This window comes from Erwinia sp. 1181_3, assembly GCF_052824965.1.
Genome location: NZ_VTDE01000001.1, coordinates 921,294 through 977,690 on the forward strand (window position 1 = coordinate 921,294; position 56,397 = coordinate 977,690).

The 56,397-nt window shown below is 53.6% G+C and carries 49 protein-coding genes and 5 tRNA genes (1 of these 54 cut by a window edge); 21 read left to right on the forward strand and 33 right to left on the reverse strand.

Going from position 1 to position 56,397, the window contains the following annotated elements; genetic code table 11:
- Positions 1-910, forward strand: partial view of a long-chain fatty acid transporter FadL gene (gene fadL, locus FY046_RS04095; protein WP_133841309.1) — the 3' portion only. Its footprint begins 428 nt before the window's first position; 910 of the gene's 1,338 nt are visible here — the last part of the coding sequence; its start codon lies off the left edge, out of view; its stop codon occupies positions 908-910.
- A 56-nt stretch (positions 911-966) separates the two neighbouring features.
- Here fadL and mlaA read toward each other — a convergent pair whose 3' ends face one another.
- From mlaA to ccmA, 10 genes are all read right to left on the reverse strand, one after another.
- The gene (mlaA, locus tag FY046_RS04100; RefSeq protein WP_212813115.1) at positions 967-1,728 is read right to left on the reverse strand and encodes a phospholipid-binding lipoprotein MlaA; all 762 of its coding nucleotides are present in this window, start codon (positions 1,726-1,728) and stop codon (positions 967-969) included.
- Positions 1,729-1,763: 35 nt separating this feature from the next.
- The gene (gene ccmI, locus FY046_RS04105) at positions 1,764-2,969 is read right to left on the reverse strand and encodes a c-type cytochrome biogenesis protein CcmI (RefSeq protein WP_133841307.1); all 1,206 of its coding nucleotides are present in this window, start codon (positions 2,967-2,969) and stop codon (positions 1,764-1,766) included.
- Positions 2,966-3,427, reverse strand: coding sequence for a cytochrome c-type biogenesis protein (locus FY046_RS04110; RefSeq protein WP_133841306.1), 462 nt, complete (start codon positions 3,425-3,427; stop codon positions 2,966-2,968). Before FY046_RS04110 ends, ccmI begins: the two co-directional genes overlap by 4 nt.
- A complete protein-coding gene (locus FY046_RS04115; protein ID WP_133841305.1) occupies positions 3,424-3,981 on the reverse strand; it encodes a DsbE family thiol:disulfide interchange protein in 558 nt (185 codons plus the stop codon). The genes FY046_RS04110 and FY046_RS04115 overlap by 4 nt, the downstream gene beginning before the upstream one ends.
- A complete protein-coding gene (locus FY046_RS04120; protein ID WP_133841304.1) occupies positions 3,978-5,933 on the reverse strand; it encodes a heme lyase CcmF/NrfE family subunit in 1,956 nt (651 codons plus the stop codon). Before FY046_RS04120 ends, FY046_RS04115 begins: the two co-directional genes overlap by 4 nt.
- Entirely contained in the window at positions 5,930-6,412 is a 483-nt protein-coding gene (gene ccmE / locus FY046_RS04125) for a cytochrome c maturation protein CcmE (protein WP_133841303.1), read from the reverse strand. Before ccmE ends, FY046_RS04120 begins: the two co-directional genes overlap by 4 nt.
- Positions 6,409-6,639 carry a heme exporter protein CcmD gene (gene ccmD / locus FY046_RS04130; RefSeq protein ID WP_446185773.1) on the reverse strand — a complete coding sequence of 77 codons (231 nt, stop codon included), beginning with the start codon at positions 6,637-6,639 and terminating at the stop codon, positions 6,409-6,411. Before ccmD ends, ccmE begins: the two co-directional genes overlap by 4 nt.
- Complete coding sequence (locus FY046_RS04135; protein WP_133842107.1) at positions 6,636-7,379, reverse strand: heme ABC transporter permease; 744 nt, start codon at positions 7,377-7,379, stop codon at positions 6,636-6,638. The genes ccmD and FY046_RS04135 overlap by 4 nt, the downstream gene beginning before the upstream one ends.
- Before the next feature lie 80 nt (positions 7,380-7,459).
- Complete coding sequence (ccmB, locus tag FY046_RS04140; RefSeq protein ID WP_446185774.1) at positions 7,460-8,119, reverse strand: heme exporter protein CcmB; 660 nt, start codon at positions 8,117-8,119, stop codon at positions 7,460-7,462.
- Entirely contained in the window at positions 8,119-8,733 is a 615-nt protein-coding gene (gene ccmA, locus FY046_RS04145; RefSeq protein ID WP_212813117.1) for a cytochrome c biogenesis heme-transporting ATPase CcmA, read from the reverse strand. The genes ccmB and ccmA overlap by 1 nt, the downstream gene beginning before the upstream one ends.
- A 245-nt stretch (positions 8,734-8,978) precedes the next feature.
- On the opposite strand from ccmA, the gene FY046_RS04150 reads away from it, so the two are divergent.
- The 3 genes from FY046_RS04150 (at position 8,979) to FY046_RS04160 (ending at position 10,488) form a co-directional block, all read left to right on the forward strand.
- On the forward strand, positions 8,979-9,899 hold the full coding sequence (locus FY046_RS04150; RefSeq protein ID WP_133841299.1) for a formate/nitrite transporter family protein: 921 nt from the start codon (positions 8,979-8,981) through the stop codon (positions 9,897-9,899).
- Between the two features lie 70 nt (positions 9,900-9,969).
- A tRNA-Arg gene (locus FY046_RS04155) sits at positions 9,970-10,044 on the forward strand.
- 138 nt (positions 10,045-10,182) lie between these two features.
- Positions 10,183-10,488 carry a hypothetical protein gene (locus FY046_RS04160; protein ID WP_446185775.1) on the forward strand — a complete coding sequence of 102 codons (306 nt, stop codon included), beginning with the start codon at positions 10,183-10,185 and terminating at the stop codon, positions 10,486-10,488.
- Between the two features lie 113 nt (positions 10,489-10,601).
- Here FY046_RS04160 and FY046_RS04165 read toward each other — a convergent pair whose 3' ends face one another.
- From FY046_RS04165 to FY046_RS04205, 9 genes are all read right to left on the reverse strand, one after another.
- Positions 10,602-11,705 carry a nuclease gene (locus tag FY046_RS04165; protein WP_446185776.1) on the reverse strand — a complete coding sequence of 368 codons (1,104 nt, stop codon included), beginning with the start codon at positions 11,703-11,705 and terminating at the stop codon, positions 10,602-10,604.
- A gap of 10 nt (positions 11,706-11,715) precedes the next feature.
- Positions 11,716-13,347, reverse strand: a complete 1,632-nt coding sequence (locus FY046_RS04170; RefSeq protein WP_446185777.1) for a restriction endonuclease subunit S — start codon at positions 13,345-13,347, stop codon at positions 11,716-11,718.
- The gene (locus FY046_RS04175) at positions 13,347-14,819 is read right to left on the reverse strand and encodes an N-6 DNA methylase (protein WP_446185778.1); all 1,473 of its coding nucleotides are present in this window, start codon (positions 14,817-14,819) and stop codon (positions 13,347-13,349) included. Before FY046_RS04175 ends, FY046_RS04170 begins: the two co-directional genes overlap by 1 nt.
- 71 nt (positions 14,820-14,890) lie before the next feature.
- Complete coding sequence (gene hsdR / locus FY046_RS04180; RefSeq protein WP_446185779.1) at positions 14,891-17,326, reverse strand: EcoAI/FtnUII family type I restriction enzme subunit R; 2,436 nt, start codon at positions 17,324-17,326, stop codon at positions 14,891-14,893.
- Between the two features lie 145 nt (positions 17,327-17,471).
- Positions 17,472-18,494 (reverse strand): DNA helicase UvrD, encoded by a 1,023-nt coding sequence (locus tag FY046_RS04185; protein ID WP_446185780.1) that lies wholly within the window; start codon positions 18,492-18,494, stop codon positions 17,472-17,474.
- On the reverse strand, positions 18,479-20,041 hold the full coding sequence (locus FY046_RS04190) for an ATP-dependent nuclease (protein ID WP_446185781.1): 1,563 nt from the start codon (positions 20,039-20,041) through the stop codon (positions 18,479-18,481). Before FY046_RS04190 ends, FY046_RS04185 begins: the two co-directional genes overlap by 16 nt.
- A gap of 378 nt (positions 20,042-20,419) precedes the next feature.
- A complete protein-coding gene (locus FY046_RS04195) occupies positions 20,420-23,179 on the reverse strand; it encodes an autotransporter outer membrane beta-barrel domain-containing protein (RefSeq protein WP_238336995.1) in 2,760 nt (919 codons plus the stop codon).
- A gap of 143 nt (positions 23,180-23,322) precedes the next feature.
- Positions 23,323-24,513 (reverse strand): glycosyl transferase family 8, encoded by a 1,191-nt coding sequence (locus FY046_RS04200; protein WP_446185782.1) that lies wholly within the window; start codon positions 24,511-24,513, stop codon positions 23,323-23,325.
- Positions 24,510-26,603: a tetratricopeptide repeat-containing sulfotransferase family protein gene (locus FY046_RS04205; RefSeq protein WP_133841240.1), complete on the reverse strand. Its 2,094-nt coding sequence runs from the start codon at positions 26,601-26,603 to the stop codon at positions 24,510-24,512. The genes FY046_RS04200 and FY046_RS04205 overlap by 4 nt, the downstream gene beginning before the upstream one ends.
- Before the next feature lie 508 nt (positions 26,604-27,111).
- Between FY046_RS04205 and FY046_RS04210 the strand changes: the two genes are divergently transcribed.
- Positions 27,112-27,339 carry a hypothetical protein gene (locus tag FY046_RS04210; protein ID WP_159336167.1) on the forward strand — a complete coding sequence of 76 codons (228 nt, stop codon included), beginning with the start codon at positions 27,112-27,114 and terminating at the stop codon, positions 27,337-27,339.
- Positions 27,340-27,406: 67 nt separating this feature from the next.
- On the opposite strand, the gene FY046_RS04215 is transcribed toward FY046_RS04210, so the two are convergent.
- Positions 27,407-28,654: a mechanosensitive ion channel family protein gene (locus FY046_RS04215; protein WP_159336166.1), complete on the reverse strand. Its 1,248-nt coding sequence runs from the start codon at positions 28,652-28,654 to the stop codon at positions 27,407-27,409.
- 213 nt (positions 28,655-28,867) lie between these two features.
- Between FY046_RS04215 and FY046_RS04220 the strand changes: the two genes are divergently transcribed.
- Positions 28,868-29,077 carry a hypothetical protein gene (locus FY046_RS04220; protein WP_133841237.1) on the forward strand — a complete coding sequence of 70 codons (210 nt, stop codon included), beginning with the start codon at positions 28,868-28,870 and terminating at the stop codon, positions 29,075-29,077.
- A 45-nt stretch (positions 29,078-29,122) separates the two neighbouring features.
- On the opposite strand, the gene FY046_RS04225 is transcribed toward FY046_RS04220, so the two are convergent.
- Positions 29,123-31,051, reverse strand: coding sequence for a methyl-accepting chemotaxis protein (locus FY046_RS04225; protein WP_159336165.1), 1,929 nt, complete (start codon positions 31,049-31,051; stop codon positions 29,123-29,125).
- A 343-nt stretch (positions 31,052-31,394) separates the two neighbouring features.
- Here FY046_RS04225 and FY046_RS04230 point away from each other — a divergent pair, with 343 nt between their 5' ends.
- Together FY046_RS04230 and FY046_RS04235 are read left to right on the forward strand one after the other, a co-directional pair.
- The gene (locus FY046_RS04230) at positions 31,395-32,618 is read left to right on the forward strand and encodes an L-lactate MFS transporter (protein ID WP_159336164.1); all 1,224 of its coding nucleotides are present in this window, start codon (positions 31,395-31,397) and stop codon (positions 32,616-32,618) included.
- A 478-nt stretch (positions 32,619-33,096) separates the two neighbouring features.
- On the forward strand, positions 33,097-33,249 hold the full coding sequence (locus FY046_RS04235; RefSeq protein ID WP_166653668.1) for a hypothetical protein: 153 nt from the start codon (positions 33,097-33,099) through the stop codon (positions 33,247-33,249).
- A 110-nt stretch (positions 33,250-33,359) separates the two neighbouring features.
- Here FY046_RS04235 and FY046_RS04240 read toward each other — a convergent pair whose 3' ends face one another.
- From FY046_RS04240 to FY046_RS04255, 4 genes are all read right to left on the reverse strand, one after another.
- Positions 33,360-33,641: a hypothetical protein gene (locus tag FY046_RS04240; protein ID WP_133842101.1), complete on the reverse strand. Its 282-nt coding sequence runs from the start codon at positions 33,639-33,641 to the stop codon at positions 33,360-33,362.
- Positions 33,642-33,897: 256 nt separating this feature from the next.
- The gene (locus FY046_RS04245) at positions 33,898-34,707 is read right to left on the reverse strand and encodes a hypothetical protein (protein WP_446185783.1); all 810 of its coding nucleotides are present in this window, start codon (positions 34,705-34,707) and stop codon (positions 33,898-33,900) included.
- 48 nt (positions 34,708-34,755) lie between these two features.
- A complete protein-coding gene (locus FY046_RS04250) occupies positions 34,756-35,205 on the reverse strand; it encodes a universal stress protein (RefSeq protein WP_133841233.1) in 450 nt (149 codons plus the stop codon).
- Positions 35,206-35,218: 13 nt separating this feature from the next.
- Positions 35,219-36,004: an IclR family transcriptional regulator gene (locus tag FY046_RS04255; RefSeq protein ID WP_133841232.1), complete on the reverse strand. Its 786-nt coding sequence runs from the start codon at positions 36,002-36,004 to the stop codon at positions 35,219-35,221.
- A gap of 166 nt (positions 36,005-36,170) precedes the next feature.
- Between FY046_RS04255 and FY046_RS04260 the strand changes: the two genes are divergently transcribed.
- The 3 genes from FY046_RS04260 (at position 36,171) to ypdK (ending at position 38,980) form a co-directional block, all read left to right on the forward strand.
- Positions 36,171-37,778 carry an MFS transporter gene (locus FY046_RS04260; RefSeq protein WP_133841231.1) on the forward strand — a complete coding sequence of 536 codons (1,608 nt, stop codon included), beginning with the start codon at positions 36,171-36,173 and terminating at the stop codon, positions 37,776-37,778.
- 2 nt (positions 37,779-37,780) lie between these two features.
- The gene (locus FY046_RS04265) at positions 37,781-38,809 is read left to right on the forward strand and encodes an HlyD family secretion protein (protein WP_133841230.1); all 1,029 of its coding nucleotides are present in this window, start codon (positions 37,781-37,783) and stop codon (positions 38,807-38,809) included.
- 99 nt (positions 38,810-38,908) lie between these two features.
- The gene (ypdK, locus tag FY046_RS04270) at positions 38,909-38,980 is read left to right on the forward strand and encodes a membrane protein YpdK (RefSeq protein ID WP_133842100.1); all 72 of its coding nucleotides are present in this window, start codon (positions 38,909-38,911) and stop codon (positions 38,978-38,980) included.
- A 43-nt stretch (positions 38,981-39,023) separates the two neighbouring features.
- Here the strand turns inward: ypdK and alaC are convergent, their stop codons facing one another.
- Together alaC and FY046_RS04280 are read right to left on the reverse strand one after the other, a co-directional pair.
- Positions 39,024-40,259 (reverse strand): alanine transaminase, encoded by a 1,236-nt coding sequence (gene alaC, locus FY046_RS04275; protein ID WP_133841229.1) that lies wholly within the window; start codon positions 40,257-40,259, stop codon positions 39,024-39,026.
- A gap of 118 nt (positions 40,260-40,377) precedes the next feature.
- On the reverse strand, positions 40,378-40,905 hold the full coding sequence (locus FY046_RS04280; RefSeq protein ID WP_133841228.1) for a GNAT family N-acetyltransferase: 528 nt from the start codon (positions 40,903-40,905) through the stop codon (positions 40,378-40,380).
- 123 nt (positions 40,906-41,028) lie between these two features.
- On the opposite strand from FY046_RS04280, the gene FY046_RS04285 reads away from it, so the two are divergent.
- From FY046_RS04285 to FY046_RS04295, 3 genes are all read left to right on the forward strand, one after another.
- On the forward strand, positions 41,029-42,279 hold the full coding sequence (locus tag FY046_RS04285) for a DUF1479 domain-containing protein (RefSeq protein ID WP_446185784.1): 1,251 nt from the start codon (positions 41,029-41,031) through the stop codon (positions 42,277-42,279).
- A 184-nt stretch (positions 42,280-42,463) separates the two neighbouring features.
- Complete coding sequence (locus FY046_RS04290; RefSeq protein ID WP_159336681.1) at positions 42,464-44,146, forward strand: sensor histidine kinase; 1,683 nt, start codon at positions 42,464-42,466, stop codon at positions 44,144-44,146.
- Between the two features lie 14 nt (positions 44,147-44,160).
- On the forward strand, positions 44,161-44,889 hold the full coding sequence (locus FY046_RS04295; RefSeq protein WP_133841226.1) for a LytR/AlgR family response regulator transcription factor: 729 nt from the start codon (positions 44,161-44,163) through the stop codon (positions 44,887-44,889).
- A gap of 33 nt (positions 44,890-44,922) precedes the next feature.
- On the opposite strand, the gene glk is transcribed toward FY046_RS04295, so the two are convergent.
- Both glk and FY046_RS04305 read right to left on the reverse strand, forming a co-directional pair.
- Positions 44,923-45,888 (reverse strand): glucokinase, encoded by a 966-nt coding sequence (gene glk / locus FY046_RS04300; RefSeq protein ID WP_133841225.1) that lies wholly within the window; start codon positions 45,886-45,888, stop codon positions 44,923-44,925.
- A gap of 167 nt (positions 45,889-46,055) precedes the next feature.
- Positions 46,056-47,708 carry an alpha-keto acid decarboxylase family protein gene (locus FY046_RS04305; protein ID WP_133841224.1) on the reverse strand — a complete coding sequence of 551 codons (1,653 nt, stop codon included), beginning with the start codon at positions 47,706-47,708 and terminating at the stop codon, positions 46,056-46,058.
- A gap of 206 nt (positions 47,709-47,914) precedes the next feature.
- Here FY046_RS04305 and mgrA point away from each other — a divergent pair, with 206 nt between their 5' ends.
- Together mgrA and FY046_RS04315 are read left to right on the forward strand one after the other, a co-directional pair.
- Positions 47,915-48,904: an L-glyceraldehyde 3-phosphate reductase gene (gene mgrA / locus FY046_RS04310; RefSeq protein ID WP_133841223.1), complete on the forward strand. Its 990-nt coding sequence runs from the start codon at positions 47,915-47,917 to the stop codon at positions 48,902-48,904.
- A 197-nt stretch (positions 48,905-49,101) separates the two neighbouring features.
- Positions 49,102-49,470 (forward strand): DUF2502 domain-containing protein, encoded by a 369-nt coding sequence (locus FY046_RS04315; RefSeq protein ID WP_159336160.1) that lies wholly within the window; start codon positions 49,102-49,104, stop codon positions 49,468-49,470.
- Between the two features lie 51 nt (positions 49,471-49,521).
- Here FY046_RS04315 and FY046_RS04320 read toward each other — a convergent pair whose 3' ends face one another.
- Positions 49,522-50,760: an Nramp family divalent metal transporter gene (locus FY046_RS04320; protein ID WP_133841221.1), complete on the reverse strand. Its 1,239-nt coding sequence runs from the start codon at positions 50,758-50,760 to the stop codon at positions 49,522-49,524.
- Positions 50,761-51,200: 440 nt separating this feature from the next.
- Here FY046_RS04320 and FY046_RS04325 point away from each other — a divergent pair, with 440 nt between their 5' ends.
- Positions 51,201-52,385 carry a NupC/NupG family nucleoside CNT transporter gene (locus FY046_RS04325; protein ID WP_133841220.1) on the forward strand — a complete coding sequence of 395 codons (1,185 nt, stop codon included), beginning with the start codon at positions 51,201-51,203 and terminating at the stop codon, positions 52,383-52,385.
- 219 nt (positions 52,386-52,604) lie between these two features.
- Here the strand turns inward: FY046_RS04325 and FY046_RS04330 are convergent.
- Both FY046_RS04330 and FY046_RS04335 read right to left on the reverse strand, forming a co-directional pair.
- A tRNA-Ala gene (locus tag FY046_RS04330) sits at positions 52,605-52,680 on the reverse strand.
- A gap of 50 nt (positions 52,681-52,730) precedes the next feature.
- A tRNA-Ala gene (locus FY046_RS04335) sits at positions 52,731-52,806 on the reverse strand.
- A gap of 350 nt (positions 52,807-53,156) precedes the next feature.
- Here FY046_RS04335 and FY046_RS04340 point away from each other — a divergent pair.
- Both FY046_RS04340 and FY046_RS04345 read left to right on the forward strand, forming a co-directional pair.
- Positions 53,157-53,945, forward strand: a complete 789-nt coding sequence (locus FY046_RS04340) for a formate/nitrite transporter family protein (RefSeq protein WP_446185785.1) — start codon at positions 53,157-53,159, stop codon at positions 53,943-53,945.
- A 154-nt stretch (positions 53,946-54,099) separates the two neighbouring features.
- Entirely contained in the window at positions 54,100-54,450 is a 351-nt protein-coding gene (locus tag FY046_RS04345) for a YfeC-like transcriptional regulator (RefSeq protein WP_133841218.1), read from the forward strand.
- A gap of 43 nt (positions 54,451-54,493) precedes the next feature.
- Here the strand turns inward: FY046_RS04345 and gltX are convergent, their stop codons facing one another.
- Positions 54,494-55,903, reverse strand: coding sequence for a glutamate--tRNA ligase (gene gltX, locus FY046_RS04350; protein ID WP_133841217.1), 1,410 nt, complete (start codon positions 55,901-55,903; stop codon positions 54,494-54,496).
- A gap of 258 nt (positions 55,904-56,161) precedes the next feature.
- Between gltX and FY046_RS04355 the strand changes: the two genes are divergently transcribed.
- Positions 56,162-56,237, forward strand: a tRNA-Val gene (locus FY046_RS04355).
- Between the two features lie 54 nt (positions 56,238-56,291).
- A tRNA-Val gene (locus FY046_RS04360) sits at positions 56,292-56,367 on the forward strand.
- The last annotated feature ends 30 nt before the right edge of the window (positions 56,368-56,397 follow it).

Here is a 56,397-nt window from a genome sequence, read left to right on the forward strand (position 1 = left end):
GGGCACCACCGATCTGTTAACCATGAACCTTAACCTCAGCACCGCCTATCGTCTTAACCAGCACTTCAGCATGGGTGTCGGCGTCAATGCCGTTTATGCGAAAGCGAAAATCGAACGTAATATTGGTGAGCTGGGCGCTTTCCTGCCCGCCGCAGGTTTACCTGCCGCACCGGCTGATACCCAGATTGCTCATCTGAAAGGCGATGAATGGGGTTACGGCTGGAACGCCGGTATTCTTTATGAAGTGGATGATAAGAACCGCTTTGGCCTGAGCTACCGTTCAGAAGTGAAAATCGACTTTGACGGTGACTACAGCAGTGATATTCCGGTGGCCTACAACCCGATCGGCGGTCAATTTGGTCTGCCGTCCGGTACTGGTGGTAATACGGTTTCAGGCTCCCTGTCACTGCACCTGCCTGAAATGTGGGAAGTCTCCGGATACCACAAAGTTGCACCACAGTGGGCCGTTCACTACAGCCTGGCGTATACCAGCTGGAGCCAGTTCCAGGAGCTGAGAGCGACCGGCAGCAATGGTCAGGACCTGTTCGTTAAAGATGAAAGCTTCCACGATGCCTACCGCATCGCGCTGGGTACCAGTTACTTCTACGATGATAACTGGACCTTCCGCACCGGTATTGCCTTCGATGACAGCCCGGTTCCTTCGGATAAGCGTTCCATCTCTATTCCTGACCAGGACCGTTTATGGCTGAGCGCGGGTACCTCTTACGCCTTTAATAAAGATGCGTCAGTGGATGTCGGTATTTCTTATATGCACGGACAAAAAGTCACGGTTAAAGAAGGGAATGATCCGGTTGCCACCGCCCAAAATGGTGGCCAGGCGACACCTTATACCTTTACTTCCAGCGGTAAAGCCTGGTTGTACGGTGCGAGCTTTAACTATAAGTTCTGATCACTGCGCTTTATCAACGCGAATAAAAAACCCCACTTCCGTGGGGTTTTTATTATTTACTGCGAATCAATATCGCCCAAATCACCCTTAATTGCGGCGGCGTTTGGATTTTCCTGCGGAATTAATTTTCCATCGCTGGCAAGGAAATCATGATGCTGGAAATAAGCCGCACGCATAAATGCGTAAGGATCGTTAGAATTTCTCAAAATAGCATCGGAGTCGAGCAGCTGTGCACGGGTTTCAATCCCTTCCAGTGCCCATTTACCCGCAGACATCCACCAGGTCAGCCAGAGCAGCGGCGGATAAACATCATCGACCAGCCCGCCAATATCTTCACGCGGCGTAAAACCCCCGTAGCCAGGGACTTCGACATACGTGCCATATCCCACGCCGTAATGCCCCAGCGTACTACCGAAAGCACGGGTCTCTTCTTTCGCCAGTTTCGGGTTAGCCATGGAGGCCACATCAATCAGACCGCCCATACCCAACAGCGTATTCAGGAAGAAACGGTTGAAGTGCACCATCGCCTTATACGGATTACCCTCAATGAAATAGTTCACCATTGAAGAGGGTTCTTCCAGGTTACTGAAAAAGTTGCCCAGCCCGTTACGTGCAGGCTGCGGCAGATAATCACGCCAGACCACCGCAACCGGGCGCAGAACATACGGATCCAGCACATTGTAGTTAAAGTCGAACATAGAACGGTTGAAGCTTTCCAGAGGGTCGGCATGGCCCTGCGGCTCATTCGCCGTCTCAGAAGTGGCACATCCCACCATCAGTACGCTAGCCAGCACTAAGCCCGTCAGGCGATAGTTCATCGTTTTCTCCCTGTACTGTTATAAATTATCGTCCACTACTGCCGGTTAATTTCCACGGCAATCTGCTGCTGACCGGCAAAAGGCAGTACTTCAGTCAGCCCGAACCAGTCACCAGGTGAACGGTAAGCGCTGCCATCGCGCGATATTCGCACGCGAACCTGCACCTGATGCTGCGAGGATAACAACCGATCCGGCATCATAGCATTGCTGTCATCCAGCGTGATCGATAAAGGAAAATGGCTCAACGGACTCTTTTTCACGGCTACAGGAACCTGAGAAACGCCGTCAGACACGGAAATATACAACACTCCGTTCGCGGGTAACATTTTTTCTGCCTCAGGTGACAAACTGATGGTTAACGCCAGGTGGCTTTTTTCTTTGCCGGAAGCGCTGTCTGCCTGCTGGATACTGCGCTGGATCATCACCCGGCGTCCGTCATTTTCCGGTAACAACGACAGCATTTTCTGCCAGGTCGTGACCGCCTGCGCATAGTCTTGCTGGTTGTACGCGTTAAAGGCTAACAGCCCCAGCACCTGCTCATTTGTAGGATACTGCACGGCCATGGCTTCCAGCATCATGAGCGCCTCACGATTATCCTGCGGATCGTTCGAGCGGGTCTGTACTTCAGCATAGCTCAGGCGAACATCAATGTCGGTCGGTGCCAGCTGCAAGGCATGACGAAAAGCCTGGCTGGCCATGCTGGCATTGTTAAGCACCATACCCAGCCGGCCGAGCATCTTCCAGTTTTCAACATCATCCGGCGTGCGCTGCAACTCGCTGCGAACCCCCAGAGCCAGACGTGCCAGCTGTTCCATACTCAGCGGCCGCGCCTGCGGATCCATCACCTGTGCACGCAGCGCAGGCAGCTCGTTTTTCACCTGCTGCCAGGCCAGGACCTGTTGCAGCCCTCCGGTTTTAACGTAGAAGCCGAGACTCACCAGCAGCAGGATCACCACGCCCGGCAGCAGTGCCCAACGGCTGACCTGACGGGATGTTTGAGAAGGGGTCTGGGGAATATCCAGTAGCAGCGTTTCCTGCAACTCGCGCACCATCTCGGGACGTTCTGCCACCACACCCTGCCCTTCATCCTCTTCCAGCTCACGCAGGCGCTGATGATAGAAAGCCTGATTAAGCCGATCGCGATCGGCGGTGCTTCCCCGCTTGTTGCGTACACCTGCCAGTAAAAATAGCGCACAGGCGGCGACCAGCAGCAACAGGATGGTTAAGAACAGTGTGCTCATGGCTGCTTCTCGTCATGGTTTAACAGGGTATCAAGCCGCTGCTGCTGTTCCGCATCCAGCGCGACGTGCTCAGCACGCCTGCGGCTGCGCAGAATAATCACCAGCGTGCCGATAATCACAAACAGCGCCGGACCCGCCCAGAGGATCAGCGTCGACGGCGTCACCGGCGGTTGATAAGAAACAAAATTGCCGTAGCGCGCCACCATATACGCTTTCACCTGCTCCGGCGTTTGCCCTGCCTGCAACAGCTGGTAAACCTTCAGCCGCATATCACCGGCAATCATGGCATTGGAGTCGGCAATACTGTTGTTCTGGCACTTCGGGCAGCGCAGCGAGGCCGTAAGCTGGCGATATTGCTGCTCCTGATCCACGGTGGCAAAAGAGTAGGTGTCGATGTTGTCAGCCTGCACACCCGCGCTGAACAGCACCAGCGCCAGCAGCATCAGATAAGCTTTCACGATCCGGCCTCCTGGCTGTATTTTTCCCACAGGGGTTTCACTTCCTCGTTCCATACGCGGTCGTTCATATCACCGGCGTGGCGATAGCGGATAATACCGTGGCCATCGATCAGAAACGTCTCCGGCGCACCGTACACACCCAGATCCAGCCCGAGCATTCCGTCACCGTCGTACAGGCTCAGGGCATAAGGGTTGCCGAGCGTATTAAGCCAGGTGATCGCTTTCTGACGATCGTCTTTATAGTTCATCCCCACAACGCGAACGCCTTTTGCAGCCAGCGTATTCAGATACTGATGTTCCGCCCGGCAGGTCGGGCACCAGGTGGCCCAGACATTCAGCAGGATCGGCTTGCCGTCATTCAGCACCGACTGATCGAAGGTTTTACCCGGCTGGTCCAGTGACTCCAGTTTGAAGACCGGGACCGGCTTACCGACCATCGCCGATTCCAGCCGCGTCGGGTCATCGCCGTTGGCGTTTCGGCTCAACTGCCACAGCAGCGCCGCCGCCAGCAGCAAAAACAGCACCAGAGGGAGATAAAGAATTTTCTTGTTCATGCCAGCTCCTTTTGTGCTTTACGACGCGAACGGTAGCGCGGGTCCAGCAGGCACAGCACCCCACCGAGCGCCATAAAGACACCACCAAACCAGATCCAGCGGACAAAAGGTTTGTAATAGAGGCGTACAGCCCAGGATTTACCCTCCAGCTCTTCGCCCAGCGCCGCATAGAGATCGCGCGTGAAGCCGCCGTCGATGGCCGCTTCGGTCATCATGGTGCGTGCCGCACTGTAAAAACGTTTTTCCGCCTGCAAGGTCGCTTCATGTTTCCCGTTGCGGGTGACGTCAATCACACCTGTGCTACCGGAATAGTTCGGCCCGACCAGACGCACCACACCGCGCAATGTGAACTGATACCCGGCAACGCTCACGCTATCGCCCTCTTTCATCCGCACATCACGTTCCACGCTGTAGTTCTGGCTGAAGGCGATGCCGATCACCGTCACGGCAACACCCAGATGGCCGAGCACCATGCCCCAGTGACTGCGCGACAGATGACGCAGGCCAGCGAAGAAATCATGGCGATGCGTGGCGCGCTCATGCAGTTCCATCAGCGTCAGGATAATCACCCACACCGCCATCAGCAGGCCGACCACCGTCATCGCCTCAATGCGATCGTGCATCAGCCACGGCAGAACAATCGACAGCAGCAGCGTGACGACCAGCGCCAGCCCCAGACGCTTCCACAGTTTCTGTGGCTCATCACGACGCCAGCGCACCAGCGGGCCGATGCCCATCAGCAACGCCAGCGGAGCCATCAGCCAGGTAAACAGCGTATTAAAGAAAGGTTCACCGATGGAGATGGTGCCCAGCCCGAGCTGTTTATGTATCAGCGGCAGCAGCGTACCCAGCAGCACCACCAGCATCGCGGCAATCAGCAGCACATTGTTCCCCAGCAGGAAGGATTCGCGCGACCAGGCCTCATTCTGCACCCGGCTGCGTACCTTACCGCCTTTGATGGCATACAGCAGCAGCGAACCGCCAATGACGATAATCAGGAACGCGAGGATAAACATGCCGCGCGCCGGATCGGAGGCAAACGAGTGGACCGATACCAGCACCCCGGAGCGCACCAGGAAGGTGCCCAGCAGACTGAGGGAGAAGGCGGTGATTGCCAGCAGCACCGTCCAGGCTTTAAAGGTGCCACGTTTTTCCGTCACGGCCAGTGAGTGGATCAGCGCGGTCCCGGCCAGCCACGGCATAAAGGAGGCATTTTCGACCGGGTCCCAGAACCACCAGCCGCCCCAGCCCAGCTCGTAATAAGCCCAGGCCGAGCCAAGCACAATCCCGATGGTGAGAAACACCCAGGCCGCCGTAGTCCAGGGCCGCGACCAGCGCGCCCAGGCGGTATCCAGCCGCCCGGCCATCAGCGAGGCAATGGCAAACGCGAAAGCGACGGAGAAACCGACATAGCCCATATACAGCAGTGGCGGATGGAAGATCAGCCCGATATCCTGCAACATCGGGTTGAGATCGCTGCCCTCTATCGGGAAGTCCGGCAATGTGCGGGTGAACGGGTTCGACGTCAGGGTGATAAACAGCAGGAACCCGAGGTTGATCATCCCCATTACCGCCAGCACCCGGGCAATGGCATCCGCCGGCATGGCGCGACTGAGCAGCGCCACCGCCAGCGTCCAGCCGCTGAGCAACAGCACCCACAGCAGCAGCGAGCCTTCGTGCGCCCCCCAGGTGGCGGCAATGCGGTAGTAAACCGGCAATAAGGTATTGGAGTTGGTCGCCACGTAGGCCACGCTGAAATCGTTCACCACAAAGGCATGAACGAGGATCAAGAAGGCCCCGGCAATGCAGGTAAACAGCCCGTAAGTCAGCGGACGCGCCAGCCCCATCAGACGAGCATCCTGACGCGCGGCCCCCCATAACGGATAAACACTCAGCAGCAGCGAAAACGCCAGCGCCAGGCACAGCAGGAAACTGCCGATTTCAGGCATCATGACTGGCCTCGGCTCGCGCTGACTGCCGCCGGGGAGCGGTGATTGTTCTTCATCGCATCTTCAATTTCGGGTGGCGTGTATTTTTCATCATGTTTGGCCAGCACTTCTTTGGCCTGCACGTGGGTGCCATCCTGCAACACGCCCTGCGCCACCACGCCCTGCCCTTCGCGGAACAGATCCGGCAGAATGCCCTCATAGCTGACGCTAATCACGCCCACCGCATCGTAGAGTTTAAACGAGACCTGCAAGGTGTTCGGATCGCGTTTAACGCTGCCCGGCATCACCATGCCGCCCACGCGCAGACGCTGGCCCGGCTCCGGCTTAATCTGCTGAGCGCCTTTGCCGTTGATCACTTCGCCAGGCGTGTAAAACAGGTCAATATTGGAACGCAGCGCGTACATCACCAGCGCCGTTGCCAGCCCCAGCCCGATTAATATCAACATCACCAGAATCAGGCGACTTTTACGACGGGGATTCACGATCGTTCTCCTTCCGCGGTGGCGGCTTTTTTCATTTTTGCTGCGCGAATACGCTGCTCACGGGCATGGCGCTGACGGATGTCAGCCAGCAGACGGCGGCGTTGCCACAGCGTATGTATCAACAGCGTAACCAGCGGGATCAGGGTGCAGCTCACGGCCAGCCAGACATAGAAGCCGTAACGGCCCATGGCAAAGAAATCATGCCAGGAAGAGAAAGCAGGTGTCATCGGTGATGCCCTCCCTTGACGGCCAGCTCCGCGACCCACGGGCGATGGCGCTCGGTATGCAGCAGCAGGTTACGCAGGCGCATCAGCGTCAGGGTAATAAACACCAGCCACACGCCCAGGATTGACCAGTACAGCGGTGCCCGCATAGTCGGGTCAACGGCCTGTAACAGTACCCCGGACGAGCCCTGATGCAGGGTATTCCACCACTTTACGGAGTAATGAATAATCGGCAGGTTAATCACACCAACGAGGATCACAATCCCCGCGGCGCGCCCGGCCATGCGGCGGTCATCATAGGCGTGATACAGCGCAATGGCGCCCATATAAAGGAACAAAAGCACCAGTTCGGACGTCAGACGAGCATCCCACATCCACCAGGTGCCCCACATCGGTCGGCCCCAGGCGGAGCCGGTAACCAGCGTAATAAAGGTAAACACCGCACCGATTGGGGCCATGGCCATCATGGCAAGGTCAGCTGTTTTCCACTGCCACACCAGCCCGATAAAGGCGGCGCACGCCATCGCGGCATAGATGCCCATCGACCACATGGCCATCGGTACGTGGATATAGATGATGCGGAAACCGTCACCCTGCTCAGATGCTGGCGGAGCATAACCGAACCCCCACGCCCAGCCCAGCAGCAGCGCAGCCACGCCCGGGATCGCAAACCACGGCACCAGGCGTCCGCATAATCGGTACAACCGATCGGGCTTGCCCAGTTGATGTATCCATTTCCACATGATGTTTTTGCTCACAATTAAAGATCATTCGTCTGGCGTAAGTTCGCGCTAAAACGGCGTACTCCCGGTCTTTTCGCCGGTTAGTGAACGCTCACCCATAATGCAGCCGCCGTGGCAAAAGGTGCCAGCGTGGCACTCCCTGCCAGCAGGGCACCCAGAATGGCCAGATAGCCGTCAATCGGCAGCCCCTGGCCCGCAGCATCGATGGCTGCACTGGCAAAAATCAGTACCGGCACCGCCAGCGGCAACACCAGTAAACTCAGTAATACGCCCCCACGACGCAGCCCCACCGTCAGCCCGACACCAATCGCGCCGAGGAAACTGAGCGTCGGCGTGCCCAGCAGCAAAGTCAGCGCCACCGCGCGCCAGCTGGCAAAATCCAGCGACAGCAACAAGGCGACCAGCGGTGACAGCAGCAGCAGCGGCAGCCCGGTAACGATCCAGTGTGCGGCCACTTTGCCCAGCACCGTCAACGGCAGCGGCGTGGGCAACAGCAGAAGCTGCTCAAGCGAACCATCGAGAAAATCATCACGGAACAGCCGCTCCAGTGCCAGCAGCGAGGAGAGCAGCGCCGCGACCCAGACAATGCCAGGTGCAATGCGCGCCAGCAGCTGCGGCTCCGGCCCGATGCCTAAGGGAAACAGCGTGACAACAATCAGAAAGAACCACAGCGGGTTGATAATTTCTGACCCGCTACGAAAAGCGATGCGCAGTTCACGCTGCAATACGCGCCAGAACATCAGGCCATCCCATCCGTCAGCCGAATGCGGCTGAGATGACGCACGGTCGCAGGCAGTTCCTGGTGCGTGGTGAGGATCACCGCCCCGCCCCGATCGGCATGAAGCACCAGCCTGGCTATCAGCTGGTCCACACCCGATTTATCAATGGCGGTCAGGGGTTCATCCAGTATCCACAGCGGTGCCGCTGACAGCCACAGACGCGCCAGCGCCACGCGCCGCTGCTGCCCGGCGGAGAGCTGGGACACCGCAACGTCTTCATAGCCGGTAAGGTCAACCTGCTCCAGCGCCTGCCAGAGTTCCTCCGGCGAACGCTCCGCGTGCCAGAAGCTGAGATTTTCAAATGGGGTTAATACCGCTTTGATCCCCGGCAGATGGCCGAGGTAAAGCAGGCTGGCGTGATAGTTTTCACGCTCCTGCTGAATGCTGCGCTGCTGCCAGAGCACGTCGCCCTGCTCTGCCCGGCTGAGCCCGGCCAGAATACGCAGCAACGAGGTTTTTCCTGCACCATTTTCCCCTTCCACCTGCACAATATCGCCGGCCTTCACGGTAAAACTGAGATCGCTAAACAGCGTCCGCTCATCGCGAACACATGTCAGATTTTGGGCTGCCAGCATGGGAGGAAAATCGCACATTGTTAAATTTGATGCAGGATAGTACCACAAACTGTGTGTCTGCCTACGCTGACCAGGCGGCATAAGGCACGTCTTCCCCCCCTGAAAAACCGGGCTATGGCGCTTTTTTGCACGGTTTCACGCCTGGGTTAAAGCTTTGTTACTCTTCTTATTAATGCAGGTTACATTTCATCGCGTCGGATAATACCCGCTACGCTTAAGAGGGAACGCTATTCTCTGGGGGAAAGATGAAAAACACACAAAACGATAATGATAATCAGGTTGAGAGTGAAGAAAGCGAACAGGGCAAAGAGATTGAGGTGGATGAAGAAGCCCTGCCCTCGCAGGCTGCCGCCGTACACGAGCAGATCCGCCAGGAGGGGGAGAAAGAGCTGGAGCGTGATGCCCTCGCCCTGCTGTTTTCTGCTATAGCGGCCGGGCTGTCGATGGGGGCCTCACTGATGGCAAAAGGCATCTTCCACGTCAATCTGCAGGATGTTCCCGGCGGGTTTCTGCTGGAGAACCTCGGCTACACCTTCGGCTTTATTATCGTGATTATGGCGCGGCAGCAGCTGTTTACCGAGAACACCGTCACTGCCGTGCTGCCCGTGATGCATAAACCGAACGGCGGGAATTTTCTGTTGCTGATGCGCCTGTGGGGGTTAGTGCTGGGCGGTAACCTGATTGGCACTGCGCTGGCCGCGCTGGCCTTTAACCATCTGCCCATTTTCGACGACGCCGTACGCGGGGCGTTTGTCAGCATCAGCCAGAAAGTGATGGAGAACAGCCCGATGGAGATGTTTGCCAACGCGGTGGTTTCCGGCTGGATCATTGCCACCATGGTGTGGATGTTCCCGTCTGCGGGCGCCGCTAAGATTTGGGTGATCATCCTGATGACGTGGCTGGTGGCATTGGGTGACCTGGCGCATATCGTGGTGGGATCGGTGGAGATCTTCTATCTGGTGTTCAGCGGCGACCTGCCGTGGCAGCAGTTTATCTGGCCGTTTGCGCTGCCAACCCTTGCCGGCAACATCATTGGCGGCACCTTTATCTTTGCCCTGATCAGCCATGCACAGATCCGTAACGACATGAGCAACAAAGCCAAAGCGAAAGCCGCAGCTGAGGCGAAGCGCAAAGAGAAGAAAGAGGCAGAAAATCAGCCGGATTGATGGTAAAACGCGCAGTCAGGCGGGTAAGTGGTTAATCTGCGGCGCGAAACAGGCTATACTGCGCGCCGCTGTCCCCTTAGTTAAATGGATATAACGAGCCCCTCCTAAGGGCTAGTTGCAGGTTCGATTCCTGCAGGGGACACCATTTTCCTGTCCTGGTCGCCCTAAGCAGTAGTTCGCAAAAACCCTTTTAAACTCAAGATCCATCTAAATGACCCGTTCATAATGGTTTGTTGCATCCGCGCTCCGCAACAGGCTGGTTTGGCTATAGGATTATATTTACATGAATAAATTTATCAGGTTTGTATTTATTCTTTTTTACCTGCTGGGCATGATGGCCATTTATTTATCCACGGTGGATAAATATGATGTTATCTATGATATGGACCCAATGATCTATCAAGGATCATTGATTAACAACAGTAATAATGGAAAGGTTCTTTCTGGTGTTATTCTGTTTTTGATCTTGATATCACAGATGACCTTTTTTTACTTTGAAAAATCGAGAAAATGGAGATGGGCAACAGGGATCATGACCGTAGTGGCATGCTTATTTTTTTCATTATATGAGAGAGATTTAGAATTTTGATGATTTTTGGCAGGATTAAAATTTTCATGTTTCTGCTTTGCTCGTCCCGATAAAATCCGATCCGGTCAAACAATGACAAGAGACCTTTGCAGGTCTCTTGTCAGCCTGGAATTTTACGCTTGAATATCCCAGTTTTTAAAATAGGTCTTTAATTTCTCGACGGTGTGACGCCATTTTGGCGCAGTGGGTTTGCAGACCGTGTTCTGGTTGCCGAAGAAGCCAACCTCGTTCACCGCTTCTTGTTCACTGCGGGTTTCCAGCCATTTCACCGGAACGAAATACTCTGACTTGTCAGGATCGTCCGCGTTGTCACGATACCCGTCGCCAAATTTAAGCACATCCATCGCCAGCTTTTCACCGTCTTCAGTCTTGATTGTGAAGCTGCTGGCAGGCTCAACGGCGCTCTGCACAATGCCGACCCCAACGTAACCCGTTGCCGGGATTTTTACCCATACGCGATTGCCCGGCTGCAGCTGCTTTAACGTTTGGCTATACCAGCTTCCGCCTCCGGCGCTGATAAACCCGTAGCGGCGAGCTTCTTCCCAGACGCGGCTTTTCGGGTCACCAAATGAGACGTAAAACTCACCGAACCAAGGTTCTTTTGCACCCGTAATAGCGTCCACAGTCGCTTGCGCTGCGTTGGTTTGGGTTTCGCTCGGATCAATAAGCCACGTGCGGCTTAAAAACTGTTCTTCGCCATGTTGAAAAACCCTAAAGAAAAGCACATTTATGGGAAGCTTATGTTTGCTGAGATAGGCAACAATGCGCTCGGTGGACGAGTCCAACTCCGCCGCAACAATGATGATTTGATGCGTTTGGTTAATAGATTCATCTTCCAGTTCAGCATTAAAGCGTTGCTTAAATGCATCAGCCAGATTACCGCCACGGGAGAATTTTTCATAAATCTGCGACAGGCGATCGGCGGTTAAATCATCGACCCAAGAGGCGTAATCCAGCGCTTGCGCCACCACTTCACGCGGCGTGCGATCGCGCTTAAGTTCAATCAGGATCAACGAGGCATCTGGTGCAATTGCCAGCAAGTCGATACGCCCGCTGTCGAACGTATTGACCTCCTCACCGATAATCATCCACTGATCGGACAGTATGGCCGGATCTTGGATAATCATCTTCTGCAGCAGTTTTTCACTGGAGAGCTTGCTGATAGTTAGCGGCTGAGGATTCTCCCCCACCCGCCAGATAGCATGATGAACCGGCATTATCTGTTCCTTAGCTTAATGCTGCGTCGGTGAGGGCATCCGCAAGGTGGAGTTGGGTTTGTTGGGCGAGTTGGAGGCGAGATTTGAGAGAGTCACAAAGAAAAAAGAACTCTTTAATTTTAACCACCAGTTGATGCTGAATTGCCAACGGAGGGACAGCTATAGGTACGTCTTCAACTACTTTCTTGCTTATTTTAGGCATTGTACCTGATGTTCCAGTCATTTTTGACCACATGTAATTCCTAGAAAATGGAGAGGATAACCACAAAGCAGCATATTCAGGAAATAACTCATCTTTTGTTCTAATTTTCATCATTAAATCTGGATAAATTAAATTATCAAAATCTTTTTCAATCAACAAACTGCAACCTACAAAATTAGATGAATTTCCCCGTTGAATTAAAATATCACCTTTCCTTAGGAATAAATGCAATTTATCGCTTGTATCAACATCAACATACTTAGTTTCCTGCAGCTTCAAATAACCATAGGATGTCGCCCCTAACTTTAAAACTTTAACATCCGTCTCATATTTTACTTCACTAGGAGATAGACCATTCCTAGGCCCGAACGACAGATGTTTTTTTAAATGACTTCTCTGACTAAACTCGGCACTTTCGATTAACAGCCCCATTACAGCCAATTGCAGAATGGTTTTCCTAAGCGCATCGATACTCGCCTCGGTGGTAAACAGTGTGTCGAAGTGCTGGCTAATTCTCGCCCAGTTTTCGGCGAGTTCTTCGGCATCTTGGCTATTGGTGAGCGTTGCCAGCAGGGTTTCTACCAGTTGCTGATGTGCATCCAGACTGGTCAGAGATTGCTGCTCTAGTTGATCGCAGAGGGACATAAGCTCCTCATACTTTGAAATTATCCTAATTTGCTCTTGCTGAGAGGGTATTGGCAAAAGCAACATAGATAATGACTCTGAGTTCAGAGTGTTTCCCATAATTGCTTGCTTAGTTCTACCTAGTTTCGATATCAAAGGAAGCACACTAAATAAATATTTCTTTTCAATTCCTAGATGGTGATTTATTGAAATAATAGCTTCGTTATGAAAAGCATCAATTTCAAGTATCGAAACCTTCCCTACAGTAAGTTTAAAACTCATCAAAATAGTCCCAGCCTTAACTGGGGGATAACTAAAAGATATGTTTTTGGCTTTATCAGTAACCATTTTAGCCGTTGATGATACATAACCATTATGATTAAGATCAGCGATACTTACCCATGGGATACCTGTTCCATTAATATCCCAATAACTATTATCTTTTGACGGAGGAGTTTTGCCGACTTGATAATTACTGATATCTGGCAATCGGCACCACTCCCACCCCTCCGGCAGTTCAAACGGCTTCTCATCCTCGCTAATCTCCGGTAGCTGCTTCTGCTTTTTAATTTTGCCCTGCTTTACCAGGTCCACTTTCTCAGCAGCAATACGCTTTAACAACTCTGACGCCGGTTCATCATTTGGGTCCTGCGGCACCAGTTTGCCGCGTACCGCCAGTTCCAGAATCAGTTCGCGCAGCTTCTTAATGCCGTACAGATCGATTTTACCTCGACTGCCGCGCCCGGCAGTCGAGCGGGTTTGCAGCGCGGAAGACCAGATATCGATATGGTCGGTGATCAGCTTATCAACGCTCATCAGTTCGCCCCCTTGTTGCCCGCCAGCGCGGCACCGAGGATGTCACGTAGCTGGCCACGCAGTGCGCTGATTTCCGCCTGCTGCGTCTGATACTGCGCCAGCAGCTCATCCGGGTCGTGGCTGATGGTTTCACCCTGGTATGGGTTTTTAATATCAAGGTTAAAGTTGCGAGCGATGATGTCGCCGATGCTGACTTTCCATGCCTGATTGCTCTCCTCGCGGCTGGCAAAGCCATCGGCTTCACTGCCCCACCAGTCGATTTCAGTCTGGAACTCTTCAAACTTCATCGGTCTGGTTTTGCTGTAGTTCTTCACGCCCGCCGGGTACGGATGCTCGTAGAACCACACCTCTTTCGTTGGCTTGCCTTTGGTGAAGAACAGGATATTGGTTTTAATGCCGGTGTACGGGTTAAACACGCCGTTCGGCAGGCGCACGATAGTGTGCAGGTTACACTCTTCGGTCAGCATCTTTTTGATTTTGGTTTTTACACCTTCACCAAACAAAGTGCCGTCCGGCAGTACCACAGCGGCGCGGCCTTTATCGGCAAGCACTTCAACGATCAGTTGCAGGAACAGATCGGCGGTTTCGCGGGTCTGCATTTCCGCCGGGAAGTTCTTCTCGATGCCGTCTTCTTCAGTACCGCCAAACGGCGGGTTGGTGACGATCACATCCAGCTGCTCATCCCATGAGGAAAGCGGTTTGTTCAGCGTGTTGTCATGGCGGATTTGCACCGGCACTTCAATGCCGTGCAGCAGCATATTGGTGGTGCACAGCAGATGCGGGAGCTGTTTTTTCTCTACGCCGAAGATTTGCTTTTGCAACGTTTTGTGGTCTTCGGTGGTTTTAACGTAATTGTCTTTCACATGGTCGAACGAACAGGCGAGGAAGCCGCCCGTACCACAGGCCGGGTCCATAATGGATTCGCCCAGTTTTGGGTCAATACGATCCACCATAAAACGCGTTACGGCACGCGGGGTATAGAACTCGCCCGCATTACCGGCGCTTTGCAGGTCACGCAGGATCTGCTCGTAGATATCGCCAAAAAGATGGCGTTCCTGGCTGCTGCTGAAGTCGATTTCATTAAGCTTGTTGATCACCTGGCGCAGCAGCGTACCGTTTTTCATGTAGTTGTAGGCATCGCTAAACGCCTGCTTTACCACAAAGCCACGCGGGTTTTGATCGATAGGCGCAGTGAGGTTTTTCAGCTTAGGGAACAGATCGTCGTTCACAAAATCCAGCAAGGCATCACCCGTGATGCCCTCACTGTTTGCCGCCCAGGTGCGCCATAAATAACGTTCCGGCACAGGCAGGCGGTAATCATCCTGCTCCAGTTCCAGCTCCTCTTCCTGGGTGTCAAAAATCTTCAGAAACAGCAGCCAGGAAAGTTGCCCCAGGCGCTGGGCATCGCCATCCACGCCTGCGTCTTTGCGCATGATGTCCTGAAGGGATTTTATGACTGAGCTAATCGACATGTTTTTCTTCCATACTAAAAAAGGATGCCACCGGTCGCAAAGGCGGCCAGTGGCAATAGATTGATACGTTATCAGGCTGAGCGCGGCGGTAACTGGTAGATTGCGTTCTCCAGCTCACCTATCGCCTGAGCATAGGCTTGCTTGCCACCAAAGCGAGTGTTAATGATTTCCAGCGGACGGCCCAGCGCATCGAACGGTTTCAGTTTAAGCACCTGAAAATCTTCGATTTCCTGAACCCCATCATCAGCATATTTATCTAGCAATGTGTTGAGCACCTGCTGCGCTGGCTCTGCGTATTTGGTGAAGTAATTACGTTTACGCACGTTGGCGGCGCGTTCCTGGCGCGTAAACGGCGGCTGACCGTACACCACATGGCAGAGCAGATCAAACGGATCGAGATCTTTACCGACTTCTTCCGCCAGCACATCCCAAAGAATACCCAGTTGTTCCAGCTCTTCGATGATGACCTGTTTACGTGGCGCTTGCTGCCATTTACGCACGAAGCCATCCAGAGAGGCGAATTCGCTGTCTTTGAGCATCGTTTTGCGAGTGTAATCCTGGAAGGATTCGGTGACCAGTTTGCCATCTGAATCGTAATACTGAACACGCTTCGCCAGCACTTTCACGGCCACTCCATTCACATGGAATTTGCGGACCTTGTGTTCGTCATCGTGATGGAATTCACCGTTGCCCGCGAACTTGTCACGATTAACCTGATATTCGGCCCCGTCTTCCCGTGCTTCACTGGCGATGTTATCACCGGTGCTATCTTCCCCATCGAGCCGCTCATTGAAGTCAGAATCTGTATCTGAAATATCATCGGGCTTCACAACCAACACTTTTTCCGGTATGCCGTCGAAGCGTTCGTCCGCAAATAACTCCGTCGCTTTTTTGAAGTCGAGAATGGTGAACCACAGCTTGCCATGCTTCTCGTTGATACGTGTGCCGCGCCCGATGATCTGTTTGAACTTGGTCATCGACTGAATATTTTGATCCAGCACCACCAGTTTGCAGGTCTGGGCATCAACCCCCGTGGTCATCAATTCGGAAGTGGTTGCGATAACCGGATAATCTTTTTTGGGATTGGTAAAGTTTTCTAATTGCGCCTTACCCAGCTCGTCGTCGCCGGTAATTTTCATCACGTACTTTTCGTTCTTCAGTACCTGGTCCGGGTTGAGCACCACCAGAGCATGGCGCATGCGATCGGCGTGATCAATGTCGTTACAGAAAACGATGGTTTTATCCATCGGATTGGTACGTTTCAGGTAATCGGTGATGGTCTGGGCCACCAGCATAGTGCGTTCATCAATAACCAGCGTGCGGTCAAAATCTTTCAGGTTGTAGATACGGTCTTCAATCTCTTCCCCGTATTTATCCAACTGGCCTTTAACGGGCCGCCACCCCTGCAAGTCAACGTCGATATCGACACGTACCACTTTGTAAGGAGCGAGGAATCCGTCTTCAATCCCCTCTTTTAGCGAGTAGGTGTAAACCGGCTCACCAAAGTAGTCGATATTCGAAACGTCTTCGGTCTCTTTTGGGGTTGCCGTCAGGCCAATCTGGGTCGCATTGCCGAAGTATTCCAGGATTTCCCGCCAGGCTGAATCCTCAGATGCGCTGCCACGGTGGCATTCGTCAATCACAATCAGGTCAAAGAAGTCCGGGGCAACCTGCTTATAGGCTTTTTGATGCTCTTCCTGCCCAGTTATCGCCTGATACAGCGCCAGATGCACCTCGTAAGCCGGATCGATGGTCCGCCCGCTGACTTTCATCATCGCCGGGCCAAAAGGCTGAAAGTCGTTACGTTTAGCCTGATCGACCAGAACATTTCGGTCGGCAAGGAACAGAATGCGTTTTTTGTTTTTCGCTTTCCACAGCCGCCAGATGATCTGGAACGCGGTATAGGTTTTACCTGTTCCGGTTGCCATCACCAGCAGGATGCGGTTATTACCCGCCGAAACGGCATCAACGGTGCGGTTGATCGCCTGCATCTGATAGTAACGCGGAGATTTTCCGCTGCTGTCATCGTAATAATCCTGGCTGATGACGGGCAGCTGTTCCTGAGTAAACCCTTTCCAGAGACAGTATTTCTGCCAGAGCTGTTCAGGCCCAGGGAAATCACTGAGGGCAATTTCGGATTCGAGTTGCTGTGGGTTGGTTTTATCATGGAAGATAAAACCGTCACCGTTGGTGGCGAACACAAAGGGCACATCAAGCAGGCTGGCATAATCCAGCCCCTGCTGCATTCCCTTGTTAATCGGGTGCTTGTTGGCCTTGGCTTCAATCACGGCCAACGGTAAGTTCGGCTTATGATACAGCACGATATCGGCAGATTTTACTTTGATACGTGAGGCCAGTTTACCGCGCACCACAATCTTGCCATCGCGGAGTTTCACCTCCTGACGGATCTGCGACATAACGTCCCAGCCCGCATCTTTAACCGCAGGAAGGATAAATTGGGTGATGATGTCCGTTTCAGTGAGATGAGTTTTGTTGACGCCAGCCATAGCAGAGCACTCCACGATATTGGGTTAGCTCTGATTTTACACAGATTTGTGTTTCAGGTAATGACTTAAAACGAAGTTTGTGGCAGCTAGTATCCTAGTCCTTATTTGGCAGAACAATTTCTGCCACTTAGCTACCATGGTTTTTTCATCTTTTGTAATTTCTGAAGTTCGCTTCAGAAACGAAATAAATGTTTCCCCGAGCCCGGGAGCAAGCTACATAAAGCTTATTGCGCGACGAAGATGGAAGTGTTTGTAGATTCGATCTATTTAGAAGACGCCAGTGCGTAGCACCCATCACAATGCATATGTCCTGAAAATGATCCAGTCCTTTACTGGCTCCCCAATTTAGAGAGTAACAACCATAACGATGGTGTTCACTATAGAAAAGCTTAATGACAGAATCGTCTGCATGTAAGGCGGCTACATGCTCAGTCTCGGTTACTATATCAATTGATGTTTCACGTAAGTCATGTGCATCAATGCGTATATTAAGCCTCTCAGTAATGAATTCACATACTGTGCTTGAGCAACGCCACGTTCTACTGAGTGTATCACGATCCACCATCACTCCAGCAGCAGTGAAGCGGGCTTCATATCGGTTAATATCGTCATGAAGCGTGGAATTAACATTGCCATCCCTGCTTGTATCAAAGGTATGCTGGTAGAAATCACCGGCAAAAAGGACCGACATTTCTGCCTCGCAAAGCGCTAATAAGAAATTAAAATCATTTCCAGCAAAGTCCTGTACTTCATCGACTAATAGTTCGTCGTAGTATCGCTCAAGACGATTGCATATATCCGGCAACATACCTCTAGCCATTAATAATTGTGCCAGCCGCCGATGATATATGCGGCCACTATTGTCCTGATAATGCAGTCGATTAGTTCGTGGAATCCTCAATAGCGGTTGGGAAAAACTCAGGCCACGAGAAGCCAAATGTTCCTGGAGAAAGGGGCGGAAACAGAAACTGTGAAGAAATTCAAACCAAGTCATGACACGAATCCCTTCAGGCATAAACCCAAACAAACTTATGATCTTGGATCGCAGATGTGTCTCGTTATTGATGGTATGCGTCAGAATTAGTGTACGACTGTTTACCGTGAGTCTGTCTATCAGTAGTGTGGTTTTACCTGAGCCAGCAACGGCAAAAATCACCCTCTTAGCCATGCCAGAGCCTCCTGAATGTAGTCAGGAACGCAGAGTTCTTCTCCATCATGTTGTAACAGCTTAAATGCAGCTTCTGCCTTATTGGCCAGCATATAGTCTTCCACTGTCAATGTTCGTCGGCCTTCCCCAAACAGCAGCTCACAAAACGCCATATTGTCCTGATACAGACAGATTTCAAACGTTGATCGCTCATCGTTGTGATCGGCGAAAACATTGATGTGTTCGCAGATAATATCAGCATAACGTCCGGAGCAATTCTGTTGGTAGTTGCCATCGTTGTCTCGTAAAGCAGCTACGCGATTCCCCAGTAAAAGTGCCAGTTCAAGATAACGGCGGAAACTAGTACCGCCAATAGCGATAATATGAACACCATCATCCTCAGGGGCGGTATTGAAGAGCTGACGGTAAAAAGATTCGATTAGGATATATTCGGCATCACCTTCTACCAGTAATACTCGTCTCGCCAGAGCAAATTCAAGAACATTATTATCTGGTGCCTTCATAAAGAAAGCTGCCGTTTCATCTGAAAGCTCATTTAATGAAACGGGTCGTGATTCGCCAAAGAGGATTGCTTTACGCAGATCAAGACGGGATGAAATATGGCTGCTATGTGTTGCGATGAAAAGTTGTTTCTGTTGCTCAGCGGCAAGCTGATTAACCAGTTTTTTCATACTCACGTGACTAAGATGGTTTTCCGGCTCCTCAAGCAATAATGAATGAAGCTCACCCTGTTGCTGATGCCTTCGTAGGGCAAACTCCGTTTTGATAAAGCATTGCCGACCTTTACCCCTATTACGGATAGAGATCCCACCTTCAGTAATATCCAGGTTAGCTTCGAGTCCCGATTTAGCTCCCGAACGGATACCAAACTGATAATCTTCCAACGTGCTGTTAACAGCGGACAATTGCTGGTTACAGAAGAGGTTTTTCTGTTGACGATAACTGTTTTCAAGGCGGTACCGTTCCGCGACAGGCACATTCACACCATAAACTGTGCGAGTATAGTCCAGTGCAGCATAATCACTATCGATACGTGCGTTTTCAAGAAGTAGATGCCGCAGGTAGCGCCTGAAGCTCGCAAAATGGCTTCCAGAAAAAGTTGTGAATTTAACCGCATAGTATTCGAAGGGGAAATTTGTCGGATCCTGCTGCAAAACTTGTCGAATGTCCTCGCCATATTCGTCAAGCATCGGTGCAATTCGCATTCTGAGGCCATCGGCATCTATGCCAGCCAGATTCTGTCGGCCATTGAGATCTGGATTGTTACCTTGATGAAGAAAGACGTCAGCGATAAGTACTGGTAGCAGATCGGCCCGACGTTCACCCGCCAGAAAATTCTCCACCGCAGATTGTGAAATAAGGGATTCAACGCCCAGAGTTTCAACACGATGTCTACTGTCACTCAAAACCAAATCAAGAGCTAGTAAGATACTACTTTTACCCGATTCATTATCACCGATGAATATGTTTCGATCAGCATTGAAAAACAGGTCCAGGCGCGCAAACTTTTTAAAATTTTGCAGTATCAACCGAGTAATTACAGGCATGCTAAAGTCCCTATTGATGAGCGATCTAACATTAACTCTAACAAAGTGAAATTTTGTAAACTTCAATTATCAAGATAAAAACCTCACCGAAACATGATCTTACCAGTGATTTTCTTGTTTTTTGAGAGCTGTATCCAAAATATATGGTCAGTTTGTAAGTATCCCGCTAAAACGCACTATTCACTTTTAGAGGTCGTCCTGCATACTGATAACGTTGCCCCGAGGAGATCGACATGCGAAAGGCCCGGGTCAGTGGACTTGTCGTGGCATGTCTGTTTTTCTTCATTCGATAAGAATCATTATTTTGGCACATGCGCGAGGGATAAATACCGCTTCAGAGGCCTTTCTCAGAAGCGGTATTTGGGTGACGGGAACGGATCAGAACTGCTGACGTACCTGCAAAGTGACGGTCTGCCCTTTGTACTGCTCACCGAGTTGCGCGTTATAACGCGCGGTCAGGCTGAGCGTGTCTGATTTAACCACGGTAGCACCAACAGACAGATCGGCAGTGTCTTCAACGGGTGAAGCACCAAAGGTGGTGAAACTGGTTTCACCTGCTGTATCAGCAATATAGCTGGCGGTAGTGGCACTGCGCTGAGGATTATACTGATGGGTCCAGACAGCCTGTACATAAGGCACAACATCGCCAAAGCCTGTCTGGAATGATTTATCCAGACGTGCGCCCAGTCCGCTACGCAGCGCGTTATTATGGCTGCCTTCTACTGACAGGGCTGAACCATTACCGCTGCTTTCTTGATAACTGTCCAGCGTCTGATAGCTGTAGCTCAGACTGGCTAGCGGCGTCAGAGTGGTGGCGTCCGCCACGGCCAGCGGATAACCAAACTCCGCTTTGGTGACGTACTGCTGCCCATCAAACTTGCCCTGCGCCGTATCGGAGTAACCCGTCACACTCACATTGCGCGTGGTGTCGTAACGTTGCTGGGTTACACTGGCCGAAAGGTTAACGAACCAGGGTTCACCGGTATAGCTGGCATAGCCAATCAGGCCATATGAGTCAACGCCCGTCTTGTTACCGGAAAGATTATCTTCGCCATGAACCGAGGTGTAACTGTAGGTCAGGGCACCACCGGCGCGCCAGGCGTCTCCCAAGCCCCGATCGCCGCCCAGTACCAGCCCGCTGTAATTCGCTTTATAACCACTGACAGCATCCACCATCCCCTGATTAGCATGGCCGCCAAACACCTGCCCCCATGCAGACCACTCAGCAGGATCATCACCGGTAGCCACACCACGCATGCCATGCGATTGTGCCAGACGCACGGCATCAACTCGCTGACCGACCACGCTGACTGCGTCGAATGTTGCAACTGAGGCCACATGGCTGGCGCTGCTGTTCTGTACTGGTGATAACTGCTCACCCACCTTGTTTGCTTCCCGGGTAGAGTCAATGGCCAGGGAGGCGTTATACAGATCGAGCAGTCCCGGGGCAATGCCGGAGTACTGCTTCAGTCCCTTCAACGATGAGATCGCGTTGCCAGTCGTGGCGTAGCTGGTGGAAGGGGTAGTAGGATTGGTCGGGTTAGTAGGATTGGTCGGATTAATAATATTGCCAAGCGTCACCACCAGGCTACTGGTGTTGCCATTGACAACAGCGGCACCCGTGTTTAACCCACTGTATCCGGAGGCCAAATAATTTAAGGAATCGGCATTGTAATCGGTGCCACTGGTAGCAGCGGTGATCACCACGTAGCGCTGTCCTGCCGCAAAGCTGTAGGTATTGAGTGCCTTGAGTGAAACAGTCGAACCACTTTCGATGGTTGCGGCACCACTGACAATCAGACGCCCATAGCCGGTATCGGTATCATTCCCGCTGCTTATTGCTGAATCACTGACACCGACCAGCAATGTCGCCAGGGCGCTCTGAGTGTAATTGCCGGTGATGCTGATAAGGTTATTGACCTGCAACGTCGCGCCCGTGTTGTTCACGTAATTGCTGCCGACGTTGATTTTATCGTTGAGCAGCAGATTGCCGGACGCGAAATAGAGGCTGGCGGCGTTACTTGAGATCGTCCCGATATCGGCACTGCCGATGCCGCCACTGGCACCGGTCAGGGTACCGAAGATCGTATCGCTGCCACCGTTGATAGTCATGCTGCGGCTGGATAAATTACCGATCAAACCGGAGACCAGGCCGCTGTTGGTGATCGGCCCCAGGGTACCAATTGAAGCGTTATAAATGGCATAGCCGCTGCTGCTGGCAATGGTTCCGCTGTTCACCAGCGCACCGAGAGTACCGGCATTCGCGACAGCGCCAAGAGCACCGGTGATAGTCCCGCTGTTATTCAGGCTACCGATGGTGGCGTTGGCGCTGGTGCCAACACCCACGTTAGTCGTCCCTGAAATCCGACCGGCATTGGTTAGCGTGTTGATATTGATCACGCCCGAGGGAGTAAGGTTGCCAGCCAGAACCCCTGTCCCTGCTTCAATAAGGCCAGTGCTGGTATTCTCCAGCGAGGTGATGAGGCTGCCGTTATCAGCTTGAACGCCGTAACTATTGGCAGAAATAGTGCCGCTATTGAATAAGCTGGTGATCGCACCCGTACTCTGAATGCCCGCTGTCGTTCCGGTGAGGCTTCCCGTATTGGACAACGTGCCGATCGTACCGGCATTGAGGATGCCAATGCCACCCGAGATGATATTGCCATTACTGAGTGACGTAATGAGGCTGTTGTTCCGAATACCTGCCGTGGTGCCGGAAATCGTCCCTCCGGCATTGTTGGCCAGCGATACGATCGTTCCGTTATTTAAGATCCCGAAAGTGTCACTGATGATCCTGCCGCCATTCACAACGCTCAAGGAGTTGCTGGTGTTCTGCAGGGCGGCGACGGATGTCCCACTCAGCAATCCGTCATTGGTTAATACTCCCGCTGAGGAGGATGCCGCCAGGGGCGGGGTACCCGTTGAAATAAGTGCACTCTCACTGACAATGTTAAAGTCCCCGGCAGACCAGTCGATGCAGTCGGTCGTTCCCACCAGTGTCGACGAGATATTAACGGGGAAACAGGCTGCATAGGCCTGTGCTGACGACAGCAACACCATTGCGGACCCCAAAGAAAGGCCCAGCACCTTGCGTCTGTTGAGTGCTTCTGCCACTGGACTCATTCTATATTTTAACATTCCCCGCCCCTGCATTTTTTATGATTTATAAGATTAAACTTATATCATTAGCCACAAATTTGTAACAAGTGATTATTGCATTAGAATCGTACAATTCTGACGTGCGGTGTTAGCAACCGGTATCACCTGCTCCGCAACAGCGATTAAGGCTGTGCAGGACCGTGCGCTTCAGGCACATCCTTTAATGTTTTTAACGCTATGGCAACGTTTTGCAGGACGGTATGCCATTGCCCTGACGCGGGTTGGCGGAACAACCGCATGCCAGGATACCAGGGGGAGTCCTCACGTTGCTGTAACCAGCGCCAGTCGTGTTGGAAAGGCAACAGCACCCATGCTGGTCGGCCGAGCGCACCGCCCAGGTGAACCGGCGAGGAGTCCACAGAAACCAGGGTATCGATCACGCAAAGGATGGCCGCAGTATCATCGAAATCGTGGATCTCATCACTCAGTGACAGCAGCGACATACCTGGTGGCGGCGTGGCGGCCTGCTCGGCCGCTGGCCCTTTCTGTAATGCCAGGAAGGTGATGCCCTCCTGCGCCAGCGGTGCCAGTTCGCTCAGCGTCAGCGAGCGGCGCTTATCGTTGGCATGAGTGGGACGACCGGCCCACACCAACCCCACTAACGGGCGTGGCAGGTCGGCCAGGCGTACGCGCCATTTTTCTACCCGGGCAGGATCGGCAAACAGATAGGGCATTTTCCCCGGCAGATGCGACAGCTGTAAACCGAGCGCCGCTGGCAGACTCATCAGTTCACAGTGGAAATCGAAGGGCGGCGGCAGCGTCCCGCGCACCATCAGTTGGTGATACCCGCTGACGCCACGCGCCAGGTGATAAGCCTCCGGATTCACCTCCAGCACAACATGGGCACCGCTGCGCTCTTGCGCCTGCTGTACCAGCCGCAGAAACTGAAAGGTGTCGCCATAACCCTGTTCATCGTGGATAAGCAGCGTTTTCCCCTGCACAGACTGCCCTTCCCATCGCGGTTTAGCGATGTGGCGTTCAAGCATGCGGGTGTTGTCGAGCCGGTAACGGAAGCGATATTCGCGCCAGCCGCGCGTGAATTCGCCCTGTAATAACAACATCTCAGACAAGTCGAAGCGCACACTCACGTCACCGGGCGTTGCCTGCACGATCATCTCCAGCACCTGAGTCGCCTCGGCAAACTTCCCTTGCTGGCGAAACGCCACATAGAGCTGCCGCCACAAGGGAATTGGCCCGGTACCGGAGGCCAGCGCCTGGCACAGCATCACGTCAGCCTCAGCCCAGCGTTCGGCCTTCAGGAGTGAGTCAACTTGCAGGAAAATGGCGTGGACATCTGTCGGTATGAGGTTCATTGCGGCTCCAGACCCAGTGCGTCCAGCAAAGGACCGAGGTGCGCCGCGTGCCGGTGCCAGCGTCCTTTGGAGGAGGTGTAGATCGGCTGACGCACCTGAGCCACGCTGGCCGTGCGCACAATGCGACGTGTTTCGTGGAAGGTCAGGCAGGCGTCGTCCCAGGGAAGATCGATGAAATCAATCAGGCGCCGCGCCTGGCCTTCGAGGTCGTCGACCACAGCTTCGTAATCAACTTCGATGAAGCATTCTGCGGGCAAAATCTGGCGAAAATGTGCCATCAGCGTCTGGTACGCCAGGTAGAACTGGCCCAGTTCATCCAGCTGGTAAGCGAATAGCTGCTCGCCAGAAAAATGCTTGCTGTAACAGGACAGGCAAGTATCAACAGGATCGCGGCGGCAATGGATGATGCGCGCGCCGGGCAGCAGCAGTGGAATCAATCCGGCATAGAGGAAGTTGCCAGGCAGTTTGTCGATCACCCGCAATGCATCCGGCGCCAGATGGCGCACCTGCTCAAGGTAATCCGCACCAATATGGGCAAAATCGGCCTTGCTCCAGTGCGCCACATCATCCGGGAAGCGGCCTCCACGTGACACTGCCCGATCCAGCGCACGCAACTCCCCTGCACCATAAACCGCAGGATGTGAGGCCAGAATCTGCTCAATCAGCGTGGTGCCTGAGCGCGGCATACCGATGACAAACACCGGTCGGTCAGAAGCAGCGCCAGCGCCGCTGAACTGTGCCATCAAAGCTGGTGTGAAAACGGCAGCAATATTTTTCATCCACGCACTGGTTTGTGCGGCATCGTAATGAAAAGAGGCCCGTTTAAACGCATTACCCTGGTTTAAATGGAAAAATGCGCGATCAGAATCATGGGTATCCAGATAAGCTTTGCCCAGCGAAAAATGCAGCATCATTTTTTCATTCAACGGGGGAGCAGGTTCGCGTACTAACGCGGCTTCCATGACCACCACGTCGGGGTCGCCTGCCCGATAGAATTTGTTATCGCAACGCGCAGCGATAACCCGCGGCGAATCAGGAAAACGTTCCAATGCGCGTTCAAAGCCCGCCGTCGCTGCGTCCTTATCACCGATTTCCATCAGTAACACAGCACGCGCAATCAGGGCTTCCTCGGCGACCGTACCAGGTAATGCCGCAGCCTGGTGATAAGCCTGCTCAGCTTCTTTATACTGCCCAAGCGCCTGCAAGGCTTTACCCAAAATCTTATGCGTATTGGCACTATCCGGTGCGATGGCCAGGGCGTGACGTGCAGCGGCGACAGCGTCTTCGTAACGCTCATCGGCATTCATGATATGGGCAAGTGCAGTGAGCGCACCCGCGTGTTGTGGGGCAAACGCCAGCAGTGCGTTGACCCAGCGCAGCGCATCGGCATAGCGCATACGCGACAACGCAATTTCCGCCAGATTTAGGTACGCATCAGCCAGCTGCGGGTTGATATCTATCGCCCGCATGGCAGAGGCCACAGCCTCATCAATACGGCCCTGGTCAATCAACAGTAAGACAAGATTGCTGTACACCTCGGCGTAATCGGGGCGCAATGTCAGGGCACGCTGGTAACTGTCGTGGGCGCGGGGCAGATCGCCCAGACGCTTGTAAGTATTGCCCAGATTGTTGTACACCTCGGCATTATCCGGCTGCAATGATGCAACGTATTTCAGGCATTCCAGGCTAGCATTGAATTTTCCGGCCTCCTGCAGAATGATTCCAAGATTACTCCAAGCTGCGACAAGTTCCGGCTCTTGTTCGGTTGCGCGCCGGGCGGCTTGCTCGGCTTCCAGCAGCAAACCTTTCTGGCGGTAAAGCTCGGCCAGGTTGCTGTGAATGATTGCCGGTGCCTCCGGTGACTGGCTGGCCTTATGGATATAATCGAGAGCCAGATCCGGCTTGCCGTAGGCATGCATCATCATCCCCAAAAGATTGAGGGCATCGTGCTGTAATGGCGCGACCTGCAGCACCCGTAAACAGAGCTGCTCTGCCTGCGCCGCCTGGCCCGCGTTCCAGTGAGCATTCGCCAGCTCCAGGGCCTGAAACACCGTCAACTGCTGCGGGTGAAGAGGATTGCTATGACTCAAAATATTCCCCAGATATAAAAGGTAAAATCTCACTGGCTACATATGCAACTTACCGACCAGGAAATATCCCACTTTCAGATAACTCCTTATAGTATTTACTCCTTTCAAATTCCACACAAAACTCGCTCCACCATCTCCGTGCTTGTCTTACGATCCTCAGGGCAGAGTGAGTTTCATTTTGAACAGACATCAGCATTTTCTCGTATTAATCCATTAATATCCCCGTTACACACCCAGCTGCATGCTGCAACCCGGTGTAATCGGGTATTGCACTGTTAGTTACGCTTTTTCTGGCACCAGGGTAGACAGTTCACTCATGGGGAGAATCTGGAAAAACAAAGAAAAAATCAGCCATCAATGTCCGGAAGCATTGCTATCCATTCGCTTATATCATCATGCACATTTAATTATTAAGTGTGATGACTGTCACCCAAAATAACCACTTTGGACTTTTTGCTACTCGAAAATGTGCTAACACATGGCTTCTTGTAACTTAAGGTAAGATGCGATGAGGCTGTTTTTGTTTTCGCTTTTGGGCACGATTGTGGGATTTGGCGTAACATTTGCTGTATTCCCACTACTATCCGATCTGATCGTCGGCCCGGTGGTCAGTGATGAGGAGATGAATCAAAACGTTGGCTTGTTTCTGATTACCGCTTCCCTTTTAACGGTGATCGGCGCTCTGGCAGGCGGGTTATTTCAGCGGCAGCGACGCAGTAAGAAAAAAAGTTTCTGAATCCGCGTTATTTATCCGTTGCAGAAAGGGGCTAACTATTTAGCCCCTTTCTTATTCAGTACAGTATTTAAGAAGAAACAACTCCCGCAATCGCCCGCACATCACTGCCGGTCGGTGCCTGATGCACCCGCAGGCCGAACTCGCCCACTACCGCAAAGACATGATCGAAAATATCGGCCTGAATGCTTTCATACTCCAGCCAGGCAACGGTATTGGTAAACGCATAGATCTCAATGGGTAAACCCTCGGCGCCCGGTGCCAGCTGGCGTACCATCTGCGTCATGTCTTTACGAATCGACGGATGCTGGCGCAGATACTCAGTCAGGTAGGCGCGGAACGTACCCACGTTGGTCATACCGCGCTGATTCAGTACGGAGGCAGCGGCAACGTCGCCCTGCCCGTTCCAGCTGTTAATCTCCTCCTGGCGCGCCGCCATATAGGGCTTAAGCAGGCGTGCCTGCATCAGTTTTTCATGCTCTGCATCAGAGAGGAAACGGATACTGGTGGTATCGATATTGATACAGCGCTTAATACGTCGCCCACCGGAGGCTGACATGCCGCTCCAGTTTTTAAAGGCATCGGATACCAGGGCATAGGTCGGGATAGTGGTAATGGTGTTATCCCAGTTCTGCACTTTCACCGTGGTCAGCCCGATGTCGATTACCGCGCCGTCCGCGCCGTATTTCGTCATCTCCAGCCAGTCGCCCAGTTTCAGCATGGTGTTGGCAGAAAGCTGAATGCCTGCCACCAGCCCTAAGATCGGATCTTTAAACACTAACATCAGCACGGCGGCCATTGCGCCCAGTCCACTGATCAGGATCGCAGGGGATTTACCGATCAGCAGTGAGATCATCATGATGCCAATCACGATTGCGCTCAGCAGCTTCACGCCCTGGAAGATCCCCTTCAGGGGGAACTGCGCAGCAAACGCAAACCGGTGCGACAGGCCAGCGATCACGTCAAGCAGTGAGAAGAATGACATCAATGCATAGATCATTACCCACAGCTGGGCGCAGGTGGACAGGATCAGGGCGGCATCGCTGCCCTTTTCCAGCCACAGAACGGCCTGGAGATTGACGATCATCCCCTGAAGCATAAAGGCCAGCCGGTGGAAGAGTTTGTTCCCGGTAATGATTTGCAGCCACAGGCGGTTGCTGCCCTGCGCACGCCGTTCAAATGCCCGCAGGACAATGCGGTGCAGAATAAAATGCACGATTAATGCGGTAAGAAAAATGATGCCAACAATCACAATCAGCGAGGTAGGGTGACCTGGTTCTATTCCATATTGCTTCAGAAATGTAGCCAACTGCTGCATAACGCCTCCTTTATAAAACGAGGGGCGATCATGCCCTCTGAAGATGCCAGGTTCAACCTTTAGCGGTCCGTGGTCCCGACATTTACAATGACAGAGAAAAATGGGGTTTACGTGACAAACCGGTGCGAAAAACAGCGATACTCTGCCGATTGATTCGAACGGATAGCGGGTAACCTAAAAGGATTGTTATTGACCGTTGTACCGGAGCATCCTATGCCAGATAAAGACCCCGTTGTTGAACGCCTCTCTTTAGAAGTTCTTGCGCTGAGAAATATTGTCCAGATGCTCATCGCTTACGGCAATGTCCCGACCGGCGGCAAGCTGAATAAGTACCTGGAGAAAATTGCGGAAGAAGTGGAACACCGCGATGGACGTGAAGCGAATAAAGCCATTGCGGATGTGATACGCGGTTATATTCGTTAAGCGATATCCTGCCGCCCCGGCTGATACCGGGGCGGCAGGAAGGGATTACACGACTTTAAACACCGAAATATCTTCCGCCAGCTGCGAGGCTTCCGCATGCAGGGCGTGAGTATTTTCCGCTGTCTGATGAACCAGTGCCAGATTTTGCTGAATGGTACGCTCCATCTGCGATACGGCGAGCGTCACTTCGGCAATACCTTTGCTCTGCTCATCACCGGCTACGCGGATCTCCCCCACCACTTCTTTCACTTTCAGCACATCTTTCACCAGTTCTTCTAACTGACGTCCTGCGCCTTCCACCAGCTTACTGCCGGTCAGCACATTGCTGTCGGACTGACCGATCAGCGTTTTGATCTCCTGTGCGGCCGTTGCACTGCGCTGGGCCAGCGCACGGACTTCAGCAGCAACCACGGCAAAACCGCGCCCCTGCTCCCCGGCGCGCGCCGCTTCAACCGCCGCGTTCAGTGCCAGGATATTGGTCTGGAACGCAATGCCATCAATCACGCTGAGGATCTCACCCACACGGCTGGAAGAGACTTTGATGGTCTCCATCGTATCGATCAGCTGTCGCATCACATGACTGCTGCTGCGGGCGATCTGCGCCGTCTGCTCGGTGAAGGAATCGGCCAGGCGGGTATTCTCGGCATTCTGCTGCACGGTGGCATTCAACTGCTCCATCGCTGCCGCACTCTCTTCCACCGCTGCCGCCTGTTCGCTGATCTTGTCGGTCAGCTCCTGATTACTCTGCTCCAGCCCGCTGGCGTTGTGTGCCACATGCACACCGCTCGACTGCACGTTGGTGATCACCCCGGCAATCTTGTCGACAAACTGGTTGAAGGATACGGCAATATCGGCGATTTCATCACGGCCTGAGGTATCCAGGCGTCGGGTCAGATCGCCATCACCGTGCGCGATATCATCCAGCGCTTTACGGGTCGACTCCAGCCGCCCTGAAATCTGACGCGAGATAAACCACGAGGCAATCAGCAGCACGAACAGTGACGGGATCAGCAGCACAAAAATGTCCTGCATGATGTTGTGCGCCAGTGCGGTAACGGCGGCCTGAGGCGTGACCAGACCAATTATCCAGCCGGTATCCGCCATGCGGAACAGGGTGACCTGTGCCTCCTGGTGCAGCCATTCATCGCTGATGGCACTGAGTGTGGTGCTGCCGCTGGCCGACCCTGCCGTTTTCACCCCGGCAACCATCGGGGCCAGCCAGGGTTGTTGCTGCGCCAGATCGCTGAATTTTTTCAGTGCCTTATCTTTCACGCCAGGGAAATACAGCACGTTACCGGCCTGGTCGAGGGCGAAAGCATAGCCCCCGGTATTGCTGCCGTTGCGTTGCATAAAACCGGAAAGATTATCCAGCAGCACATCAAAGGTCGCGACCCCGGCAAAAGCACCGCCGTGGCTGTAAGGTACGCTACAGGTGACCATATTCACGTTGGAAACCGGGTCCTGGTAGACTTCGGACCAGTTGCACTTGTTGGCAGACGCCGTGCGGCTTGAGGTATACCAGCTTTCATTGTGATAGCCCGCCCCGGCCGGGTCGTTGTAGCCGTCCGAGTAATCCAGCCCACCGCTGGCGTTACGCGACCAGAAGAAACTGCGGCGAGCCACCCCCTCACTGAACGCGTTGGGCTCCGGCCAGATACCTCCCCCGGCGATACTTTTATCCCCTTTACTGTCGATGATTTGTGGCAAGACCTGTTTCACCAGCGCGTCATCATGTGGCAGCACTTCGGCCAGGCGGGCCAGACTGACGCCTTCCCCTTCAATACGGATAAGCTGCTGGTTAAGCTGACCGACGATATTCTCACCGGTTTGCTGAATTAAGCTGTTGCTGGCATCGATCACACGCGGCTGACCGCGCAGTGAAATCGCCAGGTAGACGATGACGCAGGTAAGCAACAACATAAACATGCCACCTAACGTCAATTTCCCTGATAAACGAACGGGAACCCACGACATAATGATTACCTCGGAAAATAAAATTGAAAATCGACAATCAGAGATAAGCCAAAGGAAAAGTGATTTTTATTGTTATGCGGGTAAGTTCTATCGACATACCATCAATGACTATCATCGGCCGCGCGCTGATAAAACTTTAATTCCACTTAATAACTTGATATATATCAAGTTCTAACCCTGCCGTTTATTCCGCGCCCATGCCCGATATCCGCCATTCATGTCGTCCTGAAGGCATTTCATTCCCTGTTCATGGCAGTTCATGCCTTTTTTCCCCCGCTCTCACAGGGGCGAATTTATCATTGTGCTAATTCAAGATTCTTAGCATTCCCATCGGGAGATATCCATGAACACACCTACTGCAGGCAGCAGCGTTAACCGCACCCGCTGGTTAACCCTGATCGGTACCATCATTACCCAGTTTGCACTGGGATCGGTCTATACCTGGAGTCTGTTTAACGGGCAGCTCTCCCTGAAACTGGATACCACAATCAGTCAGGTGGCTTTCTCGTTCGGTTTGCTGAGTCTGGGTCTGGCACTGGCTTCATCCGTTGCCGGAAAATTACAGGAACGTTTTGGCGTTCGTCACGTCACCATCGCTGCCGGGCTGCTGATGGCGGTCGGTTTGATGCTGACCTCGCAGGCCGATAACCTGTTTATGCTCTATCTCAGCGCGGGCCTGCTGGTCGGCCTGGCCGATGGTGCAGGTTATCTGATGACGTTATCAAACTGCGTGAAATGGTTCCCAGAACGCAAAGGGGTGATTTCAGCCTGTGCCATTGGCGCATACGGCCTGGGCAGCCTTGGCTTCAAGTTTATCTGTAGCTATCTGTTGAGCGTCTACAGCCTGGAAACCACCTTTATGATTTGGGGTGGACTGGCGATGAGTATGATCATCGTTGGCGCACTGCTAATGAAAGATGCGCCTGCGCAACAGCCATCCGGCAGCAAATCTACAGAGAAACGCGATTACTCGCTGGCGGAATCCATGCGTATGCCGCAGTACTGGATGCTGGCACTGATGTTCCTGACCGCCTGCATGAGCGGCCTGTATGTGATTGGCGTGGCGAAGGATATCGGCGAAAGCATGGTACACCTGAGCGCGCAGACCGCCGCCAATGCCGTCACCATCATTGCCATTGCCAACCTGAGCGGTCGTCTGGTACTGGGTGTCCTGTCCGATAAGGTGGCACGTATCCGGGTTATTACCCTGGCACAGGTGGTGTCACTGGTCGGCATGAGCATCCTGCTGTTCAGCCACATGAATGAAAACAGCTTCTTTATTGCCATTGCCTGCGTCGCCTTCAGCTTCGGTGGCACTATCACGGTTTATCCGTCACTGGTCAGCGATTTCTTCGGCCTGAACAACCTGACCAAAAACTACGGCGTGATTTACCTGGGCTTCGGGATTGGGAGCGTAATGGGATCGCTGATTGCCTCACTGTTCGGTGGCTTTACGGTGACCTTCAGCCTGATTATGGCGCTGCTGGTGATTTCACTGCTGATGTCCGCCACCATCCGGATGCCGTATAAACAGGCAGAAACGAAGAAAGAACTGCAACACGCCTGATAACACCCGTCAGTCAATTAACGCCCGCTATCGATAACGACAGCGGGCGTTTTCATTAATTTCCCACTATACCCAAAATAATTCGAGCTGCAGGAAGGCGGCAAGTGAGTGACAAATTGGCCGACGGCCATTTTGAACAGCGTTTACGCTGGCCCACAGGGTGAGCTTCAGAAATGAAGCTCATAATCCCGAATCACTTACTCGAGTAAGTGATTCGGGTGAGCAAACGTAGCCAACGCACATGCAGCTTGAAGTATGACGGGTATATTCAGACGACTCCCACCAATAAACTGCCTTTTTCATCCTTATCTTATTTCATTAAAGCCTTCTCATTCATTCGAGAGATATAATGAATTATTTGGAAATAACTTCCCGAATAAATCTACATTCACCGCATTATTCCTCCACTTTTCTTTCGTAAAGTTGTAGTCATTGAAAAGAGCAGGAGAACAACATGAAGACAACAATGAAAACAATAATGAAAGCAACCTCTGTGGTGTCTCTGATTGTTATGCTGAGCGGCTGTATTATTGCCCCTCCTCATCATGGCGGTGGCGGTGGGTATCACGGTGGCGGTGGGGGTTATCATGGCGGCTATCATCATGGTGGTGGCCCACGACGCGGCAGATAGGAATTTTTAGAAGGGTGGGCAAAGCCTGCACACAGCAATAAGCCGTAAGTCGGTAAATAAAATAAATGGTAAATAAGTACATTGGGCGGGAATTTTCCCGCCCTTATTTTTTAGCTTTTAATACTGTAATTACATTGATACCAGGCTTTCACCAGACCGGGCACATGACTATCCTGTGGCCGCAACGCTTCAACTTTATCAAAGCCGCGTTCACTACAATAACGCTCAACGTCTTTCTCCATCGCGGTTTTATCCACGCGGACGGGATTAAAACGGTATTGAACGGTATTCACTGCCGGATCTTCATCGACCTTTTCATAGGCTCCGGGTTTGCCGGAAGTACAACCTGCCAGCAACAGTAGCGCAAATGCGCCGATTATTTTTGATTTCATCATGGCTCCCTTCTTCCAGTGCCGCATCATGAGCTGCCCCGCCCCCCGGCGCTATCAGACGCCAGCGCATTTGCATAATTTTACTTAAGTTATGCAATGTTTTACCGATTGAATCGATTCAGGGAGATGAATAGCGTCAGAACGATTTCAGTGCGACTATGCACCCAGACATCGCAAGATGTCTGCGCAACACCAGGAAATTTTTTGCTATAATTAGAATGACTTATGCCCGCGGCGAGCGGGCTTTTTTTTGGACTTAATTACCTGTTCCGCTAATAATTATACGCAGAACGTTGGCGGAATCCTTACCAGTAAGTGCCAGAACCGACTGATAAAGGTCAATGGTCATGTCGCAGAGTTTCGCTTCATTCACCCCGGCTTCCGCAGGCGTGTTTAACGTTTGCAGATCGCTTCCCCAGCGCGCATACAACTGACGCACCACCGCCTGCAACTGCTCCCTTCCCTGTTTGAAATCAATGGGTTGCTCAATGCCATTACTGTGCTTAAGCAATACATCCATCGCCTGCAGCTCCCGCTCCGTCAGGGTTTTCGGTACCAGTTCACTGACATTGACCCCGCCTTTCACCTGGGGAAACAGGAAACGGAAGCACTGCTCCGGGCCACGCTGGCGGATCTGTCTCATCTGCTCCAGGGAAACCTGCATATAGTTAATCAGATCCTGGTCACGCGCCGCGTTAATCCGCTGATTCAACAGATCGGCCACCAACGGGCGCAGATGCTCAATCGCCTGTTGCTGCGGTATACCGGCTTCCAGCTGAGCGATCAGTTCATCATGCGCCTGCTGATATAGCAGGGGTTGCTGCGTTTTTACCTTACGCCAGACCGGGAGCTGTGCCAGACGGGCAGCGGCGGCATCAATTTCCGCCTGCTTTTCCCGTGCCGGGCTGACCCAACCATAGTAATAAAGATTCCCCACCAGCAGCGGAACCGAAAACAGCAGGATCGCCACGGCAGAGGCCATCTTTTTACGTTTGAAAAGGGCACCCAAAACGACCAGCCAGACCAGAGCGGAGAACAGCGAGGCAAGAATAGCGTGAGAAATCAAAACAGAACCCTGACGTTATCAGGCCGGATAACCGGCCCGTTAGAAATGTTAGTCGACGCGCACATCAAGTAATACCGGGCAACTGGCACGTTCAATCACCGCAGCACTGCAAGAGCCTTTCAGCAGACGGTTAAAGGAGGAGAGATGACGGCGACCCATGATGATCATCGCTGCGTTCAGGCTGTTCGCCTGGGCCACAATGGTTTCTGCCGATTCTCCGGCAGCGACGCGCCCACGCGCTGCCACACCCGCACGATGCAGCTCGGCTAACGCCTGACGCACAACGCCTTCTGCGGTATTTTGCTCATCCAGCGCCAGACCAAAGTCGCCGGGATCTTCGCCCGCTTCAATATCAAACGGACCGGATGCCGCATAGCTGGCATCCACACAGCACAGCACCACCACCTCTGCCTGCAAGGCCAGTGCCTGTTCGGTCGCAAGCTGAATCACTTTGCGGGCAATCACCGAATTATCAACAGCGACCAAAAGCGTTTTCATAGCCCTTCTCCTGTCAGTCTCGTAATGCAACTTTTCCAATTTCATCGATCAGCGCCTCTTTGCATTTGAGGATCGCCTCGCGATTACGTGCTTCATGCCGCTGGAAACGGGCGCCAGGGATCAGAAGACTGATGGAAAAGCGTCCCAGAATCGTGTCGATTGCCACGGCCATCGTGGAGATCCCTTCCAGCGTCTCGCCCCGGTCATACGCCAGACCGGTACGACGAATTTCGGTTAAATGTGCCAGCAACGCGGGGAAATCGCGCACGGTCAGTTCGGTAATGGCCTGATAAGCCTCACCCACCAATTCTCTGGCAGCGTCATCGCTCTCCAGCGCCAGCAGCGCACGGCCACCGGAAGTGCTGTAGAGCGGCAGGTTCATGCCTATGCGTGGCACCACCCGCAGTTCCCGGTCAGCCACAACATAATGCACAATCGCCAACTGCAGGCCGCTGGCCCGGGCCAGCGACACGGTTTCTCCGGTGGTGTCGCACAGTGCCTGAAGCCATGGCTGAGCAATAGCCACCACATCGGTATGCACGTTGGCGATCAGCCGCAGCAGAGCCGGGCCAAGCCGAACGCCACCGGCCGCGCCGTGGCTGCGCACCAGCTGCACTGAATCCAGCGCGTTGACGATGCGCTGCACGGTGGAACGCGGCAAATCGACCGCCAGAGCGATTTCGCCGAGGCTCATTCCGTTCGGTTTTGCGCCCAACGCATCAAGAATTTTCGCGGCGCGCGTGATCACCTGAATGCCGCCGATACGTTCGTCATCACGGCAGGTTGCGGACTCAAACATAGGGATTCTCTTTCCTTGTCATCGGCAAATACTGTAGCACTATTTGGCTTACTGGACACGCTGTATCACATTGCAATACAGCGCATCACCATGTAATATTCCGCTCAATGTATCACGATGCAATACACTGCATCGATAATAATAATTCTCGTCCGGGATACCTGCTATGAATGGCCAGCCAGCGGCGATGCCGCCGTCTCCGCACCCTTTTACTCTTCGCCTGGCGCTGGGCCTGGTGGGTGTACTGATCGCCGCGCTCAGCTCCGGTCTTAACGATCGCGTGACCGACCTGGCATTGGCTGATATTCGCACCGCGCTGGGGATCGATTTTGATACCGGCAGCTGGATCACCTCCGCTTACCAGGCCGCAGAAGTGGCCGCCATGATGATCGCCCCCTGGTTTGCGGTCACCTTCTCACTGCGCCGTTTTACGCTGTCAGTCACCCTCGGATTCTGCCTGATTGCGGCAGTCCAACCGCTGGTGACCGATGCCTCAGGCTTTATCGCTCTCAGGGTGATTCAGGGGATTTTTGGGGGTGCGCTGCCCCCCATGCTGATGACGGTTGCCCTGCGCTTTCTGCCCCCCGGCATCAAGCTTTACGGACTGGCCGCTTATGCCATGACGGCAACGTTTGGCCCGAATATGGCGGCGTCACTTGCCGCTTTCTGGACCGATTCCGTCGGCTGGCAGTTCACCTTCTGGCAGGTGATCCCGCCGTGTCTGATCGCCACGTTGCTGATTAGCCGCGGATTGCCGCAGGACCCATTGCGTCTCGAACGTTTCCGCCAGATTGACGCACTGGGGATGCTGACTGGCTGTAGCGGTATCGCGCTGCTGGTGCTGGCGCTGACGCAGGGCGAACGGCTGGACTGGTTCCAGTCACCGCTCATCAGCGGCATGTTACTGAGCGCCGCCGCACTGCTGGTCGTGTTCTTCATTAATGAATGGTTCCATCCGCTGCCACTGTTCCGGCTGCAAATGTTGCAACGTAAAAATCTGACGCATGGACTGCTGGTCCTCGCGGGCGTACTGATGGTCGCGCTGTCGGGGTCGGCCCTGCCCTCGGCGTATTTCGGTCAGATAGAAGGATTCCGCACCGCGCAGTTTGCTCCGCTGGCGCTGACCATTGGGCTACCGCAGCTGGTGATTGCCCCCCTGCTCGCGGCCTTACTGAATCTGCGCTGGATTGACTGCCGCTGGATGCTGACGGCAGGTGCCGGGCTGATGATCCTCTCCTGCGTACTGGGGATGCAGATCACCTCGGAGTGGGCGCGACAGAATTTCTGGTTAATTCAGGCGCTACAGGCGTTTGGTCAGCCGATGATGATCCTGCCCGTGCTGATGAGCGCCACCAGCGTGGTGCTGCCACCGGAGGGCCCCTTCGCTTCCGCCATGTTTAATACTGTCCGGGGTTTTTCCAGCGTCGCCGCTGGCGTGCTGGTCGAAAATTTCCTCACCCATCGGGAAAAATTCCATTCGCATACGCTGGTCGATCAGTTGGGTAACCGCCCGTGGCTGATGACCGCCACCCGTAGCGACACGGCCAGCAGCATGATGCCGCTGCTGCCGGATGGATCGGCCAGCTCGGTTGAGAATCTCAGCCATTTCAGCACGCTGGTGAAACACCAGGCGGTGATCCTCAGCCTCAGCGACAGCTATCTGATGATTATTGGCTTCGCACTGCTGCTGATCCTTCTGACCGCCTGGCTACCAAAACGCGTCTGGCCGCCACAAACACTGTTAACTTCAGCTCCGCAAACATCGAGATCATAACAATGAGTTTCACACCTGCTAAACGCACCTCTTTGCTGGTACTGCTGCTGCTGGTACTTTTGACCATCGCCTTTTTCATCTGGTCAGCGATCAATCGCCATCACCTGCGGACCGATGATGCCGTGATCGCCGCTGACTACACGCTGGTGGCCCCCAAAGTGTCCGGCTATATCCGCACGGTCAATGTGACTGACAACCAGCAGGTGAAAGCCGGTGATGTGCTGGCCACCATTGATGACCGCGACTATCGTGTGGCACTGGAAACCGCCAACGCCAATCTTCAGGTCAGCGAAGCGAAACGCAGCAGCATAGAAGCCCAACTGGAGCAGCAGAAAGCGACCATCGCCCAGACCGAAGCAGCCGTTAGCGCCAGCCAGGCCACGCTGAACTACGCAGGACAAAATGCTGACCGCTATCGTCGCCTGCTGAAAAGCGGCACCGCGACCGCCGATGAGCAACAGAAATCCAGTTCAACGATGTTAAGTGCGGCAGCGCAGGTTAAGCAGAGCCAGGCTGCCGTACTGGCCGCACGCAAAGAAGTTGCCGTCTTGCAGGCAAGCGTGAAGCAGGCGGATGCGGATATTGCGGCGATGCAGGCCAGCGTCGATCAGGCGCAGCTCAACCTTTCCTATACGCAGATTACCGCACCGATTTCAGGCAGCGTTGGCCAGCGGGCCGTGCGTCAGGGGGCGTGGGTCGCAGCGGGGACACGTCTGCTGGCGGTCGTCCCCTTGCAGCAAAGCTATGTGGTGGCAAACTTCCTTGAAACCCAGCTGGCCCATGTGACCCAGGGGCAACCAGTTTCAGTGACGGTCGATGCCCTGCCAGGCGTGACGCTGCGCGGCCATGTTGACAGTATTGCCCCTGCTACAGGTTCAACTTTTGCGGCGATTACTGCTGATAACGCGACCGGAAACTACACCAAAGTCGTGCAGCGCCTGCCGGTAAAAATCGTGCTGGAACCGGGCCAGTCAGACCTGCCACGACTGCGCGTTGGTATGTCCGTCGTTCCAGAATTAGAAATGCATTAATGTGAGAAAGATCCCAGAACAATCACCTTTATTTCGCAAGGGAATGCGGGTAGATTAGCGTCCGATCCTGCCTGTTTTAGGCGTTTAGAGGAATTGTTCGTGAAATATGCTTTGATGGGAATCTCTTTTATCCTGTTAATCTGGGTTGGCACTTTCTATCTGATGGTGTAGGGATAAAAGTGAAGGGGTCAGGACAACCTGACCCTTACTGTTTTCAGACGTCGTCTTCGCCGCTTTTTGTGGCACTCGCTAAAATACCCTCAGCCCGAAACATCGCTTTAATGCCTCTGACCGCCTGACGAATACGGTCGCTGTTTTCAATCAGGGCAAAGCGCACGTGCGTATCACCGTAATCCCCAAAGCCGATACCCGGCGACACACACACCTTCGCCTCCTGTAACAGCAGTTTGGCAAACTCAAGCGATCCCAGGTGCGCATAGTGGTCGGGAATTTTCGCCCAGACGTACATCGATGCTTTCGGGTTATCCACCATCCAGCCCGCCTCATGCAGACCTTTCACCAGCACGTCACGGCGGCGTTTATACTGCTCGGCAATATCGCGTACGCACTGCTGATCGCCTTCCAGCGCCGCAATCGCCGCCACCTGCAACGGGGTGAAGGTGCCGTAATCATGGTAGCTTTTGATACGCGCCAGCGCAGACACCAGCTCTTTGTTACCCACCATAAAGCCGATACGCCAGCCCGCCATATTGTAGCTTTTGGACAGCGTAAAGAACTCCACCGCCACATCACGTGCGCCCGGAACTTCCATGATAGACGGGGCTTTCCAGCCGTCGTAGACAATATCGGCGTAGGCGAGATCGTGGATCACCAGCACGTTGTACTGTTTCGCCAGCGCAATCACTCGCTCAAAGAAGTCCAGCTCCACACACTGCGCGGTCGGGTTTGACGGGAAGCCGAGGACCATCATCTTCGGCTTCGGATAGCTTTCGCGAATGGCGCGTTCCAGCTCGTTAAAGAAGTCGACGCCCGCTACCAGCGGCACAGAGCGCACCTGCGCACCGGCGATCACCGCCCCGTAGATGTGGATCGGATAGCTCGGATTCGGCACCAGCACGGTATCGCCGTGATCGAGCGTGGCCAGCATCAGATGCGCCAGCCCCTCTTTGGAGCCAATGGTGACAATCGCTTCCGATTCGGGGTCAATGTCCACCTGGTAGCGGTCGGCATACCAGCGTGAAATCGCACGACGCAGGCGGGGAATACCGCGTGAGGTGGAGTAACCGTGCGTGTCTTCGCGCTGCGCCACGGTGCAGAGTTTTTCCACGATATGCGGCGGCGTCGGGCCGTCCGGGTTACCCATACTGAAGTCGATAATATCTTCACCGCGACGACGGGCTGCCATCTTCAATTCGGAGGTAATGTTAAAAACATACGGGGGAAGACGTTCAATACGGGAAAAACGGCGTGGGGAATTATTGTCAGTCATAGCAACCTCTGATTCACGTAAGCGCCCGGACCATCCGAGCGACGCTGACCACTGCGGTGGTCGAGGAATCAACATATCTTACCTTTCTGTAACCTGTCGATAGGCAGAATAAAATTTTTTACTGGGCCGGGTTAATGCGCCCAAACAGCCAGTCATTCACCCATTTGCCACGTAACAGGTAATTATCCCGTAGTGTCCCTTCCAGCGTGAAGCCGTTTTTTTCCAGCACGCGACGCGAAGCATGGTTCCCCTCCACCACCTGCGCTTTCAACTTGTGAAACTCACACTCATTGAAGAGAAAATCACACAGCGCGCCCAGCGCTTCGCTGCCGTACCCCTGACCAAAACAGTCGTTCAACAGTGAGTAACCGACTTCCGCCTGACGATGCGGTGCCCACTCCGGGTTAGCTCCCATCAGCCCCACAGCCCGGCCATCCTCTTTGCGCCGCACCACCAGGCACAGCATGTGGAAACTGGTGATCTGCCAGGGAGCCAGACGGTCATGAAAACGCTGGCGGATATCGGCCAGTTGCGGCACCGCGCTGATAAATTTCATGCAGGTTTCATCGCTGTGTACCGCAAGGAACAGCTGCCAGTCTTCCGGCTGTAGCCGGGTCAGGATCAGTCGCTCAGTCGTGAGTTGCATAAGCCATCTCGCTAAAAGGGGAAAAACCACAAAGAACACATCTCTTTTATCTGCCGCTTTTTCGCCGTGTAATGATCCGCAGCAGTAAGGCCATGATAATGAATTTGTCACAGGAGAACGACAATGTCCCATCTCAAAATTGACAATATCCCGGATGCGATTCGCACGATAAAACACCAGCTACGCCAGCAGCTTCCCCACTACCGCGCCGTCTTTGCCGAGCTGGATGACGAGATGCACCTCCAGATCCATGCCCTTAAGGCAGAACAGCAGCGCGGCGAACATCCGGTGCCGGAACTTGATGCCAACGATATCCTGAACCATCGCGTCACAGAACAGCAAAAAAAACGCATCCGCCAGCGCGGCTGCTGCACGGTGCGTGGCGTCTTCCCCCGCGCGCAGGCCACGGAGTGGAACACGCATATTTGCCGCTATCTTGACGACAATCAGTTTGTTGAGAAGCTGCAAAATGCGGCGGAGGATAATTACTTTGGCGATCTGAAGCAGGGAAAGCCGCAGATTTATGGCGTTTACTGGTCACAGCCGCAGGTGCAGGCACGTCAGGATGCGCGGATGCAGGCGGTACAGGTGTTCCTCAATTCCCTCTGGCAGACCGAAAGCGCGGGTAAACAGCATTTTGATCCCACGCGTAGTGTCAGCTACGCCGATCGCATTCGCCGCCGTCCCCCTCATTCTGGCTCGCTGGGCCTGTCGCCGCACGTTGACGGCGGCTCACTGGAGCGCTGGCTGGATGAGAATTTCCGTCACGTTTACCGCCATGTCTTTAGCGGCCACTGGCAGCAATATAATCCGTTTGATGCCGAAGGACGCACCGAAGTACGCGAGTTCCCCTCTCCCGCCGTCTGCTCAATGTTCCGTACGTTCCAGGGCTGGACAGCGCTGACGCCGCAGCGCAAACACGGCGGTACGCTGAAACTGCTGCCAATTGCCAATGCGATGGCGTGGATTTTACTGCGCGCACTACAGGATGATGTGGCAGACGATGATCTGTGCGGTGCCGCGCCAGGGCGTGCCTTATCGGTCAGTGAAAAATTCCATCCTCTTTTACTTGAAGGTTTTTCCTCTATTCCTGATATGGAACCGGGTGACACGGTGTTCTGGCACTGCGACGTGGTGCATGCAGTGGAGAATGAACATCTGGGTGAGTTTGACAGCAATGTGATGTATATCGCTGCGGCCCCCTGGTGCGAAAAGAATGCCACCTATTTGCAACGCCAGTGGCCTGCTTTTGTCGACGGGCGTTCGCCACCGGATTTCGCTGCGGATAATTTTGAAGTCGATTTTTCTGGCCGGGCGACGGAAGACGATTTGACGCCATCAGGCAGGAAACAGATGCTATCCCAGGACGGTTAACATTTATTGTGGCGTAGGGGCGAGGCACGCCTCGTCCTGGATCACCCCGGGTCAGGCATGCCTGACCCCTACGCAGGGGATTTGCGCATTGCACCACGTTGATGCCTGGCACATCCCCCCCACATTCCCTATCATAGGCACATTATCCCCACCAGCCGAGACGCCCGTGCATTCGATGTTTGAGATGTTGCTCGCCGTGTTTGACCGCGCAGCGCTGATGTTAATCTGCCTGTTCTTCATTACCCGTACCCGCCATTTCCGCCAGCTCTTGCAAAAAGATGAGCATTCGCGCCAGGAACTGATCGCCGTCACCACCATTTTTTCGCTGTTTGCGCTGTTCAGTACCTGGACCGGGATCAACGTTGAAGGCTCACTGGTTAACGTTCGCACCATTGCGATTATGTCCGGCGGGATCCTGTTCGGCCCCTGGGTGGGCATTGCGACCGGGGTGATTGCCGGGACGCACCGCTTCCTGATCGACATTGATGGCGTCACCTCGGTGCCCTGCCTGATCACCAGCATTGTCGCCGGGGTGGTCTCCGGCTGGATCAATCTGAAAGTGGTCAAGGAGAAGCGCTGGAGCATTGGCATTATTGGCGGGATGGCCTGCGAATCACTGACCATGCTGCTGATTGTCGTCTGGGCCTCCCCGACTGCGCTGGGGCTGGATATTGTCTCGGAAATCGCCATTCCGATGATCCTCGGTGCGGCCAGCATCGGGCTGATCGTTCTGCTGGTGCAGAGCGTGGAGGGAGAAAAAGAAGCCATTGCCGCCCGTCAGGCCAAGCTGGCGCTGGATATTGCCAATAAAACCCTGCCGCTGTTCCGCCAGGTCAACAGCCAGTCTCTTAGCCAGGTGTGCCACATTATTCGTGATGACATCAATGCCGATGCGGTGGCAATGACCAACAACACCCAGATCCTCGCCTATGTTGGTGTGGGAGAAGAGAACTACCGCGACGGTGATGATGGCATCAGCCCGACCACGGCGGCTGCGATTTCGGAAGGGAAGATCATCATCAAAAACAATGATGAAGCCCACCGCACCCCTGAAATTCATTCGATGATCGTCATTCCGCTTTGGGAAAAAGGCGAAGTCACCGGCACGCTGAAAATTTACTACCGCCATGCTCACCGCATCACCTGGTCGTTGAAGGAGATGGCGGTGGGCCTGTCGCAGATTATCTCGACCCAGCTGGAAGTCTCGCGCGCGGAACAGCTGCGAGAAATGGCTAACAAGGCTGAACTGCGGGCATTACAGAGCAAAATTAACCCGCATTTCCTGTTTAACGCCCTCAATGCGATCTCCTCTTCCATCCGCATCAATCCGGACACCGCGCGCCAGCTCATTACCAATCTGTCCCGTTATCTGCGCTATAACCTGGAATTGAACGATGACGAGATCATTGATATCAAGAAGGAGCTTTACCAGGTGAAGGACTACATTGCCATCGAGCAGGCCCGCTTCGGGGATAAGCTGACGGTCATCTATGATATCGAAGAGGACGTCAACTGCTCACTGCCCAGCCTGCTCATTCAGCCGCTGGTGGAGAATGCCATCATGCACGGCATCCATCCCTTCCGGGGGAAAGGCGTGGTGACGCTGAGTATTCACGACCTGGGCGACCGGGTGCGCATTGCGGTGCGGGATACCGGGCAGGGCATCAGTGAAGATGTGATTGCACGGGTGGAACGTAATGAGATGCCGGGGAATAAAATCGGTCTGCTGAATGTCCATCACCGGGTGAAGTTGCTGTACGGTGAAGGACTGCACATTCACCGCCTGAATCCCGGCACGGAGATTGCCTTCTATATCAGTAAAAATGGTGCAGGTTTGCCTGAAAAACCCAGTATTTCTTTGGCCTGAACCCGAGGTATGACGTGAAAGCAATCATTGTAGAAGACGAGTTTCTGGCCCAACAGGAGTTGAGCTGGCTGATCCGCGAGCATAGCCAGATCACCATTGAAGCAACGTTTGATGACGGGCTGGACGTGCTGAAGTATCTGCAAACCCATCAGGTCGACGTGATTTTTCTGGATATTAATATCCCGTCACTTGATGGCATGCTGCTGGCGCAAAATATCAGTAAATTCGCCAATAAACCGCTGATCGTGTTTATTACGGCCTACAAAGAGCATGCGGTAGAAGCCTTTGAGCTGGAGGCATTCGACTACATTCTGAAGCCCTGGTCCGAAATGCGCCTCATTACCTTGCTGCGTAAGCTGGAAAATCATGTGCAGAGCAGCGCCTCGCTCAGTCCGGCGGCCACGCGTCCTGCGCCGCACACCATCAATCTGGTGAAAGACGAACGCATTATCGTTACCGATATTAATGATATCTACTACGCGGAAGCCCATGAAAAGCTGACGTTTGTGTATACGCGGCGCGAAGAGTATGTGATGTCGATGAACATGACGGAATTTTGTCAGCGGCTGCCGGATGAGTATTTCTTCCGTTGCCACCGATCCTACTGCGTCAATCTCAGCAAAATTCGTGAGATCGAACCCTGGTTTAACAACACCTATATTCTCAAACTACGCGATCTTGAGTTCCAGGTGCCGGTGAGTCGCAGCAAGGTGAAAGAGTTTCGGCAACTGATGCGGCTGTAATTCTCCGCATCCGTTGCCTTGTACAGGCGGGAATTACAGTACCAGACCAAGCGTCTGACGCAGATGCGCACCCGCGCCCAGCAGGCCTGGCTGATCGTGGGTGATCAGGTAAACCGGAATGCCGGAGACGTAATCTTTAAAACGGCCTTTATCTTCAAATGCTGCACGGAAACCGGAGGCTTTGAAGAACTCCAGGAAACGCGGAACAATGCCCCCGGCAATATATACGCCGCCGAACGTGCCCAGATTCAGCGCCAGGTTGCCGCCGAAACGCCCCATAATCACGCAGAACATGGACAGGGCGCGACGGCAGTCAGTGCAGCTGTCCTGCAAGGCGCGTTCGGTCACATCACGCGGTTTCAGATTTTCTGGCACCCGGTCATCTGATTTAACAATCGCCCGATAGAGGTTCACCAGCCCGCCACCGGAGAGAATACGCTCGGCAGACACATGGCCCAACTCTTCACGCAGCACTTCGAGGATCTGATCTTCTTCTTCGCTGTTCGCGGCGAAATCAACATGCCCCCCTTCCCCCGGCAGGCTGACCCAGCGCTTATCAACATGGACCAGATGTGCCACGCCCAGGCCCGTTCCCGCGCCATACACGGCCACCGGTTTGTCCTGCACCGGCGATTTACCGCCGAACTGCAACACATGGTCTTCCTTCAGCATCGGGATGGCCATGGATACCGCAGTGAAATCGTTGATGATTTCCAGCGTTTCAAAGCCCAGGCTGGCTTTCATCTTGCTGGTAGAGAACGCCCAGTCGTGGTTGGTCATTTCAACCCAGTCTTCAGTGATCGGGCAGGCAATGGCGATACAGCCATGTTTGATGTCCTGCTGCTGCTCATCGAGATAAGCGCGGATCACCGCTTCCAGATTGTCATACTCTGCTGTGGAAAACGTTTTGGCTTGTGAAATAGCACCGCTCTCAACTTCACACAGTGCCAGACGCGCATTTGTGCCGCCGACATCACCCACCAAGGCATAGCTGGTCATTATTGTTTTGCTCCGCTCAAGTCAATTAGACACACTATAAATTTCCCCCGCTAAAACAACAACGCTCACCGGGAAAAAGGTGAGCGTTAAATCTGATAATGGCTACCTTAACGGGATTAGTGTCCCTTTCCCACGGGCAACTGTCTGAATTGCGAGTCAAACGGCGGTTATCGGCTGTTACGCTGATGCAGTGCCTGCGTGACAGACGCCAGCAGCGGCGGAATATCCTGCTGTGGCAGTACAACTTCCACCAGCGACAGGCGTGATGGCGCCTCAAGCAGCGCCATCACCTCCCGCAGCTGTACCGTGTGCGTCACACGCCAGCTCTGCGCCTGACTGTCGACGTTCAATGCCTGCGGCAGACGCGTCCAGTCCCAGGGGGCAATATCGTTATAGCGCTGCTGTGCACCGTGGATGGCACGTTCGACAGTATAGCCGTCGTTGTTCAGCAGGAAGATCACCGGGTTTTGCCCGTCACGCAGCATGGTACCCAACTCCTGCACCGTCAGCTGCGCCGATCCGTCACCGATGATCAGCACCACACGCTGCTGCGGCTGCGCGGTCTGGGCACCGAAAGCGGCCGGCAGCGTGTAGCCAATCGATCCCCACAGCGGCTGCACCAGCAAACGTGCCCCTTCAGGTAAACGCAGCGCGGCAGCGCCAAATGCCGCCGTCCCCTGATCGGCCAGCACGATATCGCCAGGGCGCAGAAAGTCCTGTATTGCCAGCCAGAACGTGCTTTGTATCAGACTGTCCGAACTCGCGCTGTCCATTTCCGGCGGTGCCACAATCCCCCGCTGCCAGCCTCGACCATGCTGGCGTGCCAGTTGATGTAACACCGCCAGCGCCGCCGCCATCGGTATGCGCGGAAAATCACGTTCGGCTATCCGGCAGCCGTGCAGGCCAACATCAATGGTCCGACTGCGGGTGATGTTTTGCGTAAATCCGGCGGTAATGGTGTCGGTATATTTCACGCCAATCGCAATGAGCACATCGCTCTGCTCAATAACGGCCCGGGTACTTTCAGCGCTGGACGATCCGGCATAGGTTCCGGCAAAGCCATACTGGGTTTCCGGCAGCACACTTTTACCCATCAGCAGCGTGGCAAACGGCATCGGAATATCCGTTAGCCAGCGCTGTAAAAGGGGCTGTTGCCCGGCACGGTCGGCGAGAAAATCCGCCAGCATCGCCACGCTGCCCGCCGCGGCCAGCAGGCTTTCAGCCTTATCCGCAAAGGCGGCGAGCTGTTCCCGATCGATTTCCCGGGCCAGTGTCAGAGGATCAACAGGCGGCGGCAACGGACTTTCCGCCACATTGGTTGCCAGTAGCAGATAGACCGGGCGGCGCTCGGTTAATGCACACAACAGGACACGATCAATCTCTGCCGCCGCGTTGTCGGCGGTAAGCACCGTAGTGGCCACCGCGATTTCCTGATGCATGCGCAGGAAGTGACCGAAATCGCCATCACCCAGCGTGTGATGCAGCAGTTCGCCGTTGTTCTGCGAGGTTTGCGATGGGGCGCCTACGATATGAATTACCGGCAGATATTCAGCGTAACTGCCCGCCACGCCGTTCAGAGCGCTTAACTCACCGACGCCAAACGTGGTCAGCAGCGCCGCAACGCCGCGACAGCGGGCATAACCGTCAGCAGCATAGGCCGCATTCAGTTCATTGGCACAGCCGACCCAGGCCAGCCGGGGATGATCAATCACATGATCGAGAAATTGCAGGTTGTAATCACCGGGCACCCCAAACAGGTGATCGATACCGATTTCATTTAACCGCGCAAGCAGATAGTCACCCACCGTATAGCTGTTCATCGCCCTGCTCCTCTGTGGCTTCTGTTCTCAGTATTGGTGATTATTTTCATTCTGTTATCGGAAAGATGCCGGGTGAAATGGCAACAGATCGTTACGGGCCAGGAATTATCCTTAAGTTGCGATCCGCCGCCCGATTTCATTCAGTGTAACCGTATACACTACTATGCTGTTCAACGACCCCAACGTTTTAACAACAGGATTTATTCATGGTTTATCAAGCAGATGCCCAGCGGTACGAGACAATGACTTATCACCGCTGCGGGCGCAGCGGCCTGAAGCTCCCGGCCATCTCCCTCGGTTTGTGGCATAACTTTGGTGACAGTACCCGCGTAGATAACAGTCGTGACCTGCTGCGTCATGCTTTTGATAACGGTATCACTCATTTCGATCTGGCCAATAACTATGGCCCCCCTCCGGGTTCGGCTGAAGAAAATTTTGGCCGCATCCTGCGTGAGGATTTCCGCGCCTTGCGTGATGAACTGGTGCTTTCCAGCAAAGCCGGTTACACCATGTGGGATGGCCCTTACGGCGACTGGGGATCGCGCAAGTATCTGATTTCCAGCCTCGACCAGAGCCTGAAACGTATGGGCGTGGAGTACGTGGATATTTTCTATCATCACCGCCCGGACCCGGAAACACCGCTGGAAGAGACCATGACCGCCCTTGACCATCTGGTACGCCAGGGTAAGGCACTGTACGTTGGGTTATCTAACTACCCGGCAGAGTTAGCAGCGCAGGCGATCACCCTGCTGAAAGCACTCGGAACCCCTTGCCTGATCCATCAGCCGAAGTATTCGATGTTTGAACGCGCCCCGGAAACAGGACTGCTGGATGTGCTGGCAGAACAGGGGGTTGGCAGCATCGCCTTCTCACCGCTGGCCGGTGGCATGCTGACCGACCGCTATCTTAACGGTATCCCTGAGGATTCCCGTGCCGCCAGCGGCAGTCGCTTCCTGAGTGGTGATCAACTGACGCCAGAGAAGATGGATAAAGTTCAGCGTCTGAATGCGCTGGCGCAGCGCCGTGGGCAGAAACTGTCGCAGATGGCGCTGGCCTGGGTGTTGCGCGGCGACCGGGTCACCTCGGTGCTGATCGGTGCCAGTAAAACCAGTCAGATTGATGATGCGGTGCAGATGCTGGGTAACCGTCGCTTTAGCGCCGATGAACTGGCTGAGATAGAAACGATTCTCGGTTAATATTTCAGTACGCCCGCTATCAGGGCCGATCAATAAAAAGATCGGCCCTTACCGTTAACCCCGCCTCTGCTCCCTCCAGATAAATCCCAAATCAACCTGTTCCCTGTTTTTTCAGAGTTCGCCAGGCGTAACGGCGATGAAGTGTTTATATTGTGCTCCTACGGTGGGGAAGTCAGACCACTGATAAAGGAGATAATATGAAACGCTTATTGCTTGTTGCCACGTTGCTGGCAAGTTTATCCCCGTTGGCGATGCACACAGCTCACGCCGACAGCGCCCGTATTACACTGGCGCCTGGCATTACACTGCATTTAGGCGATCGCGACGATCGTGGACGTTACTGGGATGGCGGCCGCTGGCGCGACAATCACTGGTGGCGTAATAATTATCGCTACGATGAGGGCCGCTGGTGGCGACACGAGCAGTGGCGCCGTCATGAAGAAATGCGCCGTCATCAGGAGTGGGAGCGGGAACGTCGCTGGCGCGACCACGATCGTCGCCGCGAATGGCGCCATCATGAGAATGAGCGACGTCATCATGAACGCGACCGTCACGACCGCTGGTAACAGCATGTCGCATGCCCGGCCCCAGATAAATGGGCCAGGCATGCCTGGCCCCTACAGATTTATCGCCATCGCGATAAGCAGATAACCATTCAGCACCACCACCACGGCCACAATGGCGCGGCCGACATTCTGCATCAGACGCGAGTTCACCATATCGCCCATCAGCTCACGATTGCCGGTAAAGGCCAGCAGTGGCACCAGCGCCAGCGCAATACCAAAACTTAACAGCACCTGGCTCATCACCAGAATGCGTGTTGGCTCCCAGCCCGCCATAATCACAATAAAAGAAGGCAGCATGGTGACCACGCGGCGCACCAGCAGTGGAATATGGAAGCGGATAAAGCCCTGCATCACCACCTGACCCGCCATGGTCCCCACCACCGTAGATGATAAACCGGCAGCCAGCAGGCTCAGACCGAACACCATGGCGGCGGCTTTACCCAGCAGCGGATCAAGGGTCAGGTAGGCCTGGTCAAGGTCAGCAATACCGCTGTGACCGCTAAAATGAAACGTCGCCGCTGCCGTTGCCATCATCGCCAGGTTAACAAAACCCGCAATCGTCATCGCAATCGCCACGTCCAGTTTGGTGGAGGCGTAACGCTCAGTCCGCGTGGCGCCATCACCTTTTTGTGTCAGCGACGAGTGCAGATAAATGACATGAGGCATAATCGTCGCCCCCAGCACGCCAGCCGCCAGTAATACGGCATCCGCCGTGGGCAGCGAAGGCACGGCCATTCCCTGGAGCAAATCGACCACTTTCGGCTGAGAGAAGAACAGCTCGATCACATAAGCGGCGGCAACAAACAGCAGCAGCCCCCCGATCACCAGCTCCAGTGGCTTCTGGCCGCGACTTTGCAGCATCAGGATCAGGAAGGTGGCGACCCCGGTGAGCATCGCGCCCTGTAACAAACTGACGCCGAACACCAGTTTGAAACCGATCGCAGCGCCAATAAATTCAGCAAGATCGGTCGCCATCGCGATAATTTCTGCCTGCACCCAGTAAAACCAGACGGCGGGACGGGGGAAGCGGTCGCGGATATGCTCGGCCAGGTTTTTGCCGGTGGCGATGCCCAGCTTGGCTGACATCAGCTGGATGACCATCGCCATAATGTTCGCCCACACCACCACCCACAGCAGGGTATAGCCGTAGGAAGCCCCTGCCTGGATATTGGTTGCGAAGTTGCCGGGGTCGATGTAGCCAATTGCCGCAATAAAGGCTGGCCCCATTAAGGCAAATTTGATTTTACGACTACTGCGAATGTTCTGCTCCGCAGTGCGGCTTCCGAACATAGTTGTTACCCCTGAGACGATTCACCCGGCAACTATAGTGCCTTTAATTGATAATGATTATCAAGTGCATTTAGAACGGTTATTCTGATTGCAGTGATAGCCAACACTATGAAGTATAGCACTGGCTATACTTTGGAATAAATTACGGCATAGCCAAAAAATCAGCAACCGTTTTCACTGTAGGGTATTCGGAAATCACTTACCAGCTAGGGGGTCATTTTTTCAGCAAAAGAGTGTTGCAAAGCATTAGTGGATCGAGCATTAAAGTGCCTGAACGTAACGAAATGGGTTCAAATGGGTTGAAAACATGTGACGGCTCAAGCTTTTCTGAAATCTGATGCAATAGGGAATTGTTATATTGCGGTATAGATCTCGTTTTTCCGGTTCTTGTTACATAGAATGTGCAACGAAATATAACAGCCCTCTAATTTGGAGCAAATATGTCCCGCATTCTGCACTTTGCTTTGGCACTGGCGATGGTCGCCCTGTTGGCCTTGTTGGTCAGCCGCGATCGTAAAAACATCCGTATCCGTTTTGTGGTACAGCTTTTAGTGATCGAAGTTCTGCTTGCCTGGTTCTTCCTGAACTCAGAAGCGGGCCTCGGGTTCGTTAAAGGTTTTTCTGATATGTTCGAAAAATTGCTGAAGTACGCGGCGGAAGGGACCAACTTCGTCTTTGGCAATATGAGTGATAAAGGCCTGGCCTTCTTCTGGCTCAACGTCCTCTGCCCTATCGTGTTTATCTCTGCGCTGATCGGTATTTTGCAGCATTTCCGCATCCTGCCCATCATCATCCGCGCCATCGGTACCGTGCTGTCGAAGGTCAACGGCATGGGTAAACTGGAATCTTTCAACGCCGTAAGTTCACTGATTTTGGGACAGTCAGAAAACTTTATTGCCTATAAAGATATCCTCGGCAAGATGTCAGAGCGCCGTATGTACACTATGGCCGCTACCGCGATGTCCACGGTGTCGATGTCAATTGTGGGTGCCTACATGACCATGCTTCAGCCGAAGTATGTGGTGGCCGCGCTGGTGCTGAACATGTTCAGTACCTTTATTGTGTTGTCGCTGATTAACCCGTACCGCGTGGACAGTGAAGAAGACCTGAAACTGGGTAACACCCATGAAGGCCAGAGCTTCTTTGAAATGCTGGGCGAGTACATTTTGGCCGGTTTCAAAGTGGCGGTGATTGTTGCCGCGATGCTGATCGGCTTTATCGCCCTGATCTCTGCCATCAATGCCCTGTTTGATACCATTTTCGGTATCAGCTTCCAGGGTATCCTCGGCTATGTGTTCTTCCCGTTTGCCTGGGTGATGGGCGTGCCGAGCAATGAAGCGTTGCAGGTCGGTAGCATCATGGCCACCAAACTGGTGTCGAACGAGTTTGTGGCGATGATGGATTTGCAGAAGATTGCCTCCACCTTGTCACCACGCGCGGAAGGCATCCTGTCCGTGTTCCTGGTTTCCTTTGCTAACTTCTCGTCTATCGGTATCGTTGCCGGGGCGATCAAAGGGCTGCATGAAGAACAGGGTAACGTGGTATCCCGCTTCGGTCTGAAACTGCTGTACGGCTCAACGCTGGTGAGTGTGCTGTCGGCATCCATTGCCGGTCTGGTGCTGTAATCACCTGGCGGGGCCTCTGGCCCCGCTTTCTTTCCTTCCCTGCCTTCCCGTCTACGCTAAGCCTTCCCACGCCTCAACCGCCTCACAGACGCTTAAACAAAGCCTAAGAGTGACCACCAACGATCCTGTCGCTGAAAAAATATTCGGAGGGGGGAAATAGAAACGAAAAAAAATCCGCCGAAGCAGATTATGGGTACATCATCGAAATTATTGAGAATTTGGTGGAGATAAGCGGGATCGAACCGCTGACCTCTTGCATGCCATGCAAGCGCTCTCCCAGCTGAGCTATACCCCCACTACTAAACTCTGCGTTTTTCGGTGCCACCCCATCTGCTGGTGAAGATGTGGTGGAGATAAGCGGGATCGAACCGCTGACCTCTTGCATGCCATGCAAGCGCTCTCCCAGCTGAGCTATACCCCCAAGCCGAAAAACTCTGTCGTGTTGACGGCGGGGATAATATGAAACAGTGGGGTTGGTGTCAACGCCAAAATAACAATCTGAGATCGATCGCTGAAAAAGCCGTCAAAGCGCCCAGAAAAGCGCTAACCCTCTGTTTTTATCACACCTGTAACGCATTACGCGCTGACTCCCCTGTATTGTGTTAATCACACGTTAATAATGAGCCTAAAAGCTACTTGTTTTTGTTAATTGACCATGCAAGACTGCGCCGGATTTTGAATGCCAGGCCTACTCCGTGACGGATGATCACCTATTTTCAGAGAGCGGCGAAATCTGGCACTTTACCAGCAACTCACAACACCAGAGCTATTATGTCCTTGCACACTCCAAAAGAGATTTCGGCTGTCGTCGTTCAGGCAGGCGTGATCAAAAGTCGTACCCCGATTTCCTCTTTATTTATCCTGGGCTTTCTCGCCGGTTCTTTTATCGCCTTTGGTTTTCTTCTCTATATTCATGTCGTCACCCAACTGCCCGTTGGCTGGGGGTCATTTGGCACGCTGCTGGGAGCGGCGGTTTTCCCGGTAGGGATTATCCTGACCGTGCTGGCGGGGGGAGAGCTGCTAACAGGCAACATGATGTTGCTGCCCGTTGCGTGGTTTGCCCGCCAGATTTCTGCGCTGAGTGTCATGCGTAACTGGTTCTGGGTCACCCTCGCTAACTTTATTGGCAGCGTCACCATCGCCTGGTTCTTCGGCCATATGCTGGGAATGACGGAAGGGGATTATCTGAAGAAAACGGTCGCCGTTGCCAGCGCGAAAGTGAATGCCGATTTCCTGCACGCCTTTATTTCTGGTGTCGGTTGTAACTGGCTGGTGTGTCTTGCCACCTGGATTGCGTTTGCCAGTAAAGATGTGGTGGGCAAAATCTTCGGGATGTGGTTCCCGATCATGGCGTTCGTTGCCATTGGCTTCCAGCACGTGGTCGCCAATATGTTTATCGTTCCTGCTGCCATTTTTGCGGGCTACCTGAGCTGGGCCGAATACCTGCCTAACTTTGTTGCGGTGTTTCTTGGCAATGCGGTTGGTGGCGCTATTTTTGTCGGTCTGGCCTATTTTGTCGCTTACCGCGCCCCACAACCTGAAAGCTCTGTTTCCCGCTAATATGAGTATCCCCTGCTGTTTTAGGGGATATTTCTCGATCCAGCACCACTTTTTTACACTTTGCCCTGCCAAGGTTAGTAATTTGTGTTAGTTGTTCGCGTGATGAATTGTTGTAATATGCTAATGACTTTTATTCGGCAAAAGGGACAAGAGCGTGAAAAAGGATTGGTTAACGCCGGAAGAACTGGCACAGCAAACAGGTTTTAGCAGACAGACTATCAATAAGTGGGTTAAGAAAGAAAACTGGACGACCGCACCGAAACCCGGCGTTCAAGGTGGGAAAGCGCGCATGATTCATATTGATGAGCGCGTGAAAGTCTTTCTTAAATCCACACGTCATGCAGCAGAACCGAATGCTCAATATCGTGTAAATCAGAATTCGCTTCCTTCACTGTTAATCACTTCTCTGCAGCAATTGAGCGGTGAAGAACAGGACAAACTGGCAGCCATGCTGCTGCGCGAGGGTATTCAGGGGATTTTGCAACGACTGGGCATTAATGACTGATTAAAAACCCCGGCAATAAGCCGGGGTTTTTTTATGCTGTCTGTCAGGCTTCGCGGGTGGCGATAAACGCCAGCGCTTTTTCAATGCGTGCCACACTGCGTGAACGCCCAATGGCATGCACGGTCACATCAAGCGCAGGCGACTGCCCTGCCCCTGTTACCGCAACACGTAACGGCATACCGACTTTACCCATACCGATTTCCAGCTCATCGGCCGTTGCCTGAATGGCATGATGGACATTTTCAGCCGTCCAGTCGGTAATGGCAGCCAGCTTGTCACGCACCACTTCCAGCGGCTGACGCGCGACCGGGCGCAGGTGTTTCTTGGCTGCATCGGCATCAAATTCGTCAAATTCTTCATAGAAGTAACGACATGACGCGGCCATCTCTTTCAGCGTCTTACAACGCTCGCCCAGCAGGGTAACCAGTTGCGCCAGCTCCGGACCGGTGCGGGTATCGATGTTTTCCTGCTCGATATGCCATTGCAGATGGGTCGCAACGTATTCCGGTGCCAGGGTGTTGATATAGTGATGATTCAGCCACATCAGCTTTTCAGTATTAAAGGCGCTGGCAGATTTGCTGACCACATCAAGGTCAAACAGCGACTTCATCTCATCAATCGTGAAGATCTCCTGATCGCCATGAGACCAGCCCAGGCGCACCAGATAGTTAAGCAGGGCCTCCGGCAAGTAGCCGTCATCACGATACTGCATCACACCCACTGCACCGTGGCGCTTAGACAGCTTCTTGCCGTCATCACCCAGGATCATAGAAACGTGCGCGTAAACCGGCACCTGTGCACCAATGGCTTTCAGGATGTTGATCTGGCGCGGGGTGTTGTTGATATGATCTTCACCACGGATAACGTGGGTAATTTCCATGTCCCAGTCATCGATCACGACGCAGAAATTGTACGTTGGTGCACCGTCGGTACGACGAATAATCAGATCGTCGAGTTCCTGGTTGCTGAACTCGATGGGACCACGGATCTGATCGTCAAAGATCACAGAGCCTTCCTGCGGGTTGCGGAAACGCACCACGCAAGGTTCATCATCGGCGTGATGCTCATGGCTGTCGCGGCAGCGGCCGTCATAACGTGGCTTCTCGTTGTTAGCCATCTGGTTTTCACGCAGCGCTTCCAGACGTTCTTTCGAGCAGTAGCACTTATAAGCGCTGCCTGCTTCCAGCATCTGATCAATCACCGCGTTATAGCGGTCAAAACGTTTGGTCTGGTAGTACGGGCCTTCATCCCAGTCGAGATTCAGCCAGTTCATGCCATCCATAATGGCATCGATCGCCTGCTGAGTTGAACGCTCCAGGTCGGTATCTTCGATACGCAGCACAAACTCACCGCCGTGATTGCGGGCAAACAGCCAGGAGTAAAGTGCGGTACGAGCGCCGCCAACATGCAGGTAACCAGTTGGGCTGGGAGCGAAGCGGGTTTTGATTTTCATTAATGAATGCCTTATTACGCGGAGGCTTTGGCCAGAGTCAGAACAATTTTTTCGTGGGCCACATTCTATCACCTGCGGGCGAATCCTCAACGCGAATCCCTGTTTGCAGCCAGGGATTCGCCCCCATGGTGCTCAGCAAGCCACTGTTTTTGCCTGAAATGAGAACATCCTGATTATTTTTACGACGAACACACATTTTACGCTGAAAAAGCGTTGACTCATTTCCGCGTATCCCTATAATGCGACTCCACACAGCGGGGGTGATTAGCTCAGTTGGTAGAGCATCTCCTTTACACGGAGGGGGTCGGCGGTTCGAGCCCGTCATCACCCACCATTCATGATATGAATGATGCCCGCGTAGTAAGCAGTACCCAGAGATTTGAGATGTGGGTGATTAGCTCAGTTGGTAGAGCATCTCCTTTACACGGAGGGGGTCGGCGGTTCGAGCCCGTCATCACCCACCATATCTCGGTGAAGTCTTGGTAAGCAGTAAC

What these genes read in the sequence shown, in the direction of transcription:
- FY046_RS04160 (WP_446185775.1), top strand. Translation starts at nt 10,183, where the DNA reads ATGAATAAATTTATCAGGTTTGTATTTATTCTTTTTTACCTGCTGGGC.
- ccmD (WP_446185773.1), bottom strand. Translation starts at nt 6,639, where the DNA reads ATGACACCTGCTTTCTCTTCCTGGCATGATTTCTTTGCCATGGGCCGT.
- FY046_RS04305 (WP_133841224.1), bottom strand. Translation starts at nt 47,708, where the DNA reads ATGAACAGCTATACGGTGGGTGACTATCTGCTTGCGCGGTTAAATGAA.
- FY046_RS04225 (WP_159336165.1), bottom strand. Translation starts at nt 31,051, where the DNA reads ATGTCGTGGGTTCCCGTTCGTTTATCAGGGAAATTGACGTTAGGTGGC.
- FY046_RS04200 (WP_446185782.1), bottom strand. Translation starts at nt 24,513, where the DNA reads ATGAACCTCATACCGACAGATGTCCACGCCATTTTCCTGCAAGTTGAC.
- FY046_RS04120 (WP_133841304.1), bottom strand. Translation starts at nt 5,933, where the DNA reads ATGATGCCTGAAATCGGCAGTTTCCTGCTGTGCCTGGCGCTGGCGTTT.
- FY046_RS04325 (WP_133841220.1), top strand. Translation starts at nt 51,201, where the DNA reads ATGTCCCGCATTCTGCACTTTGCTTTGGCACTGGCGATGGTCGCCCTG.
- FY046_RS04220 (WP_133841237.1), top strand. Translation starts at nt 28,868, where the DNA reads ATGCCAGATAAAGACCCCGTTGTTGAACGCCTCTCTTTAGAAGTTCTT.
- FY046_RS04165 (WP_446185776.1), bottom strand. Translation starts at nt 11,705, where the DNA reads ATGCCGGTTCATCATGCTATCTGGCGGGTGGGGGAGAATCCTCAGCCG.
- alaC (WP_133841229.1), bottom strand. Translation starts at nt 40,259, where the DNA reads ATGACTGACAATAATTCCCCACGCCGTTTTTCCCGTATTGAACGTCTT.
- FY046_RS04210 (WP_159336167.1), top strand. Translation starts at nt 27,112, where the DNA reads ATGAGGCTGTTTTTGTTTTCGCTTTTGGGCACGATTGTGGGATTTGGC.
- mgrA (WP_133841223.1), top strand. Translation starts at nt 47,915, where the DNA reads ATGGTTTATCAAGCAGATGCCCAGCGGTACGAGACAATGACTTATCAC.
- FY046_RS04260 (WP_133841231.1), top strand. Translation starts at nt 36,171, where the DNA reads ATGAATGGCCAGCCAGCGGCGATGCCGCCGTCTCCGCACCCTTTTACT.
- FY046_RS04215 (WP_159336166.1), bottom strand. Translation starts at nt 28,654, where the DNA reads ATGCAGCAGTTGGCTACATTTCTGAAGCAATATGGAATAGAACCAGGT.
- FY046_RS04150 (WP_133841299.1), top strand. Translation starts at nt 8,979, where the DNA reads ATGAAAAACACACAAAACGATAATGATAATCAGGTTGAGAGTGAAGAA.
- FY046_RS04315 (WP_159336160.1), top strand. Translation starts at nt 49,102, where the DNA reads ATGAAACGCTTATTGCTTGTTGCCACGTTGCTGGCAAGTTTATCCCCG.
- gltX (WP_133841217.1), bottom strand. Translation starts at nt 55,903, where the DNA reads ATGAAAATCAAAACCCGCTTCGCTCCCAGCCCAACTGGTTACCTGCAT.
- FY046_RS04175 (WP_446185778.1), bottom strand. Translation starts at nt 14,819, where the DNA reads ATGTCGATTAGCTCAGTCATAAAATCCCTTCAGGACATCATGCGCAAA.
- FY046_RS04195 (WP_238336995.1), bottom strand. Translation starts at nt 23,179, where the DNA reads ATGTTAAAATATAGAATGAGTCCAGTGGCAGAAGCACTCAACAGACGC.
- FY046_RS04230 (WP_159336164.1), top strand. Translation starts at nt 31,395, where the DNA reads ATGAACACACCTACTGCAGGCAGCAGCGTTAACCGCACCCGCTGGTTA.
- ccmB (WP_446185774.1), bottom strand. Translation starts at nt 8,119, where the DNA reads ATGTTCTGGCGCGTATTGCAGCGTGAACTGCGCATCGCTTTTCGTAGC.
- ccmI (WP_133841307.1), bottom strand. Translation starts at nt 2,969, where the DNA reads ATGAGCACACTGTTCTTAACCATCCTGTTGCTGCTGGTCGCCGCCTGT.
- FY046_RS04250 (WP_133841233.1), bottom strand. Translation starts at nt 35,205, where the DNA reads ATGAAAACGCTTTTGGTCGCTGTTGATAATTCGGTGATTGCCCGCAAA.
- FY046_RS04265 (WP_133841230.1), top strand. Translation starts at nt 37,781, where the DNA reads ATGAGTTTCACACCTGCTAAACGCACCTCTTTGCTGGTACTGCTGCTG.
- FY046_RS04190 (WP_446185781.1), bottom strand. Translation starts at nt 20,041, where the DNA reads ATGCCTGTAATTACTCGGTTGATACTGCAAAATTTTAAAAAGTTTGCG.
- FY046_RS04285 (WP_446185784.1), top strand. Translation starts at nt 41,029, where the DNA reads ATGTCCCATCTCAAAATTGACAATATCCCGGATGCGATTCGCACGATA.
- hsdR (WP_446185779.1), bottom strand. Translation starts at nt 17,326, where the DNA reads ATGGCTGGCGTCAACAAAACTCATCTCACTGAAACGGACATCATCACC.
- FY046_RS04240 (WP_133842101.1), bottom strand. Translation starts at nt 33,641, where the DNA reads ATGAAATCAAAAATAATCGGCGCATTTGCGCTACTGTTGCTGGCAGGT.
- FY046_RS04320 (WP_133841221.1), bottom strand. Translation starts at nt 50,760, where the DNA reads ATGTTCGGAAGCCGCACTGCGGAGCAGAACATTCGCAGTAGTCGTAAA.
- glk (WP_133841225.1), bottom strand. Translation starts at nt 45,888, where the DNA reads ATGACCAGCTATGCCTTGGTGGGTGATGTCGGCGGCACAAATGCGCGT.
- mlaA (WP_212813115.1), bottom strand. Translation starts at nt 1,728, where the DNA reads ATGAACTATCGCCTGACGGGCTTAGTGCTGGCTAGCGTACTGATGGTG.
- FY046_RS04280 (WP_133841228.1), bottom strand. Translation starts at nt 40,905, where the DNA reads ATGCAACTCACGACTGAGCGACTGATCCTGACCCGGCTACAGCCGGAA.
- FY046_RS04235 (WP_166653668.1), top strand. Translation starts at nt 33,097, where the DNA reads ATGAAAGCAACCTCTGTGGTGTCTCTGATTGTTATGCTGAGCGGCTGT.
- FY046_RS04135 (WP_133842107.1), bottom strand. Translation starts at nt 7,379, where the DNA reads ATGTGGAAATGGATACATCAACTGGGCAAGCCCGATCGGTTGTACCGA.
- FY046_RS04290 (WP_159336681.1), top strand. Translation starts at nt 42,464, where the DNA reads ATGTTGCTCGCCGTGTTTGACCGCGCAGCGCTGATGTTAATCTGCCTG.
- ccmA (WP_212813117.1), bottom strand. Translation starts at nt 8,733, where the DNA reads ATGCTGGCAGCCCAAAATCTGACATGTGTTCGCGATGAGCGGACGCTG.
- FY046_RS04170 (WP_446185777.1), bottom strand. Translation starts at nt 13,347, where the DNA reads ATGAGCGTTGATAAGCTGATCACCGACCATATCGATATCTGGTCTTCC.
- FY046_RS04115 (WP_133841305.1), bottom strand. Translation starts at nt 3,981, where the DNA reads ATGAACAAGAAAATTCTTTATCTCCCTCTGGTGCTGTTTTTGCTGCTG.
- FY046_RS04340 (WP_446185785.1), top strand. Translation starts at nt 53,157, where the DNA reads ATGTCCTTGCACACTCCAAAAGAGATTTCGGCTGTCGTCGTTCAGGCA.
- FY046_RS04185 (WP_446185780.1), bottom strand. Translation starts at nt 18,494, where the DNA reads ATGGCTAAGAGGGTGATTTTTGCCGTTGCTGGCTCAGGTAAAACCACA.
- FY046_RS04255 (WP_133841232.1), bottom strand. Translation starts at nt 36,004, where the DNA reads ATGTTTGAGTCCGCAACCTGCCGTGATGACGAACGTATCGGCGGCATT.